The sequence below is a fragment of the Streptomyces cinerochromogenes genome (genome assembly GCF_014648635.1).
GTDB lineage: Bacteria > Actinomycetota > Actinomycetes > Streptomycetales > Streptomycetaceae > Streptomyces > Streptomyces cinerochromogenes.
Genome location: NZ_BMRM01000013.1, coordinates 1 through 57,671 on the forward strand (window position 1 = coordinate 1; position 57,671 = coordinate 57,671).

The window sequence follows — 57,671 nt, forward strand, 5'->3', positions numbered from 1 at the left end:
CCACCGCCGCCCTCTCACAGGGGCCCGCGCTGTCCCAGGCGGGCACCGACCTGCTGCGCTCCAAGTCCCTGGACCGCAACTCCTTCGACAGCGGCGACTGGTTCAACGCCATCCACTGGAACTGCGCCGACGGCAACGGCTTCGGACGCGGACTGCCCCCGGCCGCCGACAACGCCGCCAAGTGGGACTACGCCCGGCCACTGCTCACGAGCGTGAAGGTCGGCTGCCCGCAGATCACCGGCGCCTCCGCCGCCTACCGCGACCTGCTGAAGATCCGCACCACCGAGAAGGCCTTCTCCCTCGGCACGGCCGCCCGGGTACAGGAGCAGCTGTCCTTCCCGCTCTCCGGGAAGGACGAGACACCAGGCGTGATCACCATGCGCCTCGGTGACCTGGTCGTCGTCTTCAACGCCACCCCACAGCAGCAGGAGCAGAAGATCGGCGCTCTCGCCGGGACGCCGTACCGGCTCCACCCGGTACAGGCGGCCGGAGCCGACGCGGTGGTGAAGACCGCCGCCTACACGACCGGCACCGGTACCTTCTCCGTGCCGGCGAGGACCGTCGCCGTGTTCACGCACTGAGCCGTCCGGCCCCGTGCAGGGGCCGGGAGCACGACGGGTGCCCCTCGCTCGGCGAGGGGCACCCGTTCGCTCGTGCCGGTCAGGAGAGGCGCACTCCGTTGGCGGCGAGCAGCGCGCCGTTGGCGGCTCGCTGCGTGGCGATGAGCTGGGCGCGCTGGGCGGCCGGGACGCGGTCGCGGTCGCGGGGGTCGACCGTGAACGCCGGGTCGTCCGCCAGCTCGGGATGCGCCGACTTCTGCGCGTCCGTGAGCTTCGACGGGATCAGCCGCAGCCAGTAGCCCTCGTCGGACAGCATGCCGTCCTTGACGGTGATGCCTCCCTTGGGGGCGTAGACGAGTTGCTCGCTGGTGGAGTCGGTGGCTTTCACCTTCCACACGACCGTGTCCGCGTCGATCCACCGGGCCTTGGCCGTGTCGATGTCCAGGTCGGGTGCGCTGCCCACCGTCGGCAGCAGGTAGTCGCCGTCACCTGCGATCAGCCAGGTCTCCTTGCCGTAGGTGGCGAAGTCCAGCGACCGGTCGGCGGCGATGTCCTTCTCGTCGCCCTTGTGGACGATGTAGCTCAGCGAGGTCGCACCGTCGGCGAGCGGCACCTCGAAGGTCACGCCGAAGGCGTCCCTGCCGGTCGGTGTGAGCGGCGCCGACCAGTCCGTGGGGTGTGCGGCCCCGGTCCAGGTGTGCAGGCCCCAGCCGTCGTAGTCGCCGTCGGCCCGGTGGTAGTGGATCACGGCCTTGGTCGCGTCGGGAGCCGGGTAGGCGCCGGACGGTGCCGTGTCCGACTGGCCGTCGTCGCCCTGCCGGATCCAGACCTCGCCCGTCCTGTCCAGGTCGATGGTGCGCTGGGGGCCGTCGGCGGTGCCGTTCCCGGTGACCGTGTACGTCAGGCTCCGCGCCCCGTCCTCCGGCCTGACCCAGGCGAACGCGCCGTAGGCGTCGCGCCCGGTGAACTCGGCCGACCGGCCGCCGGATTCGAGTCGCCGGCCGGTGTAGTCGCCGTCGGGGCGCAGGTAGTGCACCACGGCGTAGTCGCGGTGCAGGGCGCTCGGCGGCTGCGGCGCCGCCGGCCGGCCCGCCGTGGTGGTGGCGAGGTCGCTCGCGGTGCGGCCCGCGAGGTCGACGGCCACGGCCTTGTAGCGCAGGGGTGTGCCCTGCTCGACGGTGTCGGGCAGGTGCTGTGCGACCGTGTAGGGGGCGTGGTCGGCGGTGCCGAGCGTCCGCCACGGGCCGTTGCCGGCCTGGGCGGCGAAGACGACGCGGTTCAGGCCGCCGCCGCTGACGTCCGCGGCGATATCGACGTCGCCGGTCGCGCCCGCCGCGGGGGCCTTGAGTTCCAGGGCCGGCCGGGTGACCGGCGTACGGAGCCGCTGTGCCGCCTTCAGCACCACGGACGACAGCGGCGGGACGGTGACGGTCACCCGGGAGTCGGCGCCGCTGGTCACCGTGGCGGTGGTGCCGTACAGGCCCCGGTAGGCGCGGCCCGTGGTGCCCGTGGGAATGCGTACGGTCCGTGCCTGGGAGGCGTTGTTGAACGCGACGAGGTAATCGCGTCCCGCACGGACGTCGGTCCGGGAGAAGGCGTAGACGGAGCCCTGCGCGTAGCGCTCGGTCTGGACGCCGTCACGCAGCGCCGGGTTCCGCTTGGTCAGCCGGGAGAGTGCGGCTATCGCCCGGTACAGCGGATGGGAGGTGTCGTAGGCGTCCGAGGAGGCCGTCCGGCCGGTGCCGATCTCGTCGTCGTCCAGGTACTCCGGCACCTTCGAGGCGAACATCGTCTGCCGGGCGTCCTTGTCACCCCCGGCACCGGTGAAACCCTGCTCGTCCCCGGAGTAGACCACCGGATTGCCCCGCGAGAAGAACATCAGCTCGTGGGAGAGACGGTCCCGGCGCAGCAGCTCGGCGTCGTCGGCCTCCGGGTTGTCCTTGAGCAGGAAGCCGCCGATGCGGCCCATGTCGTGGTTGCCGAGGAAGGTCACCTGCTCGTAGGCGTTCGCCTTGTCGGTGGTGTAGCGGTAGTCCTGGGCGAAGACGTCGGCGAGCCCGTCGGCCGCCCGGCCCTGGGAGGCGTACTGGCGGACGGCGTCCTGGAGGGGGAAGTCGAGGGTCGCGTCGAGACGGCCCTGGCGTACGTACGGCGAGGTGACGGCCGGGTCGGAGGAGAGCGTCTCGCCGAAGACGAAGAAGTTCTTCCGGCCCTTGTGGGCCGCGTAGGCGTCGAGTGCGGTCGCCCACTGCGTCCAGAAGGCCATGTCGACGTTGCGGACGGTGTCGACGCGGAAGCCGTCGACGCGGAAGTCCTCGACCCACTTCTCGTAGATCTTCTCCATGCCGTGCACGACTTCGGGGCGTTCGGTCCACAGGTCGTCCAGACCGGTGTGGTCGCCGTACAGGGTGCTCTCTCCGGCGAAGGTGGAGTCACCGCGGTTGTGGTACATGGTCGGGTCGTTCAGCCAGGCCGGAACCTTCGTGTCCTGTTCGGCGGGGGCGACCTGTGGTGTGTAGGGGAAGCCGCGGGTGTCGACCTTCCGCATGCCCTTGCTGTCGTCGAAAGGACGGCCTTCCGTGTCCAGGTAGGGGTAGGCGCCCTTGCCGCGGTACGCGAACTTGTGCTCGGTGTTGGTGACGGTGTCGGCCGTGTGGTTGGTGATGACGTCGAAGAAGACCTTCATCCCCTTCGCGTGGGCCTTGCGGATGAGTTCCGCGAGGTCCGCGTTGGTGCCGAAGTGCGGGTCGACGCGGGTGAAGTCGGTGATCCAGTAACCGTGGTAGCCGGCGCTCTCGCCGTTGCCCTGCACCGGTTTGTTCTTGAAGATCGGGGCCAGCCAGATCGCTGTGGTGCCGAGCCCCTTGACGTAGTCGAGCTTGCTGATCAGCCCTTTCAGGTCGCCGCCCTGGTAGAACCCCTTGTCCGTGGGGTCGTACCCGGTGGCGGTGCGGTCGCCGGTCAGCCCTCCCCGGTCGTTGCCGGAGGAGCCGTTGGCGAACCGGTCGGGGAGGAGGAAGTAGAACTGCTCGCGGGTCATGTCGTGCCGGGCCGGCACCTCGGCCAGACGGGCGTCGGACGGCGGAGCGGGCGGGCGGTCCGTGGCGCTCGCCGGCTGGGCGGCGTGCAGGGCCGTGGCGAGCAGTGCGGCGGTGACGGCCACGGTGGCGGAGCGGGAGACGGCGGCCGGAAGGTTCCGGCCGCGCGGGCGTGCCGGTGGTCCGCCCGGGTTGCCGCGGGCGGTGGGTGAGGGCGTCATGGTGCGGCTCTTTCCTTTCGTGCGGTGTGCCGGGGAGGTCAGCGGGGTGGCATGTGCACGGTCGTGGCGCCGAGCAGGGCCCCGTCCTGTCCCCGCTGCGTGGCGATCACCTGGCGGCCGGCCCGCGCCTCGGCGATCCGGTCGCGGTCGCGTGGGTCGACGGTGAAGGCCTGGTGGTTCGCGAACTCCGGGTGGGCGGCCCGTTGTGCGTCGGTCAGGCGGCCGGGGACCAGCCGCAGCCAGTGGCCCTCGTCCGACAGGGCGCCGTTCTCCACGCGGATGCCGCCGTCGGGTGCGTACACGAGTTGCTGGCTGGCGACTCCGGCACCGGTGCCCCGCCATACGACGGTGGTGTCGTCCAGCCAGGTCGCGGCCGAGGTGCCGAGGTCCAGGCCGAAGGCGCCGCCGAGGGTGGGGATGAGGTAGGCGCTGTCCCCGGCCACACGCCACGCCTCGTGACCGTAGAGGATGAAGTCGAGGGTCTCGTCGGAGGCGACGTCCTTCTGCTCCTTGTTGTGCAGGATGTAGCTGAGGGAGTCCGCGTGGTCGGTCAGCGGGACTTCGAAGACCAGGCCGAAGGAGTCCCGGCCCACCGGGCGGATCGGGTCGTTCCACTCCGGCGGGTGGGCCGCTCCCGTCCAGGCGTGCAGGCCCCAGCCGTTGTAGTCGCCGTCGGGGCGGTGGTAGTGGACGACCGCCTTGGCCGGGTCCTGGGCCGGGTAGGCGTCCTCGGGTCTGGTGGCCGTCACCGTGTCGCTGCCCTGCTCGGTCCACACCTCCGGTGTCGCGGCGAAGTCCAGCGTGCGGGCGGGGCCTTCGGCGACGCCGTCCTTCTCGACGGTGAAGGGGATCTCGGTGGCGCCTTCGGGCGGAGCCAGCCAAGCGAACGCTCCGTAGGCGTCCCGGCCGGTGAAAGCGGCGGTCCGGCCGTCGGCCGTGCACAGCCGCAGGGCGTCGTAGTCGCCGTCGGGCCGCTTGTAGTGGACGACGGCCCAGTGGCGTGCCGCCGTCGGTGCCGGAGTCGGCTCCGCCCGGCCGGCGGTCGTCGTGGCGAGGTCGGCGGCGGTCCGGCCGGCGCGGTCGACGACGACCGCCTTGTACCTCAGCGGTGTTCCCGCGGGCACGTCCGCGGGGATGTTCTGGGTGACCCGGTAGGGGGCGTGGTCGGCGGTGCCGAGCGTCCGCCAGGGGCCGTTGCCGGCCTGGGCGGCGAAGACGACCCGCTGGTACGTGCCGCCCGTGACGTCGGCGGAGATCTCCACGGTCCCGTGGGCGCCCGCGTCGGGGACGGTGAGTCCGAGCGACGGCGCGGCCGTCGACCGGTGCGGTGGCCGTACCGCCTGGTACACGACGGAGGACAGGGCCGGGATCGTCACGGTGATCCTGCCGTCCGTGTCGCCGCGTACCCTGCCGGTGGCGCCGTACAGCGCCCGGTACGGCGTGTCCGGCGCACCGGTCGGCACGGTGACGGTCCTGTCCTCGGTGGCGTCGTTGAACGCGACCAGGTAGTCGCGTCCCGCGCGGACGTCGGTCCGGGAGAAGGCGTAGACGGAGCCCTGCGCGTAGCGCTCGGTCTGGACGCCGTCGCGCAGCGCCGGGTTCCGCTTGGTCAGCCGGGAGAGTGCGGCTATCGCCCGGTACAGCGGATGGGAGGTGTCGTAGGCGTCCGAGGCGGCCGTCCGGCCGGTGCCGATCTCGTCGTCGTCCAGGTACTCCGGCACCTTCGAGGCGAACATCGTCTGCCGGGCGTCCTTGTCACCCCCGGCACCGGTGAAACCCTGCTCGTCCCCGGAGTAGACCACCGGATTGCCCCGCGAGAAGAACATCAGCTCGTGGGCGAGACGGTCCCGGCGCAGCAGCTCGGCGTCGTCCGCGCCGGGGTGGTCCTGGCTGACGAAGGTGCCGATGCGCCCCATGTCGTGGCTGCCGAGGAAGGTCACCTGGCTGTAGGCGTTGGTCCTGTCGGTGGTGTAGCGGTAGTCCTGGGCGAAGACGTGGGCGAGGTCGTCGGCGGGACCGCCGCGTGAGGCGAAGTCGCGGACGGCGGCCTGGAACGGGAAGTCGAGCGTCGCGTCGAGACGGCCCTGGGTGACGTAGGGGGCGGTGAGGGAGGCGTCGGCCGAGAAGGCCTCGGCGAAGAGGAAGAAGTCCCGGTGTCCGTGCCGCGCCGCGTAGCGGTCGAGCGCGGTGGCCCACTGGGTCCAGAAGGCCATGTCGACGTTCTTGGCCGTGTCGACGCGGAAGCCGTCGACACCGAAGTCCCGGACCCACTTCTCGTAGATCCGCTCCATGCCCCGGACGACCTCCGGCCGTTCGGTCCACAGGTCGTCCATGCCCATGAAGTCGCCGTCCAGGGCGCTCTCCCCGGCGAAGGTGGAGTTGCCGCGGTTGTGGTAAAGGGACGGGTCGTTCAGCCAGTCGGGCACCTTGCGGTCGCGCGGGTCGGTGGAGACCCGCGGGGTGTAGGGGGCGCCGTCCGCGTCCGTCGGCCGCATGCCGGTGCTGTCGTCGAAGGGACGGCCTTCCGTGTCCAGGTAGGGGTAGGCGCCCTTGCTGCGGTATCCGTACCGCTTCTCCGCGTAGTCGATGGTGTCCGCGGTGTGGTTGGTGATGACGTCGAAGAAGACCTTCATGCCCTTGGAGTGGGCCTTGTCGATCAGTTCCGACAGATCGGTCTCGGTGCCGAAGTGCGGGTCGACGCGGGTGAAGTCGGTGATGGCGTAGCCGTGGTAGTTGGCGGTGGGCCTGCCGTCGCGGACCGTCACGGGCTTGTTCTTGAACACCGGTGCGAGCCAGATGGCGGTGGTGCCGAGGCCCTTGATGTAGTCGAGGCGGTCGATGACGCCTCTGAGGTCGCCGCCCTGGAAGAAGTCCGCGTCGGTGGGGTCGTAGCCGGTGGCGGTGCGGTCGCCGGTCAGTCCTCCGCGGTCGTTGCCGGTGTCGCCGTCGGCGAAGCGGTCGGGCAGCAGCAGGTAGAACTGTTCCCGGCTCGCGGCCGGACGGGCCGGCTGGTGCGCGAGTGTGGCGTCCGCCGGTGGCGGGGGCGGCCCGGCGGCCGTCGCCGGGGGCGTCAGCGGTGGCAGGACGGCTGTGAACAGCGCGACGGCCAGGACGGTTGCGTGGTGTCTGGGTCTGCCGACCACGTGACGCATCTCCTCGGGGTGTCGGTCGCGGGCAAGGACGAGGCCCCGCCGTACGGCGGGGCGCGGGACCGCCCGGCACCGGTTGCGCGGGCCGGGCGGTCGTGATCGGTGGTCGCCGTTCGTTCTCCGGCGATCGGCGGCCGTCGCCGGGTACGGCGGTCAGTTGCGCCAGGTGTCGTTCAGCGTGACGACGCCGCCGGACGGGACGGTGGCGGTCCGGTTGGAGCCGCTCTCCCAGGTGACGTTGCCGCTCGCGTCCTTGCGGAGGTACTTGTACTCGAACGCGGTGCCCGCGGGCAGGGACAGGTCGAGCTTCCAGACGGGGTAGCTCGCCGGGTCCAGCTTGAGGGCGTTGGAGGTGTTCCAGCCGCCGAGGGCGGAGGTGCTGCCGACGACGTAGACGTTCTGGCCCCACTGGGTGGTGGCGTTGACGTTGAAGGAGGCCCCGGTGGCCGGCGTGGGATCGGTGCCGGTGCCGGTGCCGGTGTCGCAGTTCTTCGCCCCGACGTGCAGGGCGAGGGCCGAGTTGGCGCCCAGGGTGGCCGTGAACCGGCCGGAGGAGTCGACGGTCACCGCCTTGCCGCTCTGCACGTCGCAGTAGCCGCCGGCCGGGAGGGAGGTCTGGAAGGTGCGGGTGAGGGTGGATCCCTCGTGGTTGATGACGACGTACGCCTTGTCGCCGCGGCCGAACGCGATCTGGTTGCCGCCGTTGTCCCACCAGTCGGTCACGGCGGTGCCGGCGGCCGTGTTGCGGAACTTGACCATGCTCGCTATCTCGCGCCAGGCGTGCTGGCACTTCCAGCCGTCGGTGTAACAGGCGTCGACCTGGCCGTTGTTCGGTCCGCCGGCGTTGGTGTCGGTGAACTCGTAGCCGGAGTGCACGTCGGGGGAGCCGTAGGGCCAGGCCAGCATGAAGACGTGCGCGAGGGTGTAGTTGGCTCCGTCCTTGTAGGTGAGGGTGCCTCCGTTGCGCTCGGTGTCGTGGTTGGTGACGAAGACGGACGCCTTGTCGCCGGCGACGTACCCCCAGGCTTCGCCGAAGTTCTTCAGCTCCGCGAGCTTCTCGTTGTTGAAGACCCGCTTGAGGTCGTAGGCGTAGCGGAACTCCTGGACGTCGCCCGTGCCGGTGAACTCGGAGGGCTGGACCGCCTCGCCGGAGGCTCCGATCGTCTCCTGCTTCCAGTACACGCCCGGGTTGGACAGGCGGGACTTGATGGTGGCGAGGTCGTCCTCGGGGATGTGCTTGGCCGCGTCGATGCGGAAGCCGTCCACGCCGAGGGAGAGCAGGTCGTTCATGTAGCCCGCGATGGTCTTGCGGACGTATTCCTCTCCCGTGTCGAGGTCGGGCAGGCCGCCCATCTCGCAGTGCTGGACCTGCCAGCGGTTCGTGTAGTCGGTGATGGACGTGGTGCAGTCGTCCATGTCGGCGGCGGAGTAGGTGCCGGGGTAGTCGTACTTGCTGAAGGTCGAGCCCGCGGTGCCGGTGCCGGAGGCGTTCGCCATGTGGTTGATCACGGTGTCGGCGACCACCTTGACGCCCGCCGCGTGGCAGGTGTCCACCATGCTCTTGAAGGCCGAGCGGTCGCCCAGCTTGGTGCCGATCCTGTAGCCGACGGGCTGGTAGGCGGTCCACCAGGAGGGGCCCTGGATGTGTTCGTTGGGCGGGGAGACCTGGACGTAGCCGTACCCGTCGGGGCCCAGCTCGTCGGTGCAGGCCTTCGCGACGGACGCGAAGTTCCATTCGAACATCACCGCGGTGACGTCCTTGCCGCCGGGCGCGCTCGCCTGCGCCGGCGTCGGTGCCGTGACGGCCACAGCGGCTCCCGCCAGGGCGGCGAGTGCAGCGGCCACGGTCTTTCTGGGCATGGTGTCTCCAGTTCGGAAGTGGGGTGATCCGGAGAACAGCCTCATTGACAACGCGCCATGCCAGAGACAGCCGTTCGTTGATTCTTGCAGCAAGAATTTTCGGTCGAGACCGTACGGCGCCGCTTACCGAAGGTCAACCCATCGCGCAGGAAAGCCGGTTGGAGCCTGTGAGGTGGAGGGAGGGATGGTGAAAACCCTTTCGCAAGCGTTTCAGCGGTGTTACCTTCAACGAACTCCGGTCCACGACCGCGGGGTGCGCACGCCGTGTCCCGACGCGCCCGGTCGTCCGGGCCGGAGTGTCCGCACCGCACCGCCTTCCGCAGGACGTCAGGGCCGTCCCCGCCGGGTCCTGACACCCGTCACGCCGCTGTCAGCAACGGCTCCCACCAGGACCGGTGGCGCCGGTACCACTCCACCGTGGCGGCCAGCGCCTCCTCGAAGCCGACGCCGGGCCTGTACCCGAGTTCGGCGCTGATCTTGCCGTGGTCCACCGCGTAGCGGCGGTCGTGTCCCTTGCGGTCCGTGACGTGCCTGATGCGGGCGGGGTCGGCGCCGCACAGGCCGATGAGGCGGTGCGCGAGGTCGAGGTTGGTCAGCGAGGTGCCCCCGCCTATGTTGTAGGTCTCCCCCGGACGCCCCGCCGTCCGCACCAGCTCGATCGCCCTGACGTGGTCGTCCACGTGCAGCCAGTCGCGCACCTGCCTTCCGTCGCCGTACACCGGCAGATCGGCGCCGCTCAGCAGAGCGCCCACGAAGCGCGGGACAGCCTTCTCCGGGTGCTGGAAGGGACCGAAGTTGTTGGAGCAGCGGGTCACCCTGACATCCAGGCCATGGGTGCGGTGATGAGCGAGTGCGAGGAGGTCGGCCGCGGCCTTGGAAGCGGCGTACGGCGAGCTGGGTCTGAGCTGGTCCTCCTCTCGCGCGGCACCTTCGGGCAGCGAGCCGTAGACCTCGTCGGTGGAGATCTGGACGAACGTGCGCACCCCGTGCCGCAGGGCCGCGTCCAGCAGGAGCTGGGTGCCCAGCACATTGGTGCGGGTGAACGCCGAGCCGTCCTCGATGGAGCGGTCCACGTGCGACTCGGCCGCGAAGTGGACGATCTCGTCGTGCTCGGACGCCAGCCGCCGCACCGTCCCGGCATCACAGACGTCACCGCGGACGAAGGCCAGCCGGGGGTGGTCGCGCACCTGGCCGAGGCGGGTGAGACTGCCCGCGTAGGTGAGCTTGTCCAGGACGGTGACCGTGACCCCCGGCGGTCCCGAGGGGCCGAGGAGCGCGCGGACGTAGGCGGAGCCGATGAAGCCGGCTCCGCCGGTGACGAGGATGCGGGAAGTCATGGGATGAGCTGCACCTTGCTGTGGTCGCCGAGGACGAGACGATGGACGTGGGCGGGGCGGGGTGCCGTGGCGACGACCGCTTCGCGGCCGATGAGCGACGCCTCGATACGGGAGGAACCCTCCACGCACGCACCCCGCAGGAGCACCGAGAACCCGATCGCGCTGTCCTCGATCCGGCAGTCCTCGGCGATGGCGGTGTAGGGGCCGACGCTGGAGTTGCTGATGACGGCGCCCGCTCCGACGACGACGGGCCCGACGATCCGCGATCCCCTGACCACGGCCCCCTCCGCTATCCGGACCCGGCCGACCAGCACGCTGTCCGGGTCGACCTTGCCGTCGACGCGGCCCTCCATCCGGTCCAGGACGTGCCGGTTGGCCTCCAGCAGGTCGTCCACGCTGCCGGTGTCGCGCCAGGGCCGGGCGGTCGTCTCCGCTCGTACGGCGAGGCCGTGGTCGACCATCCACTGCACCGCGTGGGTGATCTCCAGCTCCCCCCGGCCGGAGGGCCGGATGGCGCGCACCGCTTCGTGCACGGCGGGAGTGAAGGCGTAGACGCCGATCAGGGCGAGGTCGCTGCGGGGCCGGTCCGGTTTCTCCTCCAGCCGCCGCACCAGTCCGTCGCCGCCGACCTCGGCGACGCCGAAGGCGGTGGGGTCGGGCACCGGGGTGAGCAGCAGCCGTGCGGCGTCCCGGCCCGCCTCGGCACGCCGGACGAACCCGGTCACGCCGTCCTCCAGGTAGTTGTCCCCGAGGTACAGCAGGAAGTCGTCGTCGGCCAGGAAGTCGCGGGCGATCAGCACCGCGTGTGCCAGGCCCAGGGGCTCCGCCTGGTGGAGGTAGGTGAGGCGCAGCCCGAAGGCGGACCCGTCCCCCACCGCCTGGCGGATCTCGTCGGCGTGCGAGCCGACCACCACGCCGGCCTCCTCGATGCCGGCGTCGGCTATCGCCTGGAGGGCGTAGTGCACCACCGGCCTGTTGGCGATGGGCAGGAGCTGTTTGGCGCGAGTGTGGGTGAACGGCCGCAGTCTGCTGCCGGTGCCGCCCGCGAGGACCAGGGCTTTCACGCCGGCCACCGGCGTCGCGGAGGGAAGGGGGGCTGAGGTCTCACGGATCTCTCCTCGAACGGAAGTCGCGGTGTCACCGGTTGAGCTGATTTCGACTCAAGCAGAGGGTGTGCCGGGACCGCAAGACCCGCCTGAAAGTTTCAGCAACTCCTTGCAGACTTCGCCCGGTTGATGTTTGACTCGCTTCCGGCCCGCTCAACGGCGTGGCCGGTCAAGGCAGTTCACACCGAGCGTGGGGAGCAGCAGTGACAGGTCGGCACCAGCGGGAACGGCTGGAGCGTGAGGCCGGACATCTGGCGCCGGGCGCTTCGGAGGAAGCGGCCGTGGGCCGCCGGGTCTTCGCCGAGGGGCGTGGCCCGGTACTCACCGATCTCGACGGAAACCAGTACCTGGACTTCGCCGCGGGCACCCTGACCCAGTCCCTGGGGCACGGGCACCCCGAGGTGGTCGAGGCGCTGACCGCGCAGGCCCGGCGGCTGTGGAACGTGCACGACTCGGCCACGCCCGACCGGGCCGCGCTGCTGGAGCTGCTGGCCCGGCTGCTGCCCGAACAGCTCGACACCTACGCCCTGTTCTCCACCGGAGCCGAGGTCGTCGAGGCGGCGCTGCGCGTGGTGCAGGCGACCGCCGAGCCGGGCCGCAACCGGATCGGCGCCATGCGCGGGGGATTCCACGGCAAGACCACGGGTGCGCGGATGCTCGTGCACTGGGACATCGGTCACCAGTCCTTCGCCGGCAACTCCGTGCTCGGGTACTCGGCGTACTGCTACCGCTGTCCGCTGGAACTGACCCGCCCGTCGTGCGGGCTGCGCTGCGCCTCTCTGGTGCGCAGACACATCACCGACAAGCCGAACACGTCGGCGCTCGTCTTCGAGCCGGTGCTCGGCGCCGCCGGCGTCATCGTGCCGCCCCCGGGCTACTGGGAGCAGATCGCCGACGCCTGTCACGCAAGCGGTGTGCTCCTCGTCGCCGACGAGGTGCTGACCGGCGGAGGCCGCACGGGTACCTTCCTGGCGAGCGAGCAGTTCGGTGTCGAGCCCGACCTGGTCACCCTGTCGAAGGGCCTGGCCAGCGGATTCCCCTTCGCTGTCCTGGCCGGGCGGGCGGACCTGCTGCGCCATCCGGCGGCCTCGGAATCCGGCGCCTACGCGTCGACGTACGCGGGCAACCCCCTCGGGATCGCGGCCGCGCGGGCCACCCTGGAGGTCATCGAGCGCGATCGCCTCCTCGAACGCGTCCGCGTGCTCGGCGAACTGCTCCACGACCGGCTGTCCGCGCTCGCGGCCCGCTTCGACAACCTCGGTGACGTGCGGGGCCTGGGGCTGCTGTACGGGCTGGAGTTCGTGACGGACCGCCAGAGCCGCACGCCGGCCCCGCACATCGCGCGGGCCGTGTACGCCACCGCCCTCGACCTGGGGCTCAGAGTGGCGCTGGGCGGCCACATCCTGCGGCTGGCACCGCCGTTCACCCTCGACCAGCCCCTGCTCGACGAGGGCGTGGGCCTCCTGGAACAGGCCATGGAGCGAGTGCTGACGTGATCGTCGCGGAGAACCTCGTCAAGGAGTTCCGGCTCACCGAGCGCAAGCCCGGCCTGGTCGGCAGCCTGTCCACCCTGCTCACCCGCGAGCACCGGATCGTCCGGGCGGTCGACGACGTCTCCTTCACGATCCCGGCCGGCTCGAAGACGGCGTACATCGGCGCCAACGGGGCGGGCAAGTCCACCACGATCAAGATGCTCACCGGCATCATGACGCCCACCGCCGGACGCTGCCTGGTCCGCGGCATCGAACCCTACCGGCACCGGCAGGCCAACGCCCGGAGCATCGGGGTCGTCTTCGGCCAGCGCAGTCAGCTGTGGTGGGACCTGTCGGTACCGGACTCCTTCCGCATCCTGCGGAGGATCTACGACGTCCCCGGCCCGGTGTACCGGCGCAACCTCGCCCTGTACCGGGACCTGCTGGACATCGACGCGCTCGGCACCACGCCCGTGCGCCAGCTGAGCCTGGGGCAGCGGATGCGGGCCGAGATAGCGGCCAGCCTGCTGCACGATCCGGCGGTCGTCTTCTGGGACGAGCCGACCATCGGCCTCGACATGGTGCTCAAGGACGCGGTACGGCACCTGGTCAACCACGTCCACCGGGAACTGGGCACGACCGTCGTCCTCACCAGCCACGACATCGCGGACATCGCCGCGATCTGCGACAGCGCCCTGGTGGTGGACCGGGGCCGGGTGGTGCACCAGGGGAGCATCCGGGACCTGCTGCGGACCGCCGAGCGTCGTTCCGTCGTGTTCGACCACCGGGGTGGTCCGGACCCCGGGTACGCCTGTGCCCGGATCGAACAGGAGCTGCCCGGGGTGAGCGCCTCCCCGGCCGAGGACGGCCGGATCAAGGTCGATTATCCGGTCGACCGGTTCAGCTCACGGCAGGTGCTCGCCTTCCTGCTCGAACGCTTCGACCTGGCGGACTGCTACGCGCCCGAACCCGATCTGGAGGATGTCCTGCGGCGGATCTACGCCGGCGAGCGAAGCGTTCCCCGCACGACGGGGGTCTCGGATCCGGGGCAGGAGGACGCGGCATGAGCGGCATCGCCGTACGCACGAGGCGGGTTGCGGGGCCGTGGCAGGAGGGCGCGGCATGAGCGGCATCGCCGTGCCCGAGCGGGACGGAACCCCGCGGCCTCCGCTGTCCGCACGCGTCCGGCACTACCTGCCCTTCGCCACCGGTGGACTGCAGTCCCTGCTGCAGTACCGTTCGACGTTCGTGACGACCGGTGTCACCGCCGCGGCCGGCGCGGCGGTCACCGTGTTCCTGTGGCGTGCCGTGTACGCGGGTTCCCCGCCCGGCGGCGGCCCCGGCGGCTTCACCTCCGAGGGCATCACCACCTATCTGCTGATGGCCCAGGTGCTGCAGGTCCTGCACGCCAACCGGGTGGACGACGAGGTCGCGGCGGAGGTCTACCGCGGCGACGTCGCCGTCATGCTGGTCCGGCCCGTCAGCTACCCGGTGGTGCGGTTCTTCGCCTGTCTGCCGGTGGTGGCGGCCAACGCCGTCCTGGTCGGCGTGCCCGTGCTGGCGCTCTTCGCGCTGATCGTGCCGCTCACCGTGCCACGGCCCGTGGACGTCGTGCTGTTCCTGGTGTCCACCGCGCTCTCCGTCCTGCTCGCCTTCCTGGTGAACCTGCTGACCGGGATGACGGGTTTCGTCACCACCAACACCTGGGGGGTGCGGATGGTGAAGCAGAGCGTGGTCGCGTTCTTCGCCGGTCAGCTGGTGCCCCTGGCCCTGATGCCCGCTCCGCTCGCGGCCGTGGCGTCCGCGCTGCCCTTCCGGGGCATGGTCGACGGGCCGCTCACCCTCCTGCTCGGCCGCTACGACGGGGTGGCCGGCGCGGCCGACGTGCTCGCCCGGCAGACCGGCTGGGCGGCCGGCCTCGCCCTGCTGAGCGCCGTCCTGTGGCGGGCCTCGCTGAAGCGTCTGGAGGTGCTCGGCGGATGACCCGCACCGTGTGGCGCCATCTGCGGCTGGCCTTCTTCCTCGGCGGGGTGGGACTGCACCGGCTGAGCGCGTACCGCGTGGACTTCGTCCTGGGGGCGGGGGCGTTCCTGGTGCGCGTGGGGCTGCAGACCGCGGTGGTGGGACTGGTCTTCCGCCAGGTTCCCGCCGTGGGCGGCTGGACCTATCACGAGGTCCTGTTCCTGCTCGGCTTCTCCCTGCTGCCGCGCGGCCTGGACCACCTGTTCACCGACCAGCTGTGGGAGCTGGGGCGCAAGCTCGTCCAGCGCGGCGAGTTCCACCGCTATCTGGTCCGCCCCGTGAACCCGTTGTTCTCGCTGCTGTCGGAGCGCTTCTTCCACCCGGACGGGCTCGGCGAGCTGGCCGTCGGGGCCGTGCTGGTGGGCTGGTCGGGCAACGCGCTCCACCTCCGCCTCACCCCGTTGCAGTGGGCCGTCGTCCCGTTGCTGGTGCTGTGCGGCGCCCTGATCCACACCTCGGTGAAGCTGCTGTTCGCCTCGCTGTCCTTCTGGACCGTGACCAGCCTGCCGTCCATGTACGCGGCGAGCCAGGTGTCCGAGTTCGCCGCCTATCCGCTGGACGTCTACCACCCCTCCCTGCGCGTCCTGCTGACCTGGGTGCTGCCCTTCGCCTTCACCTCCTACGTGCCGTGTGTCTACCTGCTGACCGGCGCCACGGGGCTGGTGGTGTGGCTGCCGCCGGTGACGGCCGGTGCGCTGGTCCTCGCCCTGACCGTGTGGCGGCGGGGCGTCAACGCTTACGAAATGACCGGGAGTTGAACAGCCCGTGATCCGTGACGAACACCTCGGCCCCCTGCTGCGCGCCGCGTCGTGGCTGCCGCGCGACCTGCGCGCCGCCGAACGCTACGAAGCGGTCGACCTCGCCGAGCTGGGTCCCCGGGACCTGCTGCTGGTCGTGGCCGCCGTCGGCGGCCCCGCCTCGGGCGAGCGGGTCTTCGTCCCCGTGCGCCGGGAGCCGTCGGGCGCGGTCACCGAGGCCCGCGGCGACGGCACCTTCGGGCTCGCGGCCGTACGCCGGGTGCTGGCCGGCGCCCGGCTGCGCACCATGCGCGGCGGGTACCTGGACTTCCGCCGGGCGCCCTCCGCACCGGCGGGCGAGTTGCGGTGGCTGCCCTTCGACCAGGGCTGGTCGTCCAACTCGCTGTCCCTGGTGGGGATCGGCGGCTCGCCGTACATCCTCAAGACCTACCGGCGGCTGGACGAAGCGGTCCACGAACCCGAGGTGCTGCGCCTCATGAGCGGGAGCGGGCACACGCCCGAGTGGGCCGGGGACTGCACGTACACGGACCCCGTCCGGGGGACCCGGCATCCGCTGGGCGTCCTCTACCGCCACGCACCGGGGCACGGCATCGACACGCCCCTGCGGGAGAACCTGCGTTCCCTGTGGCCGAGGCTCGTGGGAAGCGTCGTACCGGACCAGCTCGTGCGCCACCATCTGCGTCCGCTCGAAGGCAGGCTGCGGGCCGCGGGAGGCTTCCTCGGTGCCTTCCACCGGGACCTGGCGGCACGCCTCGGCGGCCCCGCCGCCGGCTACCCCGTCTCCGACGCCCTGGCCGGTGCCTCGGCGCGGCTGGAGGCGCTCGCCGGCGCGTCGGCACCTCTCCCGCCCGCCGCCAGGCGCGCCGCCTTCGACGCCCTGGACGGCGAACTCGGCTCGCTGCGGGCGGAGTTCGGCGGCCGGAGCACGGCTCCGGGTGCCGGCCCCTGTCACGGCGACCTGCACCTGTCGCACCTGTTGTGCACCGAAGGGACAGACGGCAGCTGGCGGATGAGCGTCATCGACCTGTCCACGCCGGCCCTGCCGCCGGACGGCCCGGGCTACGCCGCGCAGTCGCCGTTGCAGGACCTGGTCGCCGTGCAGCGCGCGCTGGAGTACTTCGCGGCCGACGAGGCGGCCTTCGAGAGCGCCCGCCGCCTCGGCATCGACTCGACCGAGACCATGAACGGCTCCCTCGACGGCGCACCCGGCCTGCCGCCCACGGGACGGGCCGTGCTGGAACGCGTCTTCCGCACCGCCGACGCGTGGCGCGAGCACGTGGTGCGCCTGCTGCTCGGGCAGGCCCCGGACAGCCCGCTGCGACGGCTGCTGTACCTGCGCCGCCTCCTGCACGAACTGGCCTACAACCACGACCACGCCCGTCCCTACCACGCCGCGATCGACCTGCGCCACGCGCTCGCGCTGGCCTCCCCCGCCCCGACGACCCCCGCGAGGACATGACCGTCGTGAACGCGCCCCGGATGCACATCATCGAGACGTACTTCGAGTGCTGCGGCTTCGACCACACCTTCCTGCAGGGTGGTACGTCCGTGTACCTGTGGAACCTGTCCAGGACCTTCGCCGCCCGCGGCCACACCGTCTCCGTCGTCACCCCGGCGCACGGCAGGCTCGACGACCTGCGCCGGCGCTACGAGGTGGAGGACCTCCCCTACGAGGACACCTACACCCTGCCGGTGGTCCTCGACCCCCGGGTCTGGGACGGCTTCCCGGAGCAGGTCGGCCTGGCGCTGCGCACCACGGCCCACCGCATCCGCCTGGAGGGCGTGGACCTGTACTTCCTCTCCAACGAGTACCTGGACCGGCTGCCCGACACCTTCTACCCGCCGTACTCCGCCAAGGGACGGGACCTGGTGTTCTTCAAGCCGCTGGTGTTCCAGGTGGACAGTGTGCGGTTCCTGCGCGACTGGTTCGGCGACGAGAGGGCCGTCGTCCACGCGCACGAGCCGTACTACCACTATCTGCTGCCGGCCGCCCTGCGTGACGATCCCACGAAAATGGTCGTCAGCAACGTGCAGAGCAACATGCCGATCGACAAGAGGGTGTACGCGCCCGAGGTGGAGCGGCTGTTCGAACTCCTGGACGTGGACGTCGCACTGCCCGCCCCCGCCCCGGAACCGGACGCGCCGGCGGCCGTCGTGCAGTACCAGCAGCTCACGCACCTGCACTACACCTACCCGCCGGACCACGTGGCGATCTACCAACTGACCGCCGACCACGCCGACCTGGTCGACTTCCTCTCCCCCGGTCAGCTGGACTTCTACGCGGGCTTCCGCGACACCCCCTTCGAGACGCTCTTCGGGCGGCTGCCGATCGCCGACGTGGTGCGCCGCAACGCCCACAAGATGTTCGTCGGCGGGTGTGCCGTCTCCGACCGGTGGCTGGCCTGGGACCCCGCCGGGGTGGACCGGGCGCGGGTGCTCGGCGGCCTCGGTCTCGACCCCGCGCTGCCGACGTTCTTCCACAACGCCCGCTACGCCGTCCACCACAAGGGACAGGTCGAGCTGATGCGGGCCGCGGACCGGGTCCTGCGCGAGGGGCTGAAGGCCAACTTCGTGATCCGCTGCATCTCCGGCAACGGCATCGACGACCCCTACTTCCACGAGGTCGCCGCGCGCCACCCGGGCCGGCTGCACTTGGAGTGGGAACGCGTGGAGGAGGCCCGCGTCTTCTCCCTCGCGGCGGCCTCGGACTTCGCGCTGTTCCCGTCCAAGTTCGAGATGGACACCTTCCTGATCGCCCAGGGCGAGGCCATGGCCGTGGGCGCGGTGCCGATCGCCACGGACCAGCGCGGCATGGAGCACTTCCGGCACGCCGACGGCCCCGCGACGACCACCGGGTTCGCCGTGAACCGGTCCTTCGCGGAGGACGACGAGCTGCTCACCGCCGCGCTCGCCGACCGCATCCGGCAGGCGGCGGCCCTGTGGTCGGACGATCCCGGGCGCTACCGGGAGCTGTCGGAGCGCGCCGCGGCCGTCGCCCGCGTCTTCACCTGGGACCACTGCGCGGACCTGCACCTGGCGGCCTTCACCCGGCTGTGGGAGGGCCGGCCCGCGACCCTGTCCACCGCACTGGCGCTGCGCCACGGCTGGTTCGACCTGCTCACCGACGACCGGATCACCCCGGCCGCGGCGATCGAGCACGGGGACATCGCGGCCTACGAGCGCTGTGCCCCGTTCGACACCGACGCCGCTGTACGGATGTTCCGCGCCGCCTGGCAGCGGGCCGACTTCGCCGCCTGCGAACGGGTCCTCGAACGCCTCCCCGGGGCGGTGCCCGAACAGGAGACCGCCCGGCTGCGCGCACGCGCCCGCGTGCTGCCCGACGGGCGGCTGGAGTACCGGGTGCCGCACGCCGAACGGGTGGAAGTCGTCTCGGCCCGGCGGGGCTCGGCCAGGGCCCTGCCCGAGGTACGCACGCTGGAACGCACCGGACCCGGTGTCTTCGCGGGTGAGGCCCCGGGCGCCGACGGCCGACTGCTGCTCACCCTGTCCTCCGGCCGGGTGACCTGGGACGAGGTGCGTCATGGCTGACCTGCGTGCCGTACGCGCGGTGCTGCTCGCGGGCGGTGAGGGACGCCGCATGGGGCCGCTCGGCGCGGGACGGCTCAAACCACTGGTCCCCTACGGCGGCACCTGCCGGCTGATCGACTTCAGCCTGGCCAACGCGCGTGCCTCGGGCCTGGCGGAGGTGCTGCTCCTGTCGCAGTACGAGGAGCGGTTGCTGATGGACGACCTGCACCGGGTGTGGAACACCGGGCCGGGCTTCCGGGTGCACTTCGGGCCGTACGACGCCGCCTACCGCGGCCGGGAGCTGCCCGCACGGCTGCCGGAGCGCACCTGGCCGCTGGAGCGCGGCACCGCCGACGCCCTGATCCGCAAGGCGGAGTACGTCTTCGCCGAGGGCACCGAGCAGGTCCTCGTGCTGCACGCCGACCACGTCTACCGGTACGACTACGGCCCGCTGGTCGAGGCGCACCGGACGTCGGGCGCGGCGCTGACGATCGCCTACCAGCGCATCGACCCGCGCTGGGTGCACCTGTTCGGCATGGTCCGCTTCGACGGCGGAGGCCGGCTCACCGAGTTCACGGAGAAGCCGGAGAACCCCACCTCCGACCTGGTGTTCGCGGCCTTCTGCGTCTTCGACGCCGCCGTGCTGCGCCGGTACCTGGACGAGCTGGACGGCAGCGACTGGCAGCACGACATCAGCCGTGACGTGATCCCCGCGATGCTCGCGGCCGGGGAGCACATCCGGGGGCACGAGGTGCACGGCCACTGGGAGGACATCGGCACCGTCGAGCGCTACCACCGGGCGCACCTGGCCCTCGCCTCGGGGCCGCGGCCGCCGCTGCCCGTCGGGCGGATGCCCAGGACGGTGCGGCCGGCGGTGGGGCGGCGCTGGGTCGCCGACGCACCCGGGGTACGGGCGTCGGTGATCCCGTCGGACCTGGTCAACGCCGGGCTCGTGGCGGACAGCGTGCTCTTCCCCGGCGTCCGGGTCGGCGCGGGGGCGCGGGTGCGGCGCAGCGTGGTGCTGCCCGGTGCGGTGATACCGCCCGGCGCCGACATCGACGGGGCGGTCGTCCTGGAGGACGGACACATTCAGCACGTTGCCGAAGGAGTGAGCGCATGACCCTGACCGCACACCACCGCCCCGGTGCCGACCGGCGTCCGACCGACTACGACGTCCTGGTGGTCGGCGGGGTCGGCGTGGACACCATCGTGCGCGTGGACGAACTGCGCGTGCCACCAGGCGACTCGGTGTTCGTGGAGCCGCTGCGGGACTACGTCGGGCACACCGGCAACGGCGTGGCCCTCGGCTGGCACGCGCTCGGCCTGCGGACCAAGTTCGTCGACTTCCTCGGCGACGACCCGCAGGGCCGTATGGTGCTGGAGCACTACGCCCGCCTCGGCCTCGACTTCAGCCATCTGGTCTCGCCGCACGGCACGCCGCGCTCGGCGAACCTGGTCGACCCCGAGGGCCGCCGCTTCTCCTTCTACGACGGACGGCACCCGGGCGACCTGCGGCTGCCCCGCGCGTTCTACCTGCCCTTCCTGGAGCGGACGGCCCACGTCCACCTGTCGATCATCGGCCACAACCAGGACATGTACGAGGACATCCACCGCCTCGGCGTGACCAGTTCGACCGATCTGCACGACTGGGACGGGCACAACCCCCACCACCGCCACTACGCCCTCAACTCCGACTACGTCTTCCTGAGCGCGGCGGCGATCCACGACCGGCTGGACACCGTCATGCGGATGATCGTCGCGGAGGGCCGGGCCCGTTTCGTGGTCGCCACCGACGGCGCCGACGGCTGCCACCTGCTGGAGCGCGGGGACGGCAGGGTGCGCCACTTCCCCGCCGTACGCCCCGAGCGGCCGGTCGTGGACAGCAACGGTGCCGGTGACGCGTTCGTCACCGCGTTCCTGCACTCCCTGTTCGAGGGGCGGACGCTCGAAGAGTGCGTGCTGGCCGGTTCGGTGGCCGGGGCGTTCGTGTGCGGCAGCGTGGGCACGCACACCGAGTTCATCGACCTGCCGGGACTGCGCGCGGCCACCGCGCGTGCCGTGGCGGCCCGGTGAGCGGCATGCACATCATCCACTTCTCCTTCGAGTGCGGCGGGTTCGACCACCGCCTGATGCGCGGCGGGCTCTCCCCGCTGGTGTGGAACCTGTCGCGCGAGTACGCCGCGCGCGGTCACCGCGTCTCGCTGGTCACCCCCGCGCACGGTCTCCTCGACGCGCTGCGGCGCGACCATCCGGTCGAGGAGCTGCCCTACGTCCACGAACACCGGGTTCCGCTCGTGCTCGACCCGAAGGTGTGGCCGGGCCGCCCGGCCGAAGTCACCCTCGAACTGACCACCCGGGCCCACCGGTTGCGGCTGGACGGCGTGGACGTGTACTTCCTCTCCGACGCCTTTCTCGACCTGCTGCCGGACCGGCTGTATCCGCCGCCCGGCACCGAGGGCAGGGATCTGGCGTACTTCAAGCCGCTGGTGTTCCAGGTCGCGGGGGCCCACTTCATCCGGCGGCACCTGAGGGGCGAGGAGGCGGTGGTGCACGGCTTCGAGCCGTACTACCACTACCTGCTGCCGCCGCTGTTCGCCGGCGACCCGTCGCTGCGGACGGTGAGCACGGTCGCGGCCAACGCCCCCGTCACGCAGAAGGTGTACCGCCCGCAGGTGGAACGGCTGCTCGGCCTGTTCGGCGTGTCGGCGGACCTGGACGCCGCGGAGGAGCCGCTGCCCGCCGAGGACGGCCCGGAGGCGACCATGGCCCGGGCCCTGGCCGGCACCCGGATGCACGTCGAGTACGGCCCGGACCACATCGCGTTCCTGCCGCTCGTCCTGGCACACGCGGACCTGGTCGACTTCGTGTCGCCGGGCCAGCGGGACCACTACAGCACCTTCCGGGACACCCCGGTCGAGAGCCTGTTCCACACCCTGCCGGTGTCCCGGATGCTGCGCGAGCAGGCGCACAAGCTGCTCGTGGGCGGCTGCGGCATATCCGACAGCTGGCTGGCGCGCGATCCGGGGGCTGTCGACCGTGCGGCCGTCCTGCGCTCGCTGGGCCTGGACCCCGCCCTTCCGGTCTTCTACCACGCCGCCCGCTACGCGGTGCACCACAAGGGGCAGGTGGAGCTGGTCCGCGCCGTCGACGAGGTCCTGACGGACGGCCTGGAGGCGGTCTTCGTGCTGCGCTTCGCCACCAGCGGGGGCGGGCGGACCGCGCCCGCCGGCAACGCCTACTTCCAGAGCGTCGCCGCCCGCCATCCCGGCCGGATCCACCTCGAATGGCGGCTGGCCGACGAGGACACCCTGTTCGAGCAGGCGGCCTGTGCCGACTTCTGCGTCTTCCCCTCCAAGTTCGAACTCGACGGGTTCCTGATAGCCCAGGCGGAGGCGATGGCGTGCGGCGCGGTGCCGATCGCCACCGCGCAGAGCGTCACGGCACACTTCGGACACGCCCTTCCCGCGGACGATCCGCGGGCGACCGGGTTCGCGCTGCCCGGCTCGTTCCGCGACGACGACCCCGACCTCACCCGCGCGCTCGCCGACCGCATACGCCAGGCCGCGGCCCTGCGGCGCGCGGCCCCCGACGAACACGCCCGGCTTTCGGCGAACTCCCGTTCCCTCGCCCGGGAGTTCACCTGGGCGCGGAGCGCGGACCGGCGCCTGGCGGCCTTCACGGACGTCCTGCGCGGACGGCCCAGGACCTTCCCGGCCGAGGACGCGATCCGGTACGGCTGGTTCGACGCCCTGCCCCCCGCCGCCTGGGTCCGGCACCGGGAGTCCATCGCGCGGTCCGCCGCGGCCCTGGGCGACACGGCGGCCTACGGTCGCTGCGCACCGCTGGACGACGCGGCCTACGAGCGTCTTTTCGAGGCCGCCCACGCGCGGGCCGACTTCGCCCGGTGCGCCGAGACCGCGCGGGCGGCCGGGCGGGAGGACTGGGCCGCACGGGTGCGCGGCCGGTGCCGGACGCGTCAGGACGCGGCGGGCCGCCTGCACGTCGAGTACCGGCACCCGGGGGCGCGGCACGTGGAGGTGGCGGTGCCCGGTGCCGGTGGCCGCCCGACGGACCTGGAGTCCCCCGCGGAGGCGGTCGCCTCGGACGAGGCCGTGCCCACGGGCAGCGGTGTCGTCCTGGCGCCCCTGGCACCGGCGGGCGAGGGCGTCTTCCAGGGCGTGCTGGAGGGGCCGCCCGTCGGGCAGCGTCTGCTCCTCATGCTGACCCTGGCGTCCGGGCGCGTCACCTGGGACACCGTCCCGGCCGGGGCGGCGGCCGGCCCCCCGCCGTTCCGGCTCGTGGCGACCGACCTCGACGGCACCCTGCTGCGGGGCGACCAGACCGTCTCCGAGCGCACCCTGCGCGCACTCGCCGCGGTGGCCGCGGCGGGCGCCCACCACCTGGTGGTCACCGGCAGGCCCGCCGCCGCCTGCAAGCAGTATCTGGCGGCCCTCGGCTACCGCGGTCTCGCCGTGTGCGGGCAGGGTGCCCAGCTCTACGACGCCGGCGCCGACCGGCTGCTCACCTCGGCCTCGCTCGACACCGACCTCGCGCGCCGGGTGGTCGCACGCGTCGAGGCCGCGCTGGGCCCCCTCGAACTGGGCGTGGTGACGGCGCCGCCGGAGAGCCGGTTCAAGGTCACCCCCCGGTTCGGTGAACGGGTCCGGCACGGCTGGGACGTCACGACCGACCGCCGGCTGCTGTGGACGGACCCCATCGACAAGCTGGTCCTGCACCACACGAGCGTGCCGGAGGACGAAGTCGAGGCCACCGCACGGGAGTTGTGCGGGGACGAGGTCACCGTCGTGCACTCGGTGCGGGGCATGGTGGAGGTCCTGCCGGCCGGCACCACCAAGGCGGCCGGGGTGGAGCGGGCGGCCCGGCTCCTCGGGTTCGACGCGGCCGAGACGATCGCGTTCGGTGACATGCCCAACGACATCCCGCTGCTGGCCTGGGCCGGGCACGGGGTGGCCGTGGGCAACGCCCACCCGGCGCTGCGGGCGATGGCGGACGAGATCGCACCCGGCAACGAGGAGGACGGTGTCGCCGTCGTCCTGGAGCGCCTCTTCGGTACCGCGGAGGGGGCTCTGTGACCGGGATCCTGCGCGAGCTGGCTCGCGCTCACGGGATATCCACCGCCTACACCACCGACCGGGGCCACCGGGTCGAGGTGGCCCCGGACACCCTCGTGGCCGTGCTCGCCGCCTGCGGTGTGGAGGCGGCCGACGAGACCGCCGCCCGCGCCGCCCTCGCGGCCCACCGCGAGCGTGAGGCGGCCCGGCTGCTGCCCGAGTGCGTCGTCGTGCGCGGCGGCGCCGTGCCGGGGCTCGCCCTCCCCGCGGGCGCCACGACCGAGGTGGAGCTGGAAGGGGGCGGCACGGCCGTCCTGTCCGGCTCGCTGCCGGCCGGCCGCCACGTCCTGCACGCCGGGACACCGGCGCGCCGCGAGTCCGTACCCCTGCTCGTCGTACCGGAACGGCTGCCCGTGCCCTCCGGCCGGCACTGGGGGTTCCTCGTCCAGTTGTACTCGGTCCTCTCGCGCCGTTCCTGGGGCATGGGCGACCTCGGTGACCTGACGGAACTGGTGTCCTGGTCGGGGCGTGCCCTCGGCGCGGACTTCGTGCAGCTCGGGCCGCTGCACGCCGTCGAGCCGGGTCCGCTGCCGGACCCGTCGCCGTACCGGCCGAGTTCGCGCCGGTATCCGGACCCCCTGCACCTCCGGGTCGAGGCGGTACCCGAGTACGCGTATCTCACCGGGGAGGAAAGGCGCACCGCCGACCGGTGCGTCACCCGGGCGCGGGCCCTGAACGACGCGGTCCTGCGCGGTGAGGCGCTCATCGACCGGGAGACGGTGCGCTCGCTCAAGCACGAGGCGCTGCGCGCCGTGCACCGGGTGCCGCTGCCGCCCGGGCGGGCCGCCGCCTTCGCGCGGTTCGTGGCGCGCGAGGGCGAGGACCTGACCGACTTCGCCACCTGGTGCGCGCTGGCCGGTGTGCACGGCGGGGCCTGGCGGTCCTGGCCGGCCGGGCTGCGCGACCCGCGCTCCCCGGCCGTGGCCCGCGCCCGGCGGGAGCTGGCCGCCGAGGTGGACTTCCACCGCTGGCTCGCCTGGGTCACCGACGAACAGCTCGCCTCCGCCCAGACGGCGGCCGTCGAGGCGGGCATGGGCATCGGCCTGATCCACGACCTGGCCGTCGGGGTCGCCCCCGAAGGTGCCGACACCTGGGCCCTCCAGGACTGCCTGGCCGCGGGGATGAGCGTCGGCGCGCCGCCCGACGACTTCAATCCGCACGGCCAGGACTGGGGCCAGCCGCCGTGGCGTCCCGGCGGGCTCGCCGCGTCCGGCTACCGGCCCCTCGCCGGACTGCTGAGGGCCGGGCTGCGGCACGCGGGTGCCCTCCGCGTCGACCACGTGATGGGCCTGTTCCGCCTGTGGTGGGTGCCCGAGGGGCGGCCACCGTCCGAGGGCACGTACGTCCGCTACGACGCCGAGGCGATGCTGGGCGTACTGACGCTGGAGGCGCACCGGGCCAAAGCGGCCGTCATCGGCGAGGATCTCGGTACGGTGGAGGACTCCGTACGCACCGCGCTCGACGAGCGCGGGATCCTCGGCACATCCGTGCAGCGCTTCGAGTACGTCGGGGGTTCGCGGGGCCGGCACGGGCCGCTTCCGCCCGAGCGGTGGCGGCGGGAGTGCCTCGCCACGCTCACCACGCACGACCTGCCGACGACCGCCGCCTGGCTCAGCGGCGAGCACGTGGAACTCCGGGCCGGGCTGGGGCTGCTGACCCGCCCCGAGGCGGAGGAGAAGGCCGAGGCCGCCGCCGAGCGTGACGGCTGGCTGGCCGAGCTGGCCAGGCTCGGGTTGCTGCCCGACCCCGACGGCGAGGTCGTCGCGCTGCACCGCTTCCTGTGCCGCACCCCGGCACGTCTGCTCGGCGTCTGGCTGCCGGACGCGACCGGCGACCGCAGACCCCAGAACATTCCCGGCACGTCCTCGGTGCACCCCAACTGGCGGCTGCCCGTGAGCGACGAGCAGGGACGTCCCGTACCGCTGGAGGACCTGCCCGGCCGGCCCCTGACGGAGGCACTGTCCCGGGTGTTCGCGGACCTTCGACGGCATCGTGAAAAGACGGAGGAGAGAGATGTCAGGCCAGGTTCTTGAGCGGGTCGACCATCCGCCGACGGGGGTCCGCGAGGACCCCGGCGGTTTCGACCTGGCGGCACCGGACGGCACGCGCTACCGGGTCGATCTCACCACCGGAGTCCTCGATCCGCGCAACGCGCTGCTGGCCGACCGTCTGGAGGGCCGGCGGGTGGCGGCCTTCGTCAGCCCCACCGTCGACCGGCTCCACGGCGACCGGCTGCGCGCGTACCTGGAGGCCCGCACGCCGCCGGGCCAGTGGACGCTGCACGTCATCCCCACGGGCGAGCACCACAAGACGCTCGGTGCGGCGGAGCGCGTCTGCGCCCTCGCCAAGGCGGACGGGCTGGACCGGCACGGCGTGATGCTCGCCGTCGGAGGCGGCATCGTCGCCGACGTGGTGGGCTTCGCCGCGTCGATCTACGCCCGGGGTGTCCGCTACGTCAAGGTCAACACCACCCTGGTGGGCCAGGTCGACGTCGGCGTGGGCGTCAAGACGGGCGTCAACGCCCTGCAGACGAAGAACATGTTCGGCGCCTACCACCCGGCGCACGCCTCCCTGAACGACCCCGCCTTCCTCGCGACCCTGCCGCATCGGGAGATCCGCTGCGGGCTCGCCGAGATCGTGAAGATGGCCGTGATCCTCGACGCGGACCTGTTCCGGACTCTGGAACGGCACCCGGACGCGTTCCGGCGCCCCGGGGACGGCGGCGGGCCCGGCCCTTCCCAGGGGGATCTGGAGACCTACATCCTGCGCACGTCGATGCGTCTGATGATGGAAGAGCTGTGCCCCAACCTCGAGGAACACGACCTGGCCCGGCTCGTCGACTTCGGCCACACCTTCAGCCCGGTCGTCGAGACGGCCGGCGGACACCGCCTGGAGCACGGTGAGGCGGTCGCCGTCGACATGGCGCTCTCCGCGCACCTGGCCCGGCTGCTGGGCCTCGCGGACCAGGGGACCTGCGACCGGATCGTCCGGCTGCTGCGGCGCATCGGGCTGCCCGTCTTCGACCCCGCCACCTGCACCCCGGAGCTGATGGGCCAGGCCCTGCGCGCCTCCTGGCAGCGCCGGGGCCGCAAACTGCACCTCGTCGTGCCGACGGGCATCGGCAAGGCGGCCTTCGTGGAGGAACTGGAGGACGTGCCCGGGGACGTCCTGACGGCCGCGCTCCGGGACCTCGCCTCGGAAGGGGAGCGGCACGATGCCTGAGCCCGTGGTCAACCTGCGGGACCTGCTGGCGGGGAAGGAAAGGGACCACGGCGGTCTCGGCACGATCCTCGCCCACCGCGTCTTCGCCCGCCGGCCCGGCGGTACGGGCGCGGACTTCATCGACCTGGCCGTCCTGCCGCCGGGCACCTCGATCGGCCGGCACCGGCACGGCGCCGACCGCGAGACCTACGTCGTGCTCGACGGCGGCGGACTGATGTACCGGGACGGCGAGGAGTTCCGGGTGGGCCCCGGCGACGTCGTCGTCAACGACCCCCACGGGGAACACGGACTGCTCAACGACGGTGAGCGGGACCTGAGGCTGCTCGTCTTCGAGGAGGGACCGGGTGAGCGGCGTGCCGGCTGACAACGACTTCACCGTGCTCGACGTGGGCGGCACCACGCTCCGGGTGGGCACCTACGACCCCGCGACGGGCGCCCTGTCCCGGGTGCGCCGGATCCCGGTCGACGGCATGCACCGCGACCCCGGCGCCCCGGTTGCGGTGCTGCAGCGGCGGGTGGTGGAGCAGATCGTGCGGGAGGTCGGCGCGCACACGGGCGGACGGCCGCCGCGGGCACTGGGCGTGGCCTTCGCCGGTCCCATCACGGCCGCCGGGCTCGTGCTGGCCGCCCCCACCGTCTGGGGGCGGCGCGGAGACCCCCTGCCGCTGGGCGACCTGCTGACGGAGCGGACCGGCGCACCGGCCGTCGTGGTGAACGACCTGACGGCGGCGGCCTGGCGGTACGCCGCCGGCGAACCCGGGGACTTCTGCCTGCTCACCGTCAGCTCCGGCATCGGGAACAAGGTGTTCCGCGGGGGTGAGGTCCTGGTGGACGCCGACGGTCACGGCGGTGAGCTGGGCCACTGGGTCTGCGACCTCTCCCCCGACGCGCCGCTGTGCGACTGCGGCGGGCGCGGGCACCTGGGCGCCATCGCCTCCGGGCGCGGCGTCCTCGCCGCCACGCGCCGGGCCGCGCGGGCCGACGGGGCCGCCTTCCGCGGCTCCCGGCTCGGCGCCCTGTGCGAGGGCCGCACGGAGCGGATCGACAACCGGGCCGTCGCCGAGGCGGTCCGCGCGGGCGATCCCTTCGCCACGGAGGTGCTGCGCGGCACGGTGACGCCCCTGGCCCAGGCGGTCAGCGGGGTGTTCGGCTCGATCGGGGTGTGCCGCTACATCCTGATGGGCGGCTTCGCGCTGGCGGTCGGCGAGCCCTACCGGCGCCTGCTGGTGGCCGAGTTGCAGCGGCTGGGCTGCTTCGGCCTCGGCCCGGGACAGATCGACGCGATGGTGTCGCTCGGGGTCGCCGACGACGACCACGGACTGATCGGCGTGGGCCGGCTGCTGGCGGACCGCACACCGGTCTCCCTCGCCCGGGGGGCGTCGTGACCGGTGACGGCACCCTCATCGTGGGCAGCGGCCTGATCGGCACCGCGACCGCCCGGCGGCTGGCCGCGGCCGGCGAGCACGTGACGCTCGTCTCGCGCCGACCTGCGGCCCTGCCCGCCGAGGCGTACGGGGCCCGCTGGTGTGCGCTGGACGCCACCGACCCCGAGGCCTGCCGACGGCTGCTCGACGACCTGCGGCCCGGACGGATCGTCCTGGTGCACGGGCCGTCCGACGTCACCTGGTGCGAGGACCACCCGGACGAGGCACGGGCCGCGCACGTCGCCGTGGCCGACACCTTCGCCGCCCTGGCACCGCACGCGCGGATCGTCCTGGTCTCCACGGACAACGTCTTCGGCGGCGACTCGGCGCACCACACGGAGAGCACGGCCGTCTCGCCGGCGAACGCCTACGGCCGCGCGAAGCTGGCGGCGGAGGAAGCGCTGCTCGCCGAGGCACCCCGGGCCGTGGCCCTGCGGGTCAGTCTGGTCTACGGCCACGAGCCGGCCGACGCGGGCAAGTGGCTCAACTTCTTCGCCGCCTGCGCCCACCGCCTGCTGCGCGGCGAGCGGATCGAGGCCCCCGACGACCACTGGACGACGCCGGTGCTCCTGGACGACGTCGCGGAGGTGACGGCGGCGCTCCTTGACGCCGGGCACCCGCTGCCCCCGGTGCTCCACCTGGGCGGCCCGGACCGCGTCACGCGCGCCGAGTGGGCGGGCGTCATCGCGCGGGCGGTGGGGGCACCGGCGGACCTGGTGACGCCCGTACCGCGGGCCCGCACCCGCTACGCGTCCCGCCCGGTGAACGCCTGCCTCACCAGTGAGGTGCTGGCGACCCTGCCCGCCACCGAGGCCATCCGGGTCCGGGGGGTGTGCGAGGGAGCGCGCCTGCTGGCGTCCGCGTTCGCCGGCCCGCCGGCCGTCTGATCCCGTCTCTGCGAGGAGCCCCCGTGGCCACAGCGCCCACCCGTTTCCGGCACGCCCGGCCCTGTCCCGTACGACCGGTCCCCCCACGCCGTGCCCCCGGCACCCACCTTTCGACGGAGCGACCATGACGACTTCCTCCCTCCTGTCCGGCCATGACGTCGTCGTCCTCGGCGGCGGGGTGGCGGGGTGCGTGCTGGCGGCACGCCTCAGTGAGGACCCCGGCCGTTCCGTGTGCCTGGTGGAGGCGGGGCCCGACTACGGGCCGCAACAGCGGAACTGGCCGGAGAAGATCCTGAACGCCCGTGCCCTGCCCCGCGACGACGTGTGGGAGCGGCACACGGCGTTCTACCGCATCCGGGCCCGGGTGCTGGGCGGCTCGTCGTGCATCAACGGCGCCTGGAACACGTGGGGGTCGCACGCGGACCACGCGGAGTGGACGCGAGCGGGCGGTGAGCGGTGGTCGGCCGACGCGCTGGAACCGTACCGGCTGCGGGCGGTGGAACGCATGGGGCTGCACGCCGTCCCCGACGCCGAACTGTCCGCCTGGGCCTCGGCCGCCCTGACCGCCGCGCGCGAACTCGGGTACCCGGAGGTGGACATGGGGGTCCCCGGCTCGCCCGGGTACGGCAGGCCTCTCCTCAACGCCGCCGACGGAGTGCGCCGGAACGCCGCCCTCGCCTACCTGGACCCGGCGACCCGGGCGCGGCCGAACCTGACGGTCCTCGGCGACGCCCTGGTGGACCGGCTCGCGATACGGGCCGGCCGGGTGTCCGGCGTGCACATCGTCCTGGACGGTGCACCGGTGACCCTGGAGGCCGACACCTGCGTACTGGCGTCCGGCACCTTCGGCTCCCCCACCGTGCTGATGCGCAGCGGCATCGGTCCCGCCGCGCACCTGAAGGAGAACGGGATCCGCTGCGAGGTGGATCTGCCGGGTGTCGGCGCCAACCTGTCGGACCAGCCCGGTGTCTTCGTGCCCTTGGTGCCCACGGACCACCTGAACAGGGCGCTGGCGGCCAAGGAGTCGGCCGGGGAACTGTACGTCAGCCGCATGCTGGTCCGGGCCGCCAGCGAGTACTGCCCGGACGGGGCGTGGGACCTGCACCTGCTGCCCACCGCCGGACCGCCGCTGTTCGGGAAGCTTCCGCCCGGACAGTACGAGGCGGGAATCTCCGCGTTCCTGATGAAGCCCGTTTCGCGCGGACACGTCCGGCTCCGCTCGGCCGATCCGCTGGAGCCCCCCGAGATCGATCCTGCCTTCCTGACCGATCCGGCCGGCCGGGACGTCGCCGTGGTCCGGGCGGGGCTGGAGAAGGCGGCGGAACTGGCCGCGGCCATGGAGCCGCTGGCCCGTCCGGCGGACGGCACACCGGTCCACGCGCGCCCCGCGGCCGACCTGCGGGCCCGGGTGGGGACCTACTGGCACCCGGTGGGAACCTGCGCCATGGGTCCGGCGGACGACCCGCGGTCGGTGGTCGACGGGCAGGGCGCCGTCCACGGTGTGTCGGGGCTGCGCGTCGCCGACGCCTCCGTCCTGCCGACCGTGCCCGCCGCCAACACACAACTGCCGGTCCTCGCCCTCGCCGAGATGCTCGCCGACACCCTGCGCGCCTGACCGGCCTTCCACCGACCGCACCCACCACGGAGACAGCCATGGCGGCAGAGACAGACATACGCGCGCACCACCTGGTCTACGGCTGCATGGGGCTCGGCGGCGGCTGGGACACGACGCCGTACACGGCCGAGCACATCCACCAGGCCGAAATCGCCGTCGAGGCGGCCCTGGCCGCCGGCATCACGGCTTTCGACCACGCCGACATCTACCGGTACGGCAAGTCGGAGGCCGTGTTCGGCGAGGTCCTGTCCCGCAGCCCCGGGCTGCGGGAACGCGTCGTCGTCCAGACCAAGTGCGGTATCCGGCTGCCCGACGGTGACCGGCCCGGGCACTACGACCTGCGGGGAACCAGCATCGTACGGCGGGTCGAGGAGAGCCTCGTCCGGTTGCGCACCGACTTCCTCGACGTCCTCCTCCTGCACCGGCCCGACCCTCTCGCCGATGTGCGGGAGGTCGGCGCCGCGCTGACCTCCCTGCACGCCCAGGGCTTGGTGCGGCAGTTCGGCGTCTCCAACATGAACGGCCCGCAGATCGCCGCCCTGCAGGCCCACATGGACCTCCCGCTGGTCGTCAGCCAACTGGAGATGAGCCTGGACCGGCGCGACTGGGTGGAGTCGGGCGTCCTGTTCAACACGGCGGACGCCGCAGGGAACGGCTTCGCGCCCGGCACGCTGGAGTGGTGCGCGGCCAACGGCGTCCGGCTCCAGGCGTGGAGCCCGCTCGCCCGGGGCCGGCTGACCTCCCACGCGGACACGCGGGTGAACCGGCTCGTCGCCGAACTCGCCCGGCGTAAGGGCACCACACCGGAGAGCATCCTCCTGTGGTGGCTCCAGCGCCATCCGGCGGGCATCGCCCCGGTCGTCGGCACCACCCGCCCCGATCGCATCAGCGCCTGCGCGGACGCGGTGCACCGCCGACCGGACCTCACCCACGAGGAGTGGTACGAGCTGTGGGTCACCGCACGCGGCATCCCCCTGCCCTGAGCAGATCTCTCCCGGTCGGTCCGCAGTGAGGTGTTCGGCGCCCCGGAGCCGGCCCCAGGGCCCCGACGCCGGCCGCCGCAGGCACAGGCGCGACGCTGCCGGAGACACCGCCGGAGGGGGGCGCCGGCGTGCAGGAGGAAGCTTGCGCCCGGCGCCCGCTTCAGGAGTCGCGGTTGGATCCGGCCCGCGAAACCCCTGCGATCACCGCACTAGCCGCGGCCGCGTATCAGCGACATCAGCAGCCCGTGGGTCTCGTCGTCGGCGGCGGCCACGAGCCCACGGCCGCCCTCACCGATCGGGGCGCCGTCGATCCCGGTGACAACGCAGCCTGCCGCCCGGCACAGAGCGATGCCGGCCGCGAAATGAACGCTGCCGGAGAGGTCACCGCCATCGGTGACGTACGCGGCACGCTTGCCCGCAGCGACCCAGGCCAGCGCCAGCGTCGTGGATACGACGCGCGGCCGGAAGCGTTCGACGAACCCGGGGTGGGCCAGCAGGTCCACGGCCCGGAATCCGGGCGCACCCGGGAACGGCGGATCCAGGTTGACGTCCACCAATCGGCTGGCGGGCGAGGGCGTCAGCAGAGCGTCGTCGGGCCCGTCGTGCCGCACGCGGGCCGTCACCCCGTCGGTGAAGAAGACCTCGCCGCTGAAGGGATCGGCCACCGCCGCGGCCCCGCCGCACAGCGCCACGTTGACGGCGACCAGCGTGGTGCCGACGGCGTAGTTCAACGTGCCGCACAGGGGGTCCACCAGCCACTGGCGCACCGCGTCGGCCGCTCCCTGCTGCCCGCCTTCCTCGCCCAGCACGGCGTCATCGGGCCGTGCGGCACGGATGACGTCGAGGATCGCTTTCTCGGCCTCCAGGTCGGCCACGGTGGCAAAGTCCCCGGCACCCTTGTCCAGGCGGTGGAGCCGCCGGCCGTACAGGGAGCGGACCACGTCCGCACCAGCCCGCGCCCCGGCTGTCGCCACCGCGGCATCGTCGGCACCCGCGTAGGAGTTGATCACGCCTGGAGCCTATCGAGGCGAAGCCGACGCCCCGGCGGCGCCCCGGTCGCCGGCCTCACGCACCGGGCACCGCGCCAGGCCGTTTCACCGGGTCGTGCTGCCCGCGACCCACTCGCTCCACGGCATGTTCCAGTCGCTGAGGCCGTTGTCCGGCGCCGGCGTGGCCTTGTCCGCGGAGTTCTTGACGATCACCACGTCACCGATCATCGAGTTGTCGAAGAACCACGCGGCGGGCTGCTTGCCGTCGGTGCCGCCCCTGACGTCCTTCAGGCCCACGCAGCCGTGGCTGGTGTTGGCGTTGCCGAAGACCGAGTCCGCGCCCCAGTAGTTGCCGTGGATGAACGTGCCCGAGTCGGTCAGACGCATGGCGTGCGGTACGGCCTCGATGTTGTACGAGGGCTTGCCGTCCTTCTCGGTGAGGCCGACGCTCGCACCGTTCATACGGATGTGCCGGAACTTCTCGGAGACGACCATCTGACCGTTGTACGTCGGGTGCTCGGAGCTGCCGGAAGAGATCGGGATGGTCTTGATCGTCTTGCCGTTCCGGACGACGGTCATCTTCTTCGTCGCGGCGTCGACCGTGCTGATCTGGCTCCGGCCGATCTTGAACGTGACCGTCTTCCGGACGCCGTCGAGGGAGAGCTTGACGGTGACGGTCGAGCCGGGCTTCCAGTAGTGCTCGGGGCGGAAGTCCAGGCGGCCGTCGTTGAGCCAGTGGCCGACGACCCGCTGGCCGCTGCTGGAACTGACCTGGATCTCCGACTCCACGGCGGCCTTGTCGCTGATCGCCGTGTCGAAGTTGACCGACACCGGCATGCCCACGCCGACGGTCGAGCCGTTCAGGGGCGAGACGTGCCCGATGAAGTTGTTGGCCGGGGAGACGGTGGTGATCGTCGCGTTCTCGGTGGCGGGACGCCCCTCGGTGTCCACGGCCTCGGCGGCGATCTGGTACTTGGTGGCCCGCTCCAGCCGGCCGTCCAGCTTCCAGGAGGTGCCGTCCGGCGACAGGGTGCCCCGGATCTCGGCACCGGTCGCGACGGCGGTCATGGTCACCTTGGTGAGCTTGCCGTTGCCGACAGTGACCTGGACGGGGCCGTCGAGCCCGACCTTGTGGGCGCCGTGCCCGGGCGTGATCCTTATTCGGGCGTCGGAAGCGTCCGGTGCGACCGTCCGACCCGCCTGCGCCTGGGGCTGCGGGGGGTTCCCGGCGTCGTCGGGGCCGGTCGCGGCGTTGCTGGTACCGCCGAGGGCCGTGACTGCGAGTACGCCGCCGAGTACGCCGGCCGCGGTCACCAGCCCGGTGCGTCGTTTACGTACCGTGATCAAACGCTTCTCCCATGCCACTGGTTTTTACACACGTGCGAACTGAGCGCCTTGCGGCGCACATAGTCCCCAACCAGTTATAGGCAGGTATCCATCCAGAAACGAGTTGTTGTGGCGAAGGGCACGAAACGCCGATTACGTCGCATATGCGTCCCGTCACAGTGCGCCGTCACAGCGCGCTTCCTCCCGCCCGGTGCGAGACGGGCGGGATCCGGAAGCGTGCGCGCCTCACCAGGCTGGTCTGTCCGGCGTTGCGCGGGCGGGCAGGTCGGATGCGGGCACCCAGGGCATCACCCGGGCCAGGTCGCGGTGTATGCGATCGGCTTCACCGCGTACCTGGGTGGGGATGTCACCGCGTTCGGCGACGAGGCGGCTGAAGATGGGGGTTTCCTGGAACACGGTGGAGTCTCTTTCTGCGGGTGGCTGGCCACGGATCGGGCGGTGCGAGCTGAGCCGAACTGGTTTATCACATCGGTCAGTTCTCTCATGGTCCGGCCTCGGCGGCCGGGACGAAGCGGCCCGGCTCGATCCGGGTCAGGTAGGCAGTCGGTGCCCTGGGGCACCCGGAGGCGCGCGCAGCGCTGCTCGCCGCCCGCGACCCCCTCGCCGAGCTGAGGATGCGGGGCGCGGCCTGGTGGGCGACGCCCCGCCCCGGAATCAGCCGACGCGCAGGGTCACAGCGGCGGTGTGGAGCTTGCCGCCGGTCTGGAACTGCAGGAACAGCCGCCAGTTGCCTGAGTCGGGCAGTTCGGCGTGGAAGGACAGGTCCGGGCCGCCGTTGCCGCCGCTCACCTCGGTGGTCGGATGGAGGTGGGCGAACGCGGCGTCGCCTTCGTGGAAGGCCGTCAGGTGGGCGTAGGTGTCCAGGTACGGCTCGAGGTCGGTGACGGGCCTGCCGTCTTTGGTGATCGAGACGGTCAGCGGGTGCGCCATGCCCGGCATGGGCTCGCCCTCGACGGTGACGGTGTACCCGTCGACCCGCGTGCTGGCGGCCGGTGCGGGCAACGGGATCCGCTCGGCGCTGCCCGGCACCGTGACGGTGCGCGAGAGCACGAGGTCCTCGCCCTTGCCCGGGCCGGCGTTCGGGGTGAAGGAGGCGAACACGCGCCAGGAGCCCGGGGTGAGCGCGGACAGGTCCGCGGTCCATGTGCCGTCGGCGGCCATGACCGGGTGGACGTGCTGGAATCCGGTCAGGTCGGAGCGGATCGCGTAGAAGTGCATCCGCTTGGTCTGGTCGACGGCGAAGTCGGTGACCGGCTTGCCGGCCGGGCCGGTCACCGTGAACCGGTACCCGGCCTGCCGCCCCGACGACAGTGTGGTGTCCTTCGAGGTGAGGCGGTAGCCGTCCTGGCTGTCGGACAGGCCGTTGCCGGAGGCCTTGTGGTCCATGCCGGGCATGCCGTCCGTCGACGGCGACGCGCTGGACGACGAGGCCGTCGAGGGCTTGCTGCCGTGGTCCATGCCCGGCATGGACGAGGAGTCGTCGGAGGAACCGCAGGCGGCCAGGGACAGGACGAGAGTCACTCCGGCACCGGCCGCGGCGATCGCGCGGCGGGGTGCGGCGAGGCGGGCAGAGAAGATCATCGAAGGGAAGCCTTCCGGGGGGCGCGCCACGCCGGTGGCGCGCGGAGAGGGACGGGGCACGGTGCCGGCTCCGGCCGGTGGCCGGGTCTCGGCTGGTGCCTGTCACGTCCGCGCGATGCACGCCCGGAGCAGGTGGTCTCTTCCGCCGGTCGGCGGGCCGCGCAGCCCGCTCGCACCCGGTGCCCGCAGTCGGGCCGGTGCCCATGCCGGCGGAACCGCGAGGGCGGCCACGGCGAGGAGGCCGGGCGCCGACAGGGGGATCCGCTCGTGGGCCACGGTCGCCACGCACAGCACTCCGGGCGTCCCGGCAGTCCCGGGACCCTTGAGGACCGGGCCGGGGAGGTACGCGGCGGGCGTGTGAGCCGTGACCGTCAGGGAGGCGTCGTGGCCGGCGCGCATCGATGCGGGTGCGGGTGCGTGCGTGGAGCCGTGGCAGCCGTCGGCGGCACTGACCGGGGAGCCGTGCATGAGGAACAGGCCGACCAGCACAGCGCACACCGCCAGCAGCCGGGCGATGCCTCGCCTGCCCGCATGTCCGCTGCCCACGTTCCTCGTCCCCCTTCCCACGATGCGGCCCCGCGATGCGACGCGCTGCCTGTCGAGCACCCGGCCGAGTATACGGGGGCGGGGTATTCGGCGCGGGCCGAACGTCACGCCGGCGGCCGGCCGAGTTGGGCGGCCACGGCGTCGAGGACCCATTCGAGGCCGGTCGCGAAGGATTCCTCGGCGTCCACCTCCGTGCCGTCGTACACGGCCTTGGTCAGCGCCGGGAAGCGGCCCGTGGCCAGCATTCTCGTCATGTACGGGCCTGAGGCGCGCTGCCAGTCGCGTTTGGACAGGCCCGTGGCCCGCTCGGCCCGCAGGTTCGCGATCTCGCGCCTGATCGCGCCGGTGAAGTAGGCGCTGACCGTCTCCACGGCACGCATGACGGTGTCGATGTCGGCGAGGCCGTCGAGGGCGGACAGTGTGGCTTCGGCCACGGCCAGGCCGTTCGGGCCCAGGCTCGGACGGCCGCCGAGCAGGTCGGCCAGCCATTCGTGGCGGAGAGCGGCCCGCCTGGTGCGGTGGGCGAGGACGCGCAGCGCCTCCCGCCAGTCCGCGGGCCTCTCCTCGGGGAGGATCTCGGCGTTGACCTCGTCCATCATGAGGTCGAACAACTCCTCCTTGGCGGAGATGTATCCGTACAGCCGCATCGGCCCGGCGTCCAGCCGGGCAGCGACCTTGCGCAACGACACCGCCTCCAGCCCGCCCTCGTCGGCCAGCGCGATGGCGGCGGAGACGATCCGCTCACGGTCGAGCGGCACGGGTCGAGTCGGCGGCTCCGGCCGGTCCCACACAGTCATGGCCACACCGTACCGTTGCGATACATCGTTCCCCGTCAATACAGTGTATCGGCATGAGACATCGTATCGCCGTGGTCGGTGGCGGCCCGGCCGGTCTTGCCTTCGCCCGGGTCCTGCACCGCCACGCGTACCCGGTCACCGTTCTCGAACGTGATCCCGCCCCCGACGCCCGCCCCCCGGGCGGCACGCTCGACCTGCAGGAAGGGCTGGGCCAGCTCGCGCTGGACAAGGCGGGCCTGCTGGCGGAGTTCCGGGCGCTGTCCCGCCCGGAAGGGCAGGCCATGCGCATCCTGGACACGGACGGCAGCGTCCTGCGCGACTGGCGGCCCCGTCCGGATGACCGGGCCCATCCCGAGATCGACCGCGGACAACTCCGTGACCTGCTGCTCGGCCCGCTCGCCATCCGGTGGGGGCGGCACGTGACGCAGGTCGTACCGGGGGCCCGGGAGGGCGTACGGGTCCATTTCGCGGACGGGCGACAGGAGACCTTCGACCTGGTGGTCGGCGCGGACGGCGCCTGGTCCCGGGTCCGCCCGGCAGTCTCCCCGGTGACGCCGCGGTACACCGGCGTCACCTTCGTCGAAACCTCCCTCGACGACGTCGACACCCGCCACCCTGACCTCGCCCGTTTGATCGGCGACGGTTCCCTGGCCGTGTACGGCGTGAACCGAGCCGTCGTCGCCCAGCGCAACAGCGGCGGCCACGTCAAGGTGTACGCCCAGTTCCGTGCGCCGCTGGACTGGCACACGGACCTGGACCTGGAAGACGCCGAAGCCGTGCGATCGAGCCTGCTGGCTCTCTTCGCCGGCTGGGCCGCCCCCGTCCTCGACCTCCTCCGTCACGGCACCGCTTTCGTCCACCGCCCCCTCTACGTCCTGCCCGTGCCCCACACCTGGCCGCACGTCCCAGGGGTGACGCTGCTGGGCGACGCCGCCCATCTGATGCCCCCGTTGGGGGCGGGCGCGAACCTCGCGATGCTGGAAGGCGCCGAACTCGCCGAGTCCATCGCCACCGGCCCTGGAGACCTGGACATGGCCGTCCGCGCCTTCGAGGAACAGATGTGGGAACGGGCCGAGCGGTGGGCGAGGCTCACGATGGCCGGTCTGGAACGCCTTGTGAGCCCGGACCCCGCCCAAGCCCTCGCCGTCTTCGACCAGGTGCAGCCATCCTGACCGTCCAGCGCGGGGGCACCCGTACCGAGGGGGTCGTTTCCGGCGGTGCTGCGGGAATCGCCGCTGCTCCCCCGAGCCCCCGCCCGTCCGCGGCGTCGGGCGTGCCGAACGGGGGCAGACTTCCGCATGCCCACCCCTTCGTCCAGGCCACTCGCGGTCGATCGACACGGCAACCGGCTGGTTTCGTTCACGCCCGGTACCGAAGAGGTACCCCCTGGCGGGGCTCCCCTGCCCATGGCTCTGACTGCCTTGTGGCACCGCGGCGAGGTCGTCATGGTCCACGACCGGTTCCGGGGCCACTGGGAACGACCCGGTGGCCTCCGCGAACCGGGGGAGACTCCTCGCCGGACGGCCGTCCGTGAACTCTTCGAGGAGAGCGGGCAAGTACCCGGCGATCCCTTGCGATTCGTCGGATACGCCGGATTCCTGCTGGGTCCCGAACAGCGCGCCGAATACGGTGCGCTGTTCACAGGCCACGCGCTGCGGCGCCGCGACTTCGAGGCCGACCACGAGATCGGGGCGATGCGGTGGTGGGATCTGACCGCACCCCTGCCGGGGCGGGTATCCGACATCGACGCGTATCTGGCCCGCCTCACTCGGCCCGCCACTTCCCGACGGGGCGCGGTGTAGGGGGAGCAGCAGGCCCGGTCCCGGGCCTGCTGCTCCCCCCCTGTCCTGGCCGGGTCCACCCGGTGCACCGCGCGTTCCGTGACTGTCCGGAGGCGCGAGCGGCCGTGGGAACCGGCGACTTGGGTCAGCAGTACTTCTTCTGCACCAGATCGGCGATGCTCTTCTTGCTCACCCGCTCGCCACAGCGCGTGGCGCCGTCAACCGCGGCGCTGTAGCTTCTCGCCCGGCCGTGGGCCTGCTCGATCCACTTGGTACCGCCGTCGCACCGGTACCCGACCCAGTACCCCGAGGCCTTGAGCCTGCCGAGGTAGAAGAAGTAACGGCCCTTCTTCGTCAGCGTGTCGGAGACACTGACGCTTCGCGTCGTGGTGCGGCCCTTCTCGTGCGTGTAGCTGCCGTTGACGTGTGCGTCCAAGCTGATCAGGATCCCTTTCACTCCGAACCCTCCGGAGGCTCCGGAGTCCACGCTCCGCCCGGAAGTCAGCGTCTTGGAGTGTTCGAGAGTCTTCGTGACCGTGCGGCTGCCGCCCGTGTACTCCTTCTCGTACCCCTTCACCTTGTGGGTGAGCACCCGGGTCCGACTCGTGGTGACCCAATCCACGCTGTGGCTTCCCGGGTCACAGATCATCGGCCCCGCGTTCGCCGTCGTCGCCGGCACGAAAGCCAGCAACGCCGCGGTCATCCCCACTGCGGCGGTCGCCGCGGCCAGGCTGTTCCTCACTGCTCATCACTCCCCGTTGTTCCGTCTGGTCCGTTGTCCACCTCGGAGAGCGCGGTCTTCGACGCCTCCCCGGGTCGCCCATGATGGTTCGTCAGTCCGGGGCCGGCGACAGCACTCGGTCCACACTTCCTTGGCGGAGAGTCGACAGGGGTCGCGGGCCGGGGCACGGAAGGCTGAGATCCTGAGCGGCCCGGCCGACCGCGGCTCCCTGACCCGGCCCTGACTTCCGTCCGCCCCGCACACCCGATCACCCCTGAGGGGTCCCCGAGCCGACCCGGAAAAGCCCCTGACAGGCGCACCACAGGGGCGCCAGTGCACCTAACGTGACGACGGTGCCCCGGCCGGGTCCGCACGTCTGACACAACCGATCTCTTCACGAGGAGGATCCATGCCGTTCAGGGGCAGATCCGCATTACGGCGCGTCGCCGCGCGGGGCACGGCCCTGGCCGCGGGGGCCGCCATGGCCGTCGTCACCGGCCTCGCCGCCGCTCCGTCGGTCCACGCGGCACCGTCCGCCACCGGGGGCCTGCGGTGGGCACCGTGTGACGACCCGGCGGAGCCGGGAGCCGAATGCGCCACTCTCTCGGTGCCGGTCGACTGGGCCCGTCCCGACGGGCCGAGACTCGACCTGGCCGTGGCCCGCCGCAAGGCCACCGACCCCGGCGCACGCGTCGGTTCGATGGTGTTCGGCCCCGGCGGGCCGGGCGACTCGGGTGTGGACATGGTGGTGCGCCGTATCAGCCGGTTCAGTCCCGAGGTCCGCCGCAGGTTCGACATCGTCAGCTTCGACCCACGCGGCGTGGGCGCCAGCAACCCGGTGACCTGCTCCGACGACCTGCTTGCCGAGCGGCCGTCACCGGAGCTGAAGAGCCAGGCGGACTTCGACGCGACCATGGCGTACAACAGGCGGCTCCGTGCCGACTGCCGGGCCCGTACCGGCCCGGTGTTCGACCATCTCGACACCGCCCAGACGGTCCGGGACCTGGACGCCCTGCGGGTCGCCCTGGGTGAACGGAAATTGACCTTCCACGGCAGCTCGTACGGCACACTGCTCGGCGCCCAGTACGCCGAGACCTACCCGCGCCACGTACGCGCGATGGTGCTGGAGAGCGTCATGGACCACGGCGTCCCGACCACCCGTGACTTCCTGCAGTCGGAGGCGGCCACGGCAGAGGATTCGTTCCAGGAGTTCGTGAAGTGGTGCGACGGTGCCGCGGGCTGCGCGCTGCACGGCCGCGATGTCCGCGCCGTCTGGCAGGGCCTGCTGGCCCGGGCCGGCCGCGGCGAGCTGGAGGACCCGGCGAAGCCGGGCACCCCGCTGTCGACTTCGGACCTGGTCAACAAGACGGCGTTCCGGAAGTTCTACGACGCCGACTACGCGGGCCTGGCCACGGCGATCGCGGGGATGGACGCGAGCAGGCCGCTGCCCGCGTCGCCCACCTCGACGGCGCCGCTGCATCCGGCCACCCCCGTCTTCTGCTCGGACTGGCACCTGCCCGTGCGCGACTACGAGGAGTACGCCTCACTCGTCGCCGTTATGAACAGAACCGCGCCTGACCTGCCTTACCTCCTGCCGGTCCACATGACAGCGGCGTGTCTGGGCGCGCCGACCGCCAACCCGCAACACCGCCTGGACGCACACGGTGTCCCTCCGATCCTGGTGTCCAACGCGCTGCACGACCCCGCCACCGGCTACCCGTGGGCGGTCTCGGTGGCCCGGCAGCTCGGTCGCAGCGGCGTGCTGCTCACCTACGAGGGCCAGGGGCACGGCAGCGTCACCAGCGGCCCGTGCATGGAGGACACCGTGGACCGCTACCTCACCGACCTGGCAGTCCCGCCCCGGGGCACCAGCTGCCCGGCCGTGCCCTCCTGACAGCCGGCCGCTCCGCATCCGCCCGGCAGGCGGGTCCGGTAGGAGAACGGCCGTGACGCGCAGGTGAGTCACCGAGGGACAGCGGATCTCGATCGGGCCGTTCCTGCCGGCAGGCAGGAACGGCCCGTACCCCGGCACCGGATGTCCGGTGCGCGGGGCGGTCCCCGTCCGCGGTGTGACCTCCCGCAGAGCGGAAACAGGGAGGTCATGGAGTTGCTGATGGAGTTGCACGAGATGGACCGGGTGCTGACGCAGCAGGCGGCGGCCCGCGTCCCGAAACGGGTCGGCAGGGTGCTCTCGGCCGTGGAGGAGGCCGCGGAGAACACCAAGTTGTGGTGTGCCGCCGCGGCGGTGATGGCAACGGGTGGCGGCCGGCGGGGCCGGCGGGCCGCGGCCACGGGGCTGGTCGCCCTCGGCGTGGCCCAGGTCGTGTCGAACGGTCTGTGCAAGCGGCTCGCCGACCGGCCCCGGCCGCCCAAGGAGTGGATCCCCCACGACGAGGTCGAGGACCGCCCCGATTCCTCGTCCTTTCCTTCCGGCCACACCGCCGCCGCGGTTGCGTTCACCGCTGCGGTCGCAGCCGTCTGGCCGACCGCGGGCATGGTGTGCGCGGTGCCGGCTGCGATGGTGACGGTGGAGCGTGTGCAGTCCGGCGCCCACTACCCGAGCGACGTCGCGGCTGGAGCGGGCATCGGCCTCATCAGCGCCTTGTTCGTCCGGCACGGGCCTCGGCTGCTGCTGCGGCACAAGGTGTAGCAGCAGACGCCGGGTGCCGACGGGGTCCTGGCGATCCGCGTCCTCTTCGTCCCGGGGACGGGTGAGCCCGGGGGGCCCGAGGCAGAGTCCGCAGAGTCCGGAGCCTCTTCGGGTGCCGGCAACGGCCGGCGTCGGTGGCCCGGCTGAACCGACGGCGCCGGGGTACTCGCGCGCTCAGCCGATGCCGGGCGCCGTGAGCCCGGTTCGTACAGAGAGCGACGGGAGGTGATCACCGTGTCGAGTACCCAGCCCTCTTCCGCCGGCCCTGCCGGCCAGGAGCCGGTGAGCGAGCTGGTGCAGCGTGCCTCGCGGCAGCTGACGGAGCTGGTGCGCACGGAAATGCGCCTGGCGCAGGCGGAGATGAAGGAGAAGGGCAAACGGTACGGCAAGGGCGGTGGCCTGTTCGGCGGAGCCGGGTTGGTCGGCTTGCTGATGCTGCAGGCTCTGGTGGCGACCGTGATCGCCGCACTGGCACTCGTGCTCCCGGTGTGTGCCGCCGCACTGATCGTCACCGCAGTGCTGGGTGTGATCGCCGCGGCAATGGCCATGAGTGGGAAGAAGCAGATTGCCCAGGCCGCACCGCCCACGCCGGAGCAGACGGTAGAGAACGTGAAGGCCGATGTGGCCGAGATCAAGGAGAGCGCACACCGATGACCCAGCCGCCCCACGACGAGCCCACCGCCGACAGCCCCGAGGAACTGCGCGAGCAGGCCGAACAGACCCGCCAGGAACTCGGCCAGACCGTCGAGGCCCTCGCGGCCAAGACCGACGTCAAGGCCCGCGCCCAGGAGAAGGCGACAGAGGTCAGGGAACATGTCGCCGCCCGGGCGGGCGAACTGAAGGAGCAGGCCTCGCTCAAGGCCGGGGAGCTGAAGGACAAGGCGGCGCAGGCTGCCGGCCACCTGCAGGACAAGCTGCCCGATCCGGTGAGGGAGAAGGCCGTCGAGACCGCCGGACAGGCGCGGGCCAAGGCCGCTCAGGCCGGCCATATGTGGCAGGAGAAGGCGCCCGAGCCGCTGAGGGAGAAGACGGCCCAGGGGGCGCAGATGGCCCGCGACAAGCGCGGCCTGCTCCTGGCCGCCGCCGGTGTGGCGGTCGTGGCGTGGATCGTCTGCCGTCGCCGCGAGGGATGAGCGGGGTGAAGGCCCTGACGATCGCCTACGAGCCGGTCGCTCACGCCGCTCCCGGCTGACGAGCGACGAGCCAGACTGCGGGGTGCCGGTACGCGAGTACCGGCACCCCGTTCACGGACCGCCCCGTTCACGGACCGCCCCGCCCCGGGCCGGGCTCCTGTCCGCGCCGAGCGGGCGGGGCCCGCGGTGGTTGCCTCGTCCAGCCTCATCCAGCCTCATCCAGCAGGGCCGGCCGGTTCAGCGCTCACTGCACACATCAGCAGCGTGCAGACCGGGGGGAAGCCGGGTGCCCATGACCACCACGGCCAGCACGGCCACGACGGGCGCGCCCTCCAGCACCAGCTGCAGGCTCGCGGCCAGGCGGGTCAGCTGTGCGCGGGGGCGGACCCCGGCGGCCAGGACCTCACGCGGAGGCCGGTCAGCGCCTCACGCCGAGGCCGAAGATGTCCGATGCCGTCCGTCCGCACTATCGTGTGGGCAGCCTGCCGGGACGGCGCCGTGCGGGCCGGCCGGGACCGCCCGGTCGGCCGGAGCACGAGCACCGCGGTGCGCGTCGTCGGTCACCGAGCAGGGTGTGCACAGCCGCCGGCCTGCGGTCGCCTCGGCCGGGCGGATCATGTGCGGAGGAGTCGGAACAGTGAGGGTTGCGAGGGTGATGGCAACAGCCAGTGACATCGAGAAGGCTGCCGAGGTGCTGCGTGCGGGAGGCCTCGTGGCCCTCCCGACGGAAACCGTCTACGGCCTGGGCGCGAACGCTGAGGACCCCGCCGCCGTCGCCCGTATCTTCCAGGTCAAGGGGCGCCCGCCCTCCCACCCGCTGATCGTCCACATCGGCGGCGCGGAACACCTGGACGAATGGGTCGAGGAGGTGCCCGCGACGGCGCGCCTGCTGGCCGAACACTTCTGGCCGGGGCCCCTCACGCTGGTCCTGCGGCGCGGCCGACGGGTGCCCCTCGAAGCCACCGGTGGCCTGGAGACGGTGGCCGTGCGCGTGCCCGACCACCCCGTCGCCCTCGCGCTGCTCTCGGCCTTCGGCGGCGGGGTCACGGCTCCGTCCGCGAACCGCTTCGGCTCGGTCAGCCCCACCACGGCGGACCACGTCCGAGCGGAGCTCGGTGATGCCGTTGATTTCGTCCTGGACGGCGGGTCCTGCGGGGTCGGTGTCGAGTCGACCATCGTCGACGTCACGGGCGAGACCCCGAGCATCCTCCGGCCCGGCGGGGTGACCCGCGAGGACCTCGAAGCGGTGCTGGGGTGCCCGATCGAGGTGCCCTCCACCAGCCATGTCCGGGTGCCGGGTCAGCACCCGTCGCACTACGCGCCACGGGCTCGGGTCGTCCTCGTCGAGCCGGAGGAGGTCGTCGCCGAAGCCGGGCGCGCGCAGGAGGAGGGGCACCAGGTGGGTGTCTTTCTTCCCGCCGCCTCCGCCGACGCTCCGGTGAAGGCGCACGCGGTGGTGGCCCTCCCCGATTCCATGGACGCCTACGCGCGCGGGCTGTACGGGTTCCTGCGCGAGCTCGACCAGCAGGGGTGCGACCTCATCGTCGCCTCCCTTCCGGCGGAGCAGGGGCTGGGTCTCGCGATCGCCAATCGGCTCCGGCGCGCCGCGGGACCCCGGTCGTCCCAGTGAGCGGCGACGCCCCGGGGGGTCGTGCGGGGCCGACGCGTAGCGCTCGCAGAGCGGATCGGCCGGTCCCGTCCCCGCGGTGACGACGACTCGAACCTGTGGGTGCGCGCCCCGGCAGGCGCCGTTCCCCCAGGCCGGAGGTCGACCTGCTCACGATCCCGTGGACCGTCTGTGCCCACTGCGGGCTGGTCCCGGCGGAAGCCATGTGCGCGAGCCCTGGGGCGTCCTGTCCGTCCTGGCCGACTGCGTCGTACGACGACGTGCTCCTCGCCCGGAGTTCCGGCACGGAGGCGGGTCGGCAGCCCCGTGGCTGTCCGGGACTCGCTCACCGTCCTGGCCTCTTGCCCCGGTGGGGAGCCGCCACGACGGTGGCAGGTATCCAGCCACGGTCCTTGCCTTCACCCACTGCCGCTTGATCTCTTCTCCTGGTGACCACCACCTCGCCGCACCTGGATCCGCCGCCCTGGCCGCACTGCGCTGCCGGGGCGAGCCCGGACGATCCCGTGGGCTGCCGTGGCGTCATCGTCGACCCGTACGACGCCTGCCTGGCCCACCTGCCGGAAGCCTTCCGCACGACGTACCTGGCCGGCCTGGCCCCCGGCACCGAGGTCCATCACTCCGGCACCCCGTTCACCGGTGATCTGCTGCACCGGCTGCTCCACGCACTCCGGGCCCCGGACAGCGGGCGGCCGCTGGTCCGCCACGCCCGCTTCGAAGCCGCCACGTTCTCCGGCACAGCCGACTTCGGCGGAGTGGCCTTCGAAGACGTCTGGTTCGACGGGGCGGTCTTCTCCGGCGACGCCGTCTTCCGCGGGGCGTCGTTCGACGGGAACGCCGGGTTCAGCCGGACGGTGTTCGCCGGGAGCGCCGGGTTCAGCAGGGCCGTGTTCTCCCGTGCCGCGGACTTCGGCGGGGCGGTGTTCGCCCTGGACGCCCGCTTCGACAACGCGACGTTCGCCGGCGCCACGTTCGTCGGTACGGCCTTCTCCGGTGACGCCTGGTTCGGTGCGGCGACGTTCTCCGAAGACGTCCGTTTCGACCGTGCGACGTTCACGGAAGCCAACTTCCGCGGGGCGGTGTTTTCCGCGAACGCGGGGTTCACCAGGGCCTCCTTCTCCGGCAGCGCTCTCTTCGACCGTGCGGTGTTCTCCGGCGCGGCCGGCCTGCGAGAGGCGGTGTTCTCCGGTGATGCCGGGTTCCTCGGAGTCCGGTTCGACGGAGACGCCCGATTCGGCGGGGCGACCTTCTCCCACGGCGCCGACTTCCATGACGTGACGTTCTCCCGCGACGCCTGGTTCGTCGGGGTCGCCTTCTCCGGCAGCGCCCGGTTCAGCTCGGCGACACTCGCCGGAAGCGCCCGCTTCGACGCCGCGGAGTTCTCCGCCGAGGCCGTCTTCCGCAGGACGGCGTTCTCCGGCGACGCCCACTTCGCCGGGGCGGTGTTCTCGGGCGGCGCCGACTTCGGCGGTGCGGTGTTCTCCGGGGAGGCGGCCTTCCGCGGGGCGTCCTTCTCCGGCGACGCCCGCTTCGGCGCGGCGGCGTTCTCCGCCGGCGCCTTCTTCAGCGGTGCGACCTTCGAGACGCTGTCCCGTCTGGGCCCCCTGGTGTGCCGGGGAGAACTCGATCTCTCCGGTGCGCGCTTCGGTGGTCCGGTGACCATCGAAGCGGCATCGGCCCTTTTCACCTGCGTGAGGACTCGCTGGGAGTCCACGGCCACGCTGCGCCTGCGCTACGCGACGGTGGACCTCACGGACGCTGTCATCGAGTACCCGCTGAGCGTGGCCACCCGTCCGTCCGCCTTCACCCACGACCGGAGGCCGGTCGACGAGTCCGCTCTGGCCGACCGGGACCCGAGTGCCCGCATCACCTCGCTGAGCGGCGTGGACGCCGCCCACTTGGCGTTGACCGACGTCGACTTGTCCGGCTGCCGTCTCACCGGGACCTTCCACCTCGACCAGCTCCGCCTGGAGGGCCGCTGCGTCTTCGCGGACGCCCCCGCCGGCCTGCACCGGCACGGCGCGCTTCCGGCCCGCTGGACACAGCGTCGCACCCTCGCCGAAGAACACCACTGGCGCGCCGCCAACGGCTCGACCGGCTGGACACCGGCGCCTTCCGGAACGACCCCCCAGCAACCCGCCGCCCTCGCCCCCGTCTACCGCCAGCTGCGGAAGTCCTTCGAGGACGCCAAGAACGAACCGGACGCAGCGGACTTCTACTACGGCGAGATGGAGATGCGCCGCCACGACGGCGACCGGCCCCGCTCCGAGCGCGCGCTGCTCACCCTGTACTGGGCCGTCTCCGGCTACGGCCTACGCGCTTCCAGGGCCCTCGCCTGGCTGCTGGGAGCCATGGCCGCCACCGTCCTGGTCATGGTTCTGTGGGGCATCCCCGGGAACGACCTGCAGGCCGTGACAACCGGGCACCTGACCGGGCAGGACATCTCGCTGACCACGGACGACCCCACCCCCGTGAACCCTTCCGGTCCGCTGCGCTCCCGCCTCGCCTCCCAGCGCTGGGAGAAGTCCCTGCACATCGTCGTGAACTCGGTGGTCTTCCGCTCCTCCGACCAGAACCTCACCACCACCGGCACGTACACCGAGATGGCCTCCCGCCTGACCGAGCCCGCGCTGCTGGGCCTTGCGGTGCTTGCCCTTCGCGGACGGGTCAAGCGGTAGCCCAGAGCCGGGGGAAGCTCAGGCCGATGCCGGCGGGAGGCAGGCGACCGCGCCTCGGACGAACCGGCACCCCCGCTCATCGGCGTACTCGCTGAAGTGGAGTTCCTCCATGACCTCTTCGGCTCGCCGCAGGTGCGGTAGGCCGTAGGCGACCTTGAAGTACTCCAGGTGCTGGCGGACGGTGAGGGCGTCGTTGACGACGGCCACCTGGGGGCAGTAACCGAACCTTCCCCGGTGTCGGACCGTGCCCCGTCCGGTCGCAGTTCGCCGGACAGGATCCTCAGCAGCGTGGTCTTGCCGGCTCCGTTCTCCCCGACGATGCCGGCCACGACGCCGGGGCCCAGATCCAGGCTGATGCCGCGCAGTACGGGACGACGCCCGTAGGCGTGGTGCACGTTCCTGACTTCCACAGCGCCCTCCTCGTCCCCGGCCGGTCCTTACCGCGATGCCCTGGGCCCAACCGCCGCGGGCGGCCCTTGGTCACCCGCCGTCAACGTGCTCCGTGAAATGTCATCCGTTGTGCTGACCAGGCAGGTGAGGGGGGCCGGGTGCCGACGTACGCCTTCTAGGGTCGGGCTGGTGACCAACCCCCCGGGTACCGCGCACCCGCCTCGTACCACCGTGCCCGTGCAGCACCGCTTCGACGCCGTACCGTTCGGCAGACCGCATCCGTCGGCCGGTCTGGAGTGGTGGTACCTGACGGGACATCTGGCCGCCCCGGACGGGGAGCGGCACCACTGGGCGGTGGCGATCTTCCGGCACGCGGACCCCCACGGCCGCGCGGACGAACCGGGGTACTGCTGCTACTTCGTGCACTCGCACCACCAGCGCATGGCGTCCGGCACCTGGATCACCCCCCGGGGCCTCAAGGGCCTCCGCGAGGCGCTCCGCCGCGACGAGGCCACGGACCCGCGGATCCGGGAGGCGCTGGCCGATGCGCTGAGCGAGGGGCCCCTGCTGCCCGACCGGCTGCTTGAGGGTACGGTCACCGACTGCCCCACTCGCCTGGACATCGCCCTGGGCACGCTCGCGTCGCTCCGGGAGGAAGGCAACGGCACGTACCGTCTCCGCTTCCACGCCGACGGGCAGCCGGAACTCGATCTCACCCTCACCGCGGAGAAACCGGGCGTGCCGCAGCTCAACGAACAAGGCCGGCTGCCGGGCCGGGCCGGGGACGGCCAGGACGAGCTGACCACCCATGTCTCTCCGCGGTTGCGGATCAGCGGCACCCTGACGACTGCCGAAGGCGTGGGGGTGGACTGCGTGGGGCAGGCGTGGTTCGAACACACCTGGGGCGCTTCCTGGTACCGGGCGCGGCGCTCGGCCGCGACGGCCGACCGGGCCTGGGAATGGGCCGGCCTGCAACTGGACAACGGCTGGGAGATCAGCGCACCGCTCACGTATCACGCTGCCCCCGCTTCCGGGCACCGCACGATCGTGCATGACCGGGCGACCGCCGTCGCACCCGACGGCACGGTCACCTACCCGGCACTGTCGTGGCAGGCGACCCGACGGTGGACCTCGGCCGCCACCCTCAACACCTATCCCACGCAGGTCCGCCTCGCGATCCCCGACCTCGGCCTGCACGTGGACGTCACCGGCCCGGACACCCCGCACGAGGTACGCACCTTCACGGCCGGGCGCGCCCTGTGGGAGAGTCCGGCCACCGTCACCGGCACGATGAACGGCACCGCGCTCTCCGGGGTGGCCTACCTGGAGACGCTTCCGTCCAACACGGTCGGCGACATCGAGCACTACATGCGCCGCGCCCACGACATCGCCCGTGCGGAAGCCGCCGCGCTGTACTCCGCCGATCCCGACGACCACGCCGCGCTCAGCCTCCTCACCGGCACCGGCGGTGCAACGGACCTGGACGCGGCCACCCTTGCCCGCCTGCACCGGGCGGTCTCCGCCCCCGTCCTGCACCTGCTGGACAACCCCGGCCGATCCTGGCGGCCCTACATCGCCGCCACGGTCCTCTGCCTGTTCGGCGTCGACCCCGAGCCCTACCGGCCGCTGACGGCGATCACCGAACTGCTCCACGTCTCGGCGCTGATCATCGACGACATCCAGGACGACTCCTCCACCCGGCGCGGACGGCCGAGTGTCCACGAAGTGTTCGGCACAGCCCCTGCCATCACCGCAGGGACCCTCGGGTACTACACCTTCGACGCCCTCATGCAACGCGTCCCGCAAGCGGACGCCGCCACCATGCTGCGCATCCACCGGCTCTACCTGCGGGACCTGCGCGCCGCCCACGCCGGGCAGGCCCTGGACATCGCCGGACACCACGCCGCCTTCGACGAGGCCGTCACCACCGGCGACGCCGGCCCCCTCCTGCGTCAGGTCCGTGCCGCCCACCGCCTCAAGACCGGCATGCTCGTCCGCAGCACCGCCGAGATCGCCGCGATCCTCGCGGGCGCCGACGAGGAGGAACTCGGGGCGGTGTGCCGTTACTTCGAGGCGCTGGGCATCGCCTACCAGATCACCGACGACATCGCCGACCTGTACGGGCTGTGCACCCCGGAAGAGCACGAGCGGGGCATCGTCACCCGCCAGCCCGCCGAGGACCTCCGCAACGGCGAGGTCACCTACCCCGTGGCCCACGCCGTCGGCCGCCTGGACGCAGCCGACCGCCGACGCCTGCGCGACGCCCTCCGTCAGCGGTCCGGTACCGGGGCGCTCGCAGCATCGGACCTGCTGCTGCGCAGCGGAGCCCTGGACGCGTGCAGGGCCGAGGCCCGCGCCCTCGTCGACGACGCGTGGAGCGCTCTCTCCCCCTTGCTCCCGCCGACCCTCCACAAGGCCATGGTGCGCGCACTGGGCTGGTACGCCGCACAACGCGAGACAGACCACGTCTCCCCGACAGCACCCCCCTCGTGAACAGCCTGCTGAATCCGAGCGCCTCGACCGGCCGCTCCGCGCACCTGCGTGCCCGGCGTGGTCACCGCGGCCCGGATAGCCTGCGCGCATGAAGCGGGTGCAGCGGATGCAGCGGGCCGCCGGTGTCGTCGTCGGCTCAGCGGTGGGGGACGCCCTGGGCGGCCCCTTCGAGTTCGGTCCCCGGGGAGCGTTCTCCGCGCGGTTTCCCGTGCCTGGTGCCGGTGGCGAGATGAGCGGCGGCGGTGGCTGGGACCCCGGTGAGGCCACCGACGACACACAGATGGCCGTTCTGGTCGCGGAGTCCCTGCTGAGCGGGGCGGACTGGATCTGGCGGACATCTTCGCCCGCTTCCAGCGGTGGGCCGCGGCAGAGCCGAAGGACATCGGCTTGCAGACCGAGGACGTCCTGACCAACGGCATGCCCTGGGACCTCGCCGCCACCACCCACTTCCAGGTCAACCAGCGAGCCGCGGGCAACGGCTCCCTGATGCGGGCATCGACCTCCGCGGTGCACTTCGCGGCCGCCGGCCGAGAAGCCACCATGGACGCGGCCCGCCGCATCGCCGCTCTCACCCACGGTGACCGCGCGGCCTGGGAAGGCACCGCGGTCTTCCACGAACTCGTCCGCCTCGCGTTCGAGGACGCCGACCCCCTCGCCGCGCTCCCGGACGTCCTGGCTCTCGTCCACCCCGAACACCGCGACCGCTACGCCACGGTCCTCGCACCCGAGTGGCACCCGGATCGGGCGACCGAGTTCAACGGTGCCGTCTGGCCCTGCCTGGGCTCCGCCGTCTGGGCCCTGCGCACCACCACCAGCTTCGAGGACGCGATACGCGCGGCGATCGACCTCGGCGGTGACACGGACACCGTCGCCGCGGTGACCGGAGGCCTCGCCGGCGCGTCCTACGGGCTGGACGCGATCCCCGCCCGCTGGACCCAGCCGCTCCACGTCCCCCTCCCCGGATGCGACGGACGGGTGTTGCGCCTGGCGGATCTGGTCCACCTCGCACACCGTCTCGCGGGCTGCTGAGGGGGTGCGTGGGGTGCGTCCCGAGGACGAAGACGCAGACCGCACTGTCCCTGGCTCCGGTTGGCGGGACCGCGGCCGGAGCCGACCCCGACCGCGTTCCCTCCGCCCCAGCAGGCGAGCGGCATCCGCCGGCCCCGGCGGGAGAAGCCAGCTAATCGCCGCAGGTGAGATCGTCGGGATGTGTGGCGTTCTTGCTGATGTTGCAGCGTCGGTGGGCGGCGCGCATGTTGCCGCGTACGTGGTGGCCGCCGAGCGCCAACGGCAGGTGGTGGTCCACGCTCGCCGCCTGCGGGTCGTAGCGGTCGACATGCTTCGGTATCCCGCCGCCGCACAGCTCACAGCGCCAGTCGGCCGCTTCGATGACGGAGAGGGGGTCGACGTCCTCGAAGTAGGTTCCCGGCAGGGCGCGAGCGGCCGAGGTCAGCCGGAACCCGTGGATCCTGGCGGCCGGTGTCCGGGTCAGGTACGCGGGGACCACGGGTTTCTCGGCGGGGCGGCAGGACGCCTGGCAGTAGTCGTCGAGGCACGACGGATCCAGCGTGGAGCCGCAGCCGGGGCAGCGGCGTTCGCACCAGGCGGTCTGTGCCGTGTCGGCCAGGTGTCTGTTCAGCCGCTGGAGGAAGGGAACGGTCATTCTTCTCCTTCGTTCTCGCGCATGCGCAGCGCCGCGTGCCGGCCGCAGTCGCAGGTGCGGGCCCGCCGCAACCGGATCCCGAACTGGCTCGGACGGGGGATCCGGATGGTGGCGCCGCCGGAGCCGAACTGCTGCAACACGCAGGTCCCGCCGAACACTCCGTCGAGCCGCCGCAACGCCGTCTCAGCCGTGGCATCGGAGACGGAGGGGTCGAGGAGCACGTTCCGCTTGCTCCGGATGCTGTGCGGAATGCCGTCCAGAGCTTGGCGGACCTGATCCTTCACGTGCTCCAGATAGTCGACCTCGCACATCATCTGGAACGTGCGGCGGGGCAACGCCTCCCGGACTTCCCTCGCCGCCGCTTCGGAGGCCTCTCGCAGATCGACCGCCTGACGCGCCCTGTCGCAGGCCCCGAGGACCTCGACCGCCACCTCGGCGGCAGGGCGGTCCGCGTTCTCACGGGCGATCGACACGTGCACGTTGACCAGATGGGCGGCACGGCTCTTCGGGGTCTCGCGCTCGGTGTCGGCGGCGTGCTGCTCCAACCTGGCGGCGGCGTGTGACAGGTTCCGGAGGTCCTCGGAGGTCAGCGCGGCATCCCCGGCCTCGAACCGCGAACGGAGGAGGGCCAGCCGCGCGACGTCCAGACCGGCCGCCCGGGCGGCGTCCTTCTCCAGTTCGGCGATGAGGTCCCGCTCAGCGGCCGGGGAGAGCACATACGGTCGTGCCGACGCGTCCTGTTCCCGCGCCGTGTCGCCCCACAGGGGCGCCGCCCACCGCTGCTTGTTCCGGGTGCGATGGATGAAGTAGTCGATCGTTTCCCCGTCGTCGGCCGACCCTGCCAGGTCCTCCTCGGCGGCCGTCAGCAGCCCGGACTCCCGGGCCTTGCGCAGCACTTCTCCTTGCGCCTTAACGGTCGTCGCACGGGACATCGACAGTGCGACAGGCACGAGCCCACGCAGCGACACACCCGGCAACTGGTCGAAGAGGGTCGTTCTGGCGCCCTGATGGGGCTCGGGCAGGGAGCGGCGGCTGACCCGGGAAAGCTCCGGGGCCGAGTGGCGCATGAACACCAGCGAGGTCCACACGGCCTCTTCCCCGGCTCCCGCCTCTTGCCCCTCGGACGTCACCCTGACCAGTCGGGACAGCCGGTCCGACTCGTACAGCAGATAGGCGAGCACTCCGGCAGGACCCTGCCGTACGGGGGCGATGCGTGGCTTCAGGCGGAAATCCGGGTCGATGCGCCTGAGGGAACCGGCCAGCGCCTCACGGAGTTCGCTGTGCGCCGCCGGCGCGTCGGCACGGGACACCTCCCGGACCCCGGTCAACAGGCGTACGGCATCGGTGAGAGCGGCATAGAGAGGCGACGCGCCTCCCACAACGGGTACGTTCAACATGGCAGACAGATCATGGCAGGTCCACGACGCCTGCTCCCATCCGGTGACCGCTCCGGCGTGCGGGGGCGACCGCCGTCCGTGCGGCAGGCACCGCGGCCACCGGCCTGCTCGCCGGGGAGCTGTCACGGAGGCATCCGTGGCGACGGTGCCTGGTCAGCGGTCGAGTGCGGGCAGGTGGGCCAGGCCGGTGTCGAGCATGATGCGGTCGACCGTCTCGTGCAGGGCGCTGTCGGCACCGATGACGGTCTCGCCGCCGCCGGGGAGCAGATCGCGCGGTCGGTACCAGTCGCGCAGTTGCGTCTCGTCCACGTCGTCCGCGATCGGCTTGGTGGCGTGCCGGGCGAGGGTCTCACCGAACGGTACGTCCAGGTAGTAGCCGTGGGTCGGGCCGCGGTGGTCGGCGCGCAGTCGGGCGAGCATGTCGCCGTAGCGGTCGGCGTAGAGGATGCCTTCGACCACGACGTGATAGCCGGCGTCCAGGGCGTAGCGGGCCGTCAGGTCGATCAGGCCGATGTTCGCCGCTCCGGGGCGGTCGCGCTCGCGCAGCACGATGCGGCGGAGGTTGTCCTGGCCGACCAGGGCCAGACCGCGGCCGAACCTCGCGCGGAGGCCGGCCGCGACGGACGACTTCCCCGAGGCGCTGTTGCCGCGCAGGATGACCAGCCGGGTCTCTTCAGTGCCCACCATCACAGCGGTCACCCTAGCGACCACCGGTGACCAGGAACCTGCGGCAGGGGACACCTGTGGGTCCTGGCCGCCGACGCCCTCGACACCCCCGCCGGTCTCCCCTGGCCCCGGCCACCACCCGTGACCACCGCGCTGCTCCGCGACGGCAGGCGGGAGCGAGGGGTTGATGTAGCTGGTGTCGGCCGGGGTGACGGCGGTGCCGGGGTGACGGCGGCGTCGATGTGGTCCAGGACCTTCGGGGCGACGACCACGTCGGCCGCGGGCAGCTGTGTGCGGAGGTGTCCGCGGTGCGGGGGGCCGGTGAGGACCAAGGCGACCGCGGGGTGGTTGAGGGCGGCGCGCACGTCGTCGAGTTCCGGACTCCCAGTGCCGGGGTGCCCGGCCGCCTGTCCTGGGCGAGTCGGGCGTCCGACGGGGAACGCCGCCTGCACCGGGCCGCCGGGCCGCGTCACTGCAGCGCGGGATGCAGCCTCTCGCGTACGCTCCACGGTTCCTGGTCGACGCCCACTCCGTCCAGCGTCATCCCGGCGAAGATCCCGAGGGCCCCCGAGAAGACGCCCAACAGCAGGCTGGCCCAGTACGGGACGACGTCCAGCAGGAACGGCAGCGCGAGGAGGGCGCCGACCGCCGCGACGCCCAGGTGCCGGCCGTGCACCTTCGGGAAGTAGCGGGACGGCCGGGGAAGCGGCGTGACAGTGAGCGCGGTGTCGGTCGCGCACACCGGTGCGGCACCCTGGCGCAGGTAGGGCGCGTAGTCCTCCTCCTGCGTCACGCCCCAGACCACATGGCCGGAGTCGGAGACGAAGGCGGCGGCAACCTTGCGCTCCTTCTCCGTGCCCGCGATGTCGCGCCACCGGGTCGGCCAGCACAGCCAGCCGCCGTGCCCCACGAGCTGGGCAGCGGCATGGGTGAGGTGTTTCTCGCTGACGATGACGCTGTGGCCGGCGTGCGTCGCCCGGAGCCGGACGGTCCCTCGGCCGTCGGTCTCACCCTCGGGTACCAGCTCGATGTGGTACGAGGATCTGACGCCGATCCGGCCGACACCCGTCCCTGTCGGGTACCGGTACGTCTCCCGGACCGGGGTACCGAACCGGACACGAACCGCGTGCACGCCGCCCGCGGCGGCGTCTTCCCTGAGCATGCGCTGCGCGGGATCGAGGTAGCTCTGGAGCAGGGAGAGGTTGCACAGGGACAGCGCGGCACCCAGGACGAAGGTGAGCACGACGAACAGGTCACCCAGGAGCGACTCGCGGCCCTCGTTGGCTGCGCAGGCGGCCACGTTGGGTGCCCAGACGGTGAGATAGGCCGCGGCGATGAGCCCCCAGTCGCGGCGTACCGCTCCCAGCTTGCCGGGGATCGCCGTCCGGGCAGGGGCGGTCGCCGGCAGCGGTTTCACGAGGGGGGCTGACCGAGAGGCCAGCAGCCAGCCCAGGGCGAACAGCGCCGCCAGGGCCAGCAGCACGACGATGTCGAGGCGTCGGCCGGTGTCGCTCCGGAACGTCGCCGCGCCCCATGCGGCGGCCGTCGACACGAGAGCCGCCGCCCCCAGAGCCCTGGCGAGTGGTGTGGAAAGGTGCTGCATGCGGTCTCCCCCTGACCCCGACCGTGAAGATCTCGTGCGCGGCAAGGAGATTACGCCCCCTTGATCAGCTTCCGGAAGGGCGTGGATGCGTACTGCGTCAGTGTGAACCACACACGATCGTCGAGCCGGGGACGGTGCCCGGCGCCGGACTGCACCGCCAGTTCGGCATGCTCGCAGAGACCGGCATACGCCGCGGAGTCCGCAGCAGCAGCCCGACGTCGTAGCACCGGCGGGCAAGAGCACCGCCCTCCAGAATCTGTGAGGAGTTCTTGGGGCGCGGGGTATCACCACTGGCTGACGAGCGGCGTCCCCGGTTCGTGCTGTCGCCAGGCTTCGGCGAGGCGGGTGAGGCGTGCGGGGGCGGCGATGCCGCGCACGGTCGCGATCCTGCCGCCCGCGAGGTCGAAGGTCACGGCGCCGACGACCTGGTCGCCGACCACGAAGAGGATGGCGGGGGCGCCGTTGACGAGCGCGTAGTGGATGGCGGGCGTACCGCCGGCCAGTCGTCGTTTCGCGGGTGAGGGTGTGAAGCCGGCCCGTGCGACCGCGGCGATGCGCCGCGCGGTGTCGAACCGCACCAGCTTCTCGGTCAGTCCCGCGCCGTCGGAGATCGCTGTAGCGTCGTCGGTGAGCAGTGCCACCAGCCGTTCGGTACGGCCCGAGGCGGCAGCGGCGAGGAATTCCTCGACGATGCCGCGGGCGGACGCCGGGTCGACCTCACCGCCGCCGCGGCGTGCGGCGATGATGCGGCGCCGGGCGCGGTGGAGGTGCTGCTGGCTCGCGGACTCGGTGATGTCGAGGATCCCGGCGATCTCGGCGTGGCTGTAGGAGAACGCTTCGCGCAGGACGTAGACGGCCCGCTCACAGGGCGACAGGCGCTCCACGAGAGTCAGCACGGCCAGGGAGACCGATTCGCGCTGCTCGAAGGTGTCGGCCGGGCCGAGCATCGGGTCGCCGTCGAGGAGCGGTTCGGGAAGCCAGGCGCCCACGGCGCGTTCACGGCGGGCCCGTGCCGAGCGGAGCCGGTCCAGGCACAGGTTGGTGACGACCTTGGTCAGCCATGCCTCCGGCACCTTGATGAGCTGCCGGTCGGCGGCCTGCCAGTGCAGGAACGCGTCCTGTACGGCGTCCTCCGCGTCGGCGGCGGAGCCGAGGAGACGGTACGCCAAGGAGGCCAGCCGGTTCCGGCTGGCCTCGAACCGAGGCGTGTCGAAGGCTTCGGTGACGGTGCTGTCCACGCGGACCACCCCGGGCGGCTACGCGATCGACTTCTCGGCGGACGAACTCCCGGACGATTC

The 57,671-nt window shown here is 72.3% G+C and carries 42 protein-coding genes and 4 pseudogenes (1 of these 46 running past the window's edge); 27 read left to right on the forward strand and 19 right to left on the reverse strand.

Annotated elements, in window-relative coordinates; translation table 11 throughout:
* On the forward strand, positions 1–581 hold a 581-nt coding region (locus tag IEZ20_RS24250; protein ID WP_189302274.1), incomplete at its 5' end, for an alpha-1,6-glucosidase domain-containing protein.
* 88 nt (positions 582–669) lie between these two features.
* Here IEZ20_RS24250 and IEZ20_RS24255 read toward each other — a convergent pair.
* From IEZ20_RS24255 to IEZ20_RS24275, 5 genes and pseudogenes are all read right to left on the reverse strand, one after another.
* Positions 670–3,819, reverse strand: a pseudogene (locus tag IEZ20_RS24255) (alpha-amylase family glycosyl hydrolase); the annotation flags it as partial.
* A gap of 56 nt (positions 3,820–3,875) precedes the next feature.
* Positions 3,876–6,971, reverse strand: a pseudogene (locus IEZ20_RS24260) (alpha-amylase family glycosyl hydrolase); the annotation flags it as partial.
* 150 nt (positions 6,972–7,121) lie between these two features.
* Complete coding sequence (locus IEZ20_RS24265) at positions 7,122–8,828, reverse strand: carbohydrate-binding module family 20 domain-containing protein (RefSeq protein WP_189302279.1); 1,707 nt, start codon at positions 8,826–8,828, stop codon at positions 7,122–7,124.
* 359 nt (positions 8,829–9,187) lie between these two features.
* Positions 9,188–10,165 carry a dTDP-glucose 4,6-dehydratase gene (gene rfbB / locus IEZ20_RS24270; RefSeq protein ID WP_189302280.1) on the reverse strand — a complete coding sequence of 326 codons (978 nt, stop codon included), beginning with the start codon at positions 10,163–10,165 and terminating at the stop codon, positions 9,188–9,190.
* Complete coding sequence (locus tag IEZ20_RS24275; protein ID WP_189302281.1) at positions 10,162–11,229, reverse strand: glucose-1-phosphate thymidylyltransferase; 1,068 nt, start codon at positions 11,227–11,229, stop codon at positions 10,162–10,164. Before IEZ20_RS24275 ends, rfbB begins: the two co-directional genes overlap by 4 nt.
* 245 nt (positions 11,230–11,474) lie before the next feature.
* Between IEZ20_RS24275 and IEZ20_RS24280 the strand changes: the two genes are divergently transcribed.
* The 16 genes from IEZ20_RS24280 to IEZ20_RS24355 all read left to right on the forward strand — a co-directional run bounded on the left by IEZ20_RS24280 (position 11,475) and on the right by IEZ20_RS24355 (position 32,314).
* The gene (locus IEZ20_RS24280) at positions 11,475–12,767 is read left to right on the forward strand and encodes an aspartate aminotransferase family protein (RefSeq protein ID WP_189302282.1); all 1,293 of its coding nucleotides are present in this window, start codon (positions 11,475–11,477) and stop codon (positions 12,765–12,767) included.
* The gene (locus IEZ20_RS24285) at positions 12,764–13,810 is read left to right on the forward strand and encodes an ABC transporter ATP-binding protein (protein WP_189302283.1); all 1,047 of its coding nucleotides are present in this window, start codon (positions 12,764–12,766) and stop codon (positions 13,808–13,810) included. The genes IEZ20_RS24280 and IEZ20_RS24285 overlap by 4 nt, the downstream gene beginning before the upstream one ends.
* Before the next feature lie 55 nt (positions 13,811–13,865).
* Complete coding sequence (locus tag IEZ20_RS24290) at positions 13,866–14,726, forward strand: ABC transporter permease (protein WP_189302284.1); 861 nt, start codon at positions 13,866–13,868, stop codon at positions 14,724–14,726.
* Positions 14,723–15,523, forward strand: a complete 801-nt coding sequence (locus IEZ20_RS24295; RefSeq protein ID WP_189302285.1) for an ABC transporter permease — start codon at positions 14,723–14,725, stop codon at positions 15,521–15,523. The genes IEZ20_RS24290 and IEZ20_RS24295 overlap by 4 nt, the downstream gene beginning before the upstream one ends.
* A gap of 7 nt (positions 15,524–15,530) precedes the next feature.
* Positions 15,531–16,982, forward strand: a complete 1,452-nt coding sequence (locus IEZ20_RS24300; protein ID WP_189302287.1) for a phosphotransferase — start codon at positions 15,531–15,533, stop codon at positions 16,980–16,982.
* Complete coding sequence (locus IEZ20_RS24305) at positions 16,979–19,072, forward strand: glycogen/starch synthase (RefSeq protein ID WP_229896240.1); 2,094 nt, start codon at positions 16,979–16,981, stop codon at positions 19,070–19,072. The genes IEZ20_RS24300 and IEZ20_RS24305 overlap by 4 nt, the downstream gene beginning before the upstream one ends.
* A complete protein-coding gene (locus IEZ20_RS24310) occupies positions 19,065–20,171 on the forward strand; it encodes a sugar phosphate nucleotidyltransferase (protein WP_229896241.1) in 1,107 nt (368 codons plus the stop codon). Before IEZ20_RS24305 ends, IEZ20_RS24310 begins: the two co-directional genes overlap by 8 nt.
* On the forward strand, positions 20,168–21,124 hold the full coding sequence (locus IEZ20_RS24315) for a carbohydrate kinase family protein (protein WP_189302289.1): 957 nt from the start codon (positions 20,168–20,170) through the stop codon (positions 21,122–21,124). The genes IEZ20_RS24310 and IEZ20_RS24315 overlap by 4 nt, the downstream gene beginning before the upstream one ends.
* Positions 21,125–21,129: 5 nt before the next feature.
* Positions 21,130–24,144, forward strand: a complete 3,015-nt coding sequence (locus IEZ20_RS40615; RefSeq protein ID WP_308434687.1) for a Cof-type HAD-IIB family hydrolase — start codon at positions 21,130–21,132, stop codon at positions 24,142–24,144.
* Positions 24,141–26,216 (forward strand): 4-alpha-glucanotransferase, encoded by a 2,076-nt coding sequence (gene malQ, locus IEZ20_RS24325; RefSeq protein WP_189302291.1) that lies wholly within the window; start codon positions 24,141–24,143, stop codon positions 26,214–26,216. The genes IEZ20_RS40615 and malQ overlap by 4 nt, the downstream gene beginning before the upstream one ends.
* On the forward strand, positions 26,197–27,405 hold the full coding sequence (locus tag IEZ20_RS24330; protein ID WP_189302293.1) for a sedoheptulose 7-phosphate cyclase: 1,209 nt from the start codon (positions 26,197–26,199) through the stop codon (positions 27,403–27,405). Before malQ ends, IEZ20_RS24330 begins: the two co-directional genes overlap by 20 nt.
* Positions 27,398–27,769: a cupin domain-containing protein gene (locus tag IEZ20_RS24335; RefSeq protein ID WP_189302296.1), complete on the forward strand. Its 372-nt coding sequence runs from the start codon at positions 27,398–27,400 to the stop codon at positions 27,767–27,769. Before IEZ20_RS24330 ends, IEZ20_RS24335 begins: the two co-directional genes overlap by 8 nt.
* Entirely contained in the window at positions 27,750–28,790 is a 1,041-nt protein-coding gene (locus IEZ20_RS24340; RefSeq protein ID WP_189302298.1) for an ROK family protein, read from the forward strand. The genes IEZ20_RS24335 and IEZ20_RS24340 overlap by 20 nt, the downstream gene beginning before the upstream one ends.
* Positions 28,787–29,716 (forward strand): SDR family oxidoreductase, encoded by a 930-nt coding sequence (locus IEZ20_RS24345; RefSeq protein ID WP_189302300.1) that lies wholly within the window; start codon positions 28,787–28,789, stop codon positions 29,714–29,716. The genes IEZ20_RS24340 and IEZ20_RS24345 overlap by 4 nt, the downstream gene beginning before the upstream one ends.
* A gap of 124 nt (positions 29,717–29,840) precedes the next feature.
* Entirely contained in the window at positions 29,841–31,331 is a 1,491-nt protein-coding gene (locus tag IEZ20_RS24350; RefSeq protein WP_189302302.1) for a GMC family oxidoreductase, read from the forward strand.
* A gap of 38 nt (positions 31,332–31,369) precedes the next feature.
* On the forward strand, positions 31,370–32,314 hold the full coding sequence (locus tag IEZ20_RS24355) for an aldo/keto reductase (protein WP_229896242.1): 945 nt from the start codon (positions 31,370–31,372) through the stop codon (positions 32,312–32,314).
* Positions 32,315–32,523: 209 nt separating this feature from the next.
* Here the strand turns inward: IEZ20_RS24355 and IEZ20_RS24360 are convergent, their stop codons facing one another.
* The 6 genes from IEZ20_RS24360 to IEZ20_RS24385 all read right to left on the reverse strand — a co-directional run bounded on the left by IEZ20_RS24360 (position 32,524) and on the right by IEZ20_RS24385 (position 37,574).
* Positions 32,524–33,324, reverse strand: coding sequence for an inositol monophosphatase family protein (locus IEZ20_RS24360; RefSeq protein ID WP_189302304.1), 801 nt, complete (start codon positions 33,322–33,324; stop codon positions 32,524–32,526).
* An 84-nt stretch (positions 33,325–33,408) separates the two neighbouring features.
* Positions 33,409–34,650, reverse strand: coding sequence for a L,D-transpeptidase (locus tag IEZ20_RS24365; protein WP_229896243.1), 1,242 nt, complete (start codon positions 34,648–34,650; stop codon positions 33,409–33,411).
* A gap of 225 nt (positions 34,651–34,875) precedes the next feature.
* Entirely contained in the window at positions 34,876–35,046 is a 171-nt protein-coding gene (locus IEZ20_RS24370) for a hypothetical protein (protein WP_189302306.1), read from the reverse strand.
* Between the two features lie 258 nt (positions 35,047–35,304).
* Entirely contained in the window at positions 35,305–36,231 is a 927-nt protein-coding gene (locus IEZ20_RS24375) for a DUF8832 domain-containing protein (RefSeq protein ID WP_189302309.1), read from the reverse strand.
* A gap of 102 nt (positions 36,232–36,333) precedes the next feature.
* Positions 36,334–36,777 (reverse strand): hypothetical protein, encoded by a 444-nt coding sequence (locus tag IEZ20_RS24380; RefSeq protein WP_189302311.1) that lies wholly within the window; start codon positions 36,775–36,777, stop codon positions 36,334–36,336.
* Between the two features lie 104 nt (positions 36,778–36,881).
* Complete coding sequence (locus IEZ20_RS24385) at positions 36,882–37,574, reverse strand: TetR/AcrR family transcriptional regulator (RefSeq protein WP_189302313.1); 693 nt, start codon at positions 37,572–37,574, stop codon at positions 36,882–36,884.
* Positions 37,575–37,627: 53 nt separating this feature from the next.
* On the opposite strand from IEZ20_RS24385, the gene IEZ20_RS24390 reads away from it, so the two are divergent.
* Complete coding sequence (locus IEZ20_RS24390) at positions 37,628–38,746, forward strand: FAD-dependent oxidoreductase (protein ID WP_189302315.1); 1,119 nt, start codon at positions 37,628–37,630, stop codon at positions 38,744–38,746.
* A gap of 234 nt (positions 38,747–38,980) precedes the next feature.
* Complete coding sequence (locus tag IEZ20_RS24395) at positions 38,981–39,376, forward strand: NUDIX domain-containing protein (protein ID WP_229896244.1); 396 nt, start codon at positions 38,981–38,983, stop codon at positions 39,374–39,376.
* A 124-nt stretch (positions 39,377–39,500) separates the two neighbouring features.
* Here IEZ20_RS24395 and IEZ20_RS24400 read toward each other — a convergent pair whose 3' ends face one another.
* On the reverse strand, positions 39,501–40,097 hold the full coding sequence (locus IEZ20_RS24400; protein ID WP_189302319.1) for a hypothetical protein: 597 nt from the start codon (positions 40,095–40,097) through the stop codon (positions 39,501–39,503).
* 388 nt (positions 40,098–40,485) lie between these two features.
* Between IEZ20_RS24400 and IEZ20_RS24405 the strand changes: the two genes are divergently transcribed.
* The 6 genes from IEZ20_RS24405 (at position 40,486) to IEZ20_RS24430 (ending at position 48,161) form a co-directional block, all read left to right on the forward strand.
* Positions 40,486–41,970 carry an alpha/beta hydrolase gene (locus tag IEZ20_RS24405; protein WP_189302322.1) on the forward strand — a complete coding sequence of 495 codons (1,485 nt, stop codon included), beginning with the start codon at positions 40,486–40,488 and terminating at the stop codon, positions 41,968–41,970.
* A 207-nt stretch (positions 41,971–42,177) separates the two neighbouring features.
* The gene (locus IEZ20_RS24410) at positions 42,178–42,726 is read left to right on the forward strand and encodes a phosphatase PAP2 family protein (protein ID WP_189302324.1); all 549 of its coding nucleotides are present in this window, start codon (positions 42,178–42,180) and stop codon (positions 42,724–42,726) included.
* Between the two features lie 282 nt (positions 42,727–43,008).
* Positions 43,009–43,380, forward strand: a complete 372-nt coding sequence (locus IEZ20_RS24415; protein WP_189302326.1) for a phage holin family protein — start codon at positions 43,009–43,011, stop codon at positions 43,378–43,380.
* Positions 43,377–43,859 (forward strand): DUF3618 domain-containing protein, encoded by a 483-nt coding sequence (locus IEZ20_RS24420; protein ID WP_189302328.1) that lies wholly within the window; start codon positions 43,377–43,379, stop codon positions 43,857–43,859. Before IEZ20_RS24415 ends, IEZ20_RS24420 begins: the two co-directional genes overlap by 4 nt.
* 655 nt (positions 43,860–44,514) lie before the next feature.
* Positions 44,515–45,489, forward strand: coding sequence for an L-threonylcarbamoyladenylate synthase (locus IEZ20_RS24425; protein ID WP_189302330.1), 975 nt, complete (start codon positions 44,515–44,517; stop codon positions 45,487–45,489).
* Positions 45,490–45,914: 425 nt separating this feature from the next.
* The gene (locus IEZ20_RS24430) at positions 45,915–48,161 is read left to right on the forward strand and encodes a pentapeptide repeat-containing protein (RefSeq protein WP_189302332.1); all 2,247 of its coding nucleotides are present in this window, start codon (positions 45,915–45,917) and stop codon (positions 48,159–48,161) included.
* Positions 48,162–48,233: 72 nt separating this feature from the next.
* Here IEZ20_RS24430 and IEZ20_RS24435 read toward each other — a convergent pair.
* A pseudogene (locus IEZ20_RS24435) lies at positions 48,234–48,571 on the reverse strand (ATP-binding cassette domain-containing protein); the annotation flags it as partial.
* A gap of 169 nt (positions 48,572–48,740) precedes the next feature.
* On the opposite strand from IEZ20_RS24435, the gene IEZ20_RS24440 reads away from it, so the two are divergent.
* Together IEZ20_RS24440 and IEZ20_RS24445 are read left to right on the forward strand one after the other, a co-directional pair.
* The gene (locus IEZ20_RS24440) at positions 48,741–51,044 is read left to right on the forward strand and encodes a polyprenyl synthetase family protein (RefSeq protein ID WP_229896245.1); all 2,304 of its coding nucleotides are present in this window, start codon (positions 48,741–48,743) and stop codon (positions 51,042–51,044) included.
* A gap of 97 nt (positions 51,045–51,141) precedes the next feature.
* Positions 51,142–52,073 (forward strand): annotated as a pseudogene (locus IEZ20_RS24445) (ADP-ribosylglycohydrolase family protein).
* A gap of 151 nt (positions 52,074–52,224) precedes the next feature.
* On the opposite strand, the gene IEZ20_RS24450 reads toward IEZ20_RS24445, so the two are convergent.
* From IEZ20_RS24450 to IEZ20_RS24475, 6 genes are all read right to left on the reverse strand, one after another.
* A complete protein-coding gene (locus tag IEZ20_RS24450) occupies positions 52,225–52,707 on the reverse strand; it encodes an HNH endonuclease (RefSeq protein WP_189302336.1) in 483 nt (160 codons plus the stop codon).
* Positions 52,704–53,795, reverse strand: a complete 1,092-nt coding sequence (locus tag IEZ20_RS24455) for a hypothetical protein (protein ID WP_189302338.1) — start codon at positions 53,793–53,795, stop codon at positions 52,704–52,706. Before IEZ20_RS24455 ends, IEZ20_RS24450 begins: the two co-directional genes overlap by 4 nt.
* Before the next feature lie 462 nt (positions 53,796–54,257).
* A complete protein-coding gene (locus IEZ20_RS24460) occupies positions 54,258–54,791 on the reverse strand; it encodes a P-loop NTPase family protein (RefSeq protein WP_189302340.1) in 534 nt (177 codons plus the stop codon).
* Between the two features lie 448 nt (positions 54,792–55,239).
* Positions 55,240–56,373, reverse strand: coding sequence for a hypothetical protein (locus IEZ20_RS24465; RefSeq protein WP_189302342.1), 1,134 nt, complete (start codon positions 56,371–56,373; stop codon positions 55,240–55,242).
* 284 nt (positions 56,374–56,657) lie between these two features.
* On the reverse strand, positions 56,658–57,611 hold the full coding sequence (locus tag IEZ20_RS24470) for a sigma-70 family RNA polymerase sigma factor (RefSeq protein WP_189302344.1): 954 nt from the start codon (positions 57,609–57,611) through the stop codon (positions 56,658–56,660).
* Positions 57,612–57,629: 18 nt separating this feature from the next.
* Positions 57,630–57,671: the 3' portion of an NAD(P)/FAD-dependent oxidoreductase gene (locus IEZ20_RS24475; RefSeq protein ID WP_189302346.1), read on the reverse strand. Its footprint extends 1,242 nt past the window's final position; only the last 42 of its 1,284 coding nucleotides appear in the window; its start codon lies beyond the right edge, outside the window; it ends in the stop codon at positions 57,630–57,632.

What these genes read in the sequence shown, in the direction of transcription:
- IEZ20_RS24390 (WP_189302315.1), top strand. Translation starts at nt 37,628, where the DNA reads ATGAGACATCGTATCGCCGTGGTCGGTGGCGGCCCGGCCGGTCTTGCC.
- IEZ20_RS24375 (WP_189302309.1), bottom strand. Translation starts at nt 36,231, where the DNA reads ATGATCTTCTCTGCCCGCCTCGCCGCACCCCGCCGCGCGATCGCCGCG.
- IEZ20_RS24290 (WP_189302284.1), top strand. Translation starts at nt 13,866, where the DNA reads ATGAGCGGCATCGCCGTGCCCGAGCGGGACGGAACCCCGCGGCCTCCG.
- IEZ20_RS24315 (WP_189302289.1), top strand. Translation starts at nt 20,168, where the DNA reads ATGACCCTGACCGCACACCACCGCCCCGGTGCCGACCGGCGTCCGACC.
- IEZ20_RS24425 (WP_189302330.1), top strand. Translation starts at nt 44,515, where the DNA reads ATGGCAACAGCCAGTGACATCGAGAAGGCTGCCGAGGTGCTGCGTGCG.
- IEZ20_RS24410 (WP_189302324.1), top strand. Translation starts at nt 42,178, where the DNA reads ATGGAGTTGCTGATGGAGTTGCACGAGATGGACCGGGTGCTGACGCAG.
- IEZ20_RS40615 (WP_308434687.1), top strand. Translation starts at nt 21,130, where the DNA reads ATGCACATCATCCACTTCTCCTTCGAGTGCGGCGGGTTCGACCACCGC.
- IEZ20_RS24405 (WP_189302322.1), top strand. Translation starts at nt 40,486, where the DNA reads ATGCCGTTCAGGGGCAGATCCGCATTACGGCGCGTCGCCGCGCGGGGC.
- IEZ20_RS24310 (WP_229896241.1), top strand. Translation starts at nt 19,065, where the DNA reads ATGGCTGACCTGCGTGCCGTACGCGCGGTGCTGCTCGCGGGCGGTGAG.
- IEZ20_RS24335 (WP_189302296.1), top strand. Translation starts at nt 27,398, where the DNA reads ATGCCTGAGCCCGTGGTCAACCTGCGGGACCTGCTGGCGGGGAAGGAA.
- IEZ20_RS24265 (WP_189302279.1), bottom strand. Translation starts at nt 8,828, where the DNA reads ATGCCCAGAAAGACCGTGGCCGCTGCACTCGCCGCCCTGGCGGGAGCC.
- IEZ20_RS24355 (WP_229896242.1), top strand. Translation starts at nt 31,370, where the DNA reads ATGGCGGCAGAGACAGACATACGCGCGCACCACCTGGTCTACGGCTGC.
- IEZ20_RS24385 (WP_189302313.1), bottom strand. Translation starts at nt 37,574, where the DNA reads ATGACTGTGTGGGACCGGCCGGAGCCGCCGACTCGACCCGTGCCGCTC.
- IEZ20_RS24295 (WP_189302285.1), top strand. Translation starts at nt 14,723, where the DNA reads ATGACCCGCACCGTGTGGCGCCATCTGCGGCTGGCCTTCTTCCTCGGC.
- IEZ20_RS24350 (WP_189302302.1), top strand. Translation starts at nt 29,841, where the DNA reads ATGACGACTTCCTCCCTCCTGTCCGGCCATGACGTCGTCGTCCTCGGC.
- IEZ20_RS24395 (WP_229896244.1), top strand. Translation starts at nt 38,981, where the DNA reads ATGGCTCTGACTGCCTTGTGGCACCGCGGCGAGGTCGTCATGGTCCAC.
- IEZ20_RS24420 (WP_189302328.1), top strand. Translation starts at nt 43,377, where the DNA reads ATGACCCAGCCGCCCCACGACGAGCCCACCGCCGACAGCCCCGAGGAA.
- IEZ20_RS24305 (WP_229896240.1), top strand. Translation starts at nt 16,979, where the DNA reads ATGACCGTCGTGAACGCGCCCCGGATGCACATCATCGAGACGTACTTC.
- IEZ20_RS24450 (WP_189302336.1), bottom strand. Translation starts at nt 52,707, where the DNA reads ATGACCGTTCCCTTCCTCCAGCGGCTGAACAGACACCTGGCCGACACG.
- IEZ20_RS24460 (WP_189302340.1), bottom strand. Translation starts at nt 54,791, where the DNA reads ATGGTGGGCACTGAAGAGACCCGGCTGGTCATCCTGCGCGGCAACAGC.
- IEZ20_RS24330 (WP_189302293.1), top strand. Translation starts at nt 26,197, where the DNA reads ATGTCAGGCCAGGTTCTTGAGCGGGTCGACCATCCGCCGACGGGGGTC.
- rfbB (WP_189302280.1), bottom strand. Translation starts at nt 10,165, where the DNA reads ATGACTTCCCGCATCCTCGTCACCGGCGGAGCCGGCTTCATCGGCTCC.
- IEZ20_RS24465 (WP_189302342.1), bottom strand. Translation starts at nt 56,373, where the DNA reads ATGCAGCACCTTTCCACACCACTCGCCAGGGCTCTGGGGGCGGCGGCT.